The organism is Pseudomonas duriflava, assembly GCF_007830155.1.
Classification (GTDB): domain Bacteria; phylum Pseudomonadota; class Gammaproteobacteria; order Pseudomonadales; family Pseudomonadaceae; genus Chryseomonas; species Chryseomonas duriflava.
This window is the reverse complement of sequence record NZ_VLKY01000006.1, coordinates 1-57,671: the sequence shown is the minus strand read 5'-3', so window position 1 is coordinate 57,671 and position 57,671 is coordinate 1. Positions and strand designations below refer to the sequence as shown.

The window sequence follows — 57,671 nt, the reverse complement described above, 5'->3', positions numbered from 1 at the left end:
GCAGCCTTGCGTGAACTAAAGATGCCACCTAATACACGGATTGCAGCTTTATTCCGAGGGCAGCAGCTACTCCATCCCTCCGGCAGCACTACTCTTGAAGCTGGCGACATCCTGTGCGTCATAGGCCATGAACACGACTTGCCAGCGCTAGGCAGATTGTTTAGTCAGGCGCCCGAGCGTGGGCAGCGTTTCTTTGGTGATTTCGTGTTAGAAGCGGATGCCGAATTGCGCGCCGTCGCCTCGCTCTATGGACTCAATCTTGATAATGTGGACGGCAGCCAATCGTTAGGTCATTTTGTGACTCAGCGAATAGGTGGTGAACCCGTTATAGGCGACCAAGTAGAATGGGCCGGCCTCATTTGGACAGTAGCATCGCTTGAGGGTCACCGGGTACGCAAGATTGGCGTGAAGTTCCCGGAAGGTCGTTCGGGTCCGGCACTTTTCCTTTGAAACGTGCACTGATCGGCTCGTCATGGCGAGGCGGTTGCGCATAGCCTAGGAGGCCATTAACCTCCTCGCCTTTCCAGCCTATCAGACTCGACCATGTCAGCCTTGCGTCCCCTGCTGTCCTTTCTCCTGCTAAGCCTGTGCTTCTGCACATCACTGGCTCAAGCCCAAGAAACCTCGTCGACCCTGCCCGACGCCAAACAGGTCCAGCAGAATCTCGACTCGCTGGCCGACCGGAAATTACCGGCAACGGACCAGCAAGTCCTGCAGGATATGTTGAAACAAACCCTGCAGTTGCTGGATCAGAAAGCCCAGCATGAGCAGAATCTAAACGCTCTCAAAAAGACCCTCGCCCAGGCGCCACAGTTGATCAAGGATGCGCAGCGCGATCTGGCCAAACTGCGGGAAGAGCCGGACAAGCCTATAGCCCAGCGCTACGGTAATCTAAGCCCACGGGAACTGGAAAATCTGCAAAGCCAGCGCAGCGTTCAGCTCAATGACTGGCAAAATGCTCTGAACGATGCCAATACGCTGGTTATTACGTCGCAAACGCGTCCGGAGCGGGCGCAATTGGAAATTGGCGATGCGCAAGCTCGCCTCCAAACGATCAGCGACACGCTCAAGGCCGGTAGGGAAAATGGCAAACCTATCCTACCGGAGCGGCGTAACCAGCTATTGGCCGAACAGGCCGAGCGTAACGCCTTAATTCAGTTGCGCCAGCAGGAACTGTCTGCCAATAGTACCTTGCAGGACTTAGGCTCAATACAACGCGAGCTTTACACTGAACGTGTCAAACGCATGGAGCAAGAAAGCCTGGACCTCCAGGCATTGATCAGCGGCAAGCGGCGCCAACAATCCGAGGAAACGTTCGCAGCCCTATCCCGAGAATCTCAACAGGCCGCCAATGCGAACGACGTACTGGCACAGGAAAGCAAGCTTAACCTGACGTTGTCCGACTATTTGCTACGTGCTACGGACCGCCTTAACGACCTGACGCGTCGTAGCTTGGAAACCAAACAACAACTCGACCAGCTTAGACAAACCAGTGAAACACTGGATCAACAGATTAATGTGCTACGCGGCAGCTTGTTGCTCTCTAAATTGCTTTATCAGCAACGTGCATCGCTTCCTACCGTCGAAGTCAGCAAGAACCTAACAGACGATATTGCCGACTTACGCCTCTATCAATTCGAGCTCAATCAACAGCGCGCCCAAGTGGCAAATCTGACAGGTTATATTGATAACCTTTTGGCACAGCAACCGCCCGAGCAGGTTACGCCTGAACTGCGCAAGCAACTGTTGGAGCTGGTCAAAACCCGTATCGAGCTGCAAGACCGTCTAAGTACTGAACTCAGCGCTCTTCTCAGCGAATCCATTTCCTTGCAGCTGAGTCAGAAGCAACTCATTAAGACTAGCGAGAGCCTTAGGGCCACCTTGGATGAACAGATGTTCTGGATTCCAAGCAATCGTCCTTTGGATTGGAGTTGGCTCAAGGACGCTCCCAAGCACCTGCTGGGGCAAGTTACCCTAGTTCCCTGGTTGGACAGCCTTAAGGCATTGTCTGCCGGCCTGGTGGATCATCTGTTAATTTTTCTACCCTTAGTTGTCGCAATAGCCACACTGCTCTGGCGTCGGCACTATTTGTACGAAAAGTTGAATACTCTGAACAAGGACATCGGTCATTTCCAGCGTGACAGCCAGTTGCATACACCTTTGGCTATTGTACTGACCGTTCTGCTCGCCATGCCCGTCAGCCTGACGCTAGCCCTCATAGGGGTCGGCCTCGAAAGTGACAAGCGCGGCCTTAATGGTGCCATTGGCGCAGCCCTAATGGAAATGGCGGTTGGCTGGCTAATCTTCTATACGGTCTATCGTCTACTCGAAAGCGGTGGCGTGGCTGAGACGCACTTCCGCTGGGCGCGCACTCAAGTCGACTCGCTACGTCGTCTGGTACGCCGACTGGGTATTCTGGCGTTGGCCCTGATGGCGGTAGTAGCCATAGCTGAACGTCAGCTCAATGGGCTAGCTGGGGACGTGATTGGCATCCTCATCGTATTGGTTTGTTATGCCGGTATGGCGTGGATGCTAGGCCGCTCGCTGCTTAATGCAGCCGCGCGGGAACGCCTACCGTTAATCCGGTTATTGCTCGGCCTGATGATTACGGCTATTCCTGCAGGCCTGTTCCTGGCGGTTTGCCTGGGCTACTACTACACGTCATTGAAGCTAACCGACCGGCTGATCGATACACTATATCTACTGCTGGCGTGGATCATTATGGAAGCCGCCCTTGCCCGAGGCCTGAATGTAGCGGCACGGCGGTTGGCCTATCACCGCGCCCTAACCAGGCGGCAAAACCAGCAGGAAGCAGCCGAACTGGGTGAAACATTAGAAGAAGAACCTGCGCTAGACATGGAGCAGGTCAACCAGCAATCGCTTCGTCTGATCCGGCTCGCATTATGGTTAGGCTTCCTAGGAGTTCTCTATTGGGTTTGGGCAGATGTTGTGGCTGTTTTCTCTTACCTTGACAACATCACACTCTATGAAAACACCAGAGGAAGCGGCGAAACCGCTACAGTGGTGCCGGTTACCCTACGGGATTTCCTGAGTGCCATCTTTATTGCTGGACTAACCTTTGCCCTGGCACGCAACCTGCCCGGCCTGCTTGAAGTTCTAGTCTTGTCCCGCCTGCAGCTGGCCCAAGGTACCGCCTATGCTGTCACGACGCTGCTCTCTCATGCGATTATTACTATTGGTGTTATTAGTGCACTCTCAACCCTAGGTGTCAGCTGGGATAAGCTTCAGTGGTTAGCTGCTGCCCTATCCGTAGGCCTCGGCTTTGGACTGCAGGAAATCTTCGGTAACTTCATTTCAGGCCTGATCATCCTGTTCGAGCGCCCAGTACGCATCGGTGATTTGATTACCATTGGCAATGTGACCGGTACAGTGAAGCGTATCCAGATCCGAGCGACCCATATTGTCGATGCCGATAACAAATCCGTAGTTGTACCAAACAAGACCTTTGTGACCAGCCAGCTAATCAACTGGACGCTGACCGACACCATGACGCGAGTCACGCTGTTGATTGGGGTGGGCTACGGCTCAGACCTTGAAAAGGTCCGCGCTCTGCTTTTCCAGGCAGCCTATGATAATCCGCGAGTATTGCGTGATCCGGAGCCTATGGTCCTGTTCCAAGCCTTTGGTGAAAGCACTTTAAATCATGAGCTACGCGTTCATGTACGCGAGCTGGGTGATCGCGCCTTCGCTACGGATGAGATCAACCGGCGTATCGAACAGCTCTTCCGGGAAAATGATATCGAAATCGCATTCCGTCAGCTGGAAGTTTCCGTCAAGAAAATGGACGGTATCGAACAATTACTCAACCGAATCCAGATACCTATAGCTGGCAACTCAGGCGTTTCACCGGATTCAGGACAAAAGGCATGATCAGAAGGACGCGTCCTGCTGTCCGAATAAAAAGCCTCGCTGTCTGGAGACGCCTGTGAAAACGCTTGAGGAACTTGAGTTCGATAATCGCTTCGCCCGCCTGGGTGACGATTTTTCGACCCCTGTCCAGCCTAAACCCATCGACAATCCGCGCCTGGTAGTCGTCTCGGACGAAGCTATGGCACTGCTTGACCTAAACCGTGCAGAGGCGGAAAAAACCGTTTTTACCGAACTCTTTTCGGGCCATAAGTTATGGGATACGGCCGAGCCACGGGCGATGGTGTATTCGGGACACCAGTTTGGCTCCTACAATCCGCGTCTGGGAGACGGGCGCGGCCTACTGCTAGGAGAGGTCGTGAACGATGCGGGGGAACATTGGGACCTGCATTTGAAAGGTGCTGGCATGACGCCTTACTCACGGATGGGGGACGGTCGCGCCGTGCTGCGTTCGTCTATTCGCGAGTTTCTAGCATCAGAAGCACTCCACGCGCTGGGTATTCCTACCAGCCGGGCCCTGTGCGTTACAGGCTCTACAACACAAGTTGTTCGCGAGCGCCTCGAAACCGGTGCCATGGTGCTGCGCTTAGCCCAGAGCCACATTCGCTTCGGACACTTCGAGTATTTTTACTATACCCAGCGCCATGATCTGCTTGATATTCTAGGGCAGCATGTTCTGGAGTGGCATTATCCTCACTGCCTAGGGCAACCAGAGCCTTATGTGGCCTTCTTCCGCGAGGTCGTTGAACGTAATGCCGAACTGATCGCCTATTGGCAAGCGTATGGTTTCTGCCATGGGGTTATGAATACGGACAACATGTCCATTTTGGGCATTACTTTCGATTTTGGTCCCTATGCTTTTCTGGACGACTTTGACGCCAATTTCATTTGTAACCACTCCGACTACAGCGGTCGCTACTCCTACAGTAATCAAGTTCCCATTGCCCATTGGAACCTAGCAGCGTTAGCTCAAACCTTGACGCCAAAGATTCCTACCGAAACCCTAAAGGCAACGCTGGACTTGTTCCTGCCGCTTTATCAAACGCATTACCAAGCGCTGATGCGTCGCCGCCTGGGGCTTGTTACTGAACAAGCAGACGATGCGACATTGATCGAGCGCTTATTGGGCTTAATGCAGGGTAGCTCGGTAGACTACACATTGTTCTTTCGTCGTCTCGGCGAAGAAGCACCAGTACAAGCCCTGGAAGCGCTAAGAAACGACTTTATCGACCTATCCGGTTTTGATGCCTGGAGTAAGCTGTATCTGGCCCGCGTCGAAAAGGAAGGGAGCGATCAGAGCGCACGACGCTCCCGGATGCACGGGGTGAACCCCCTGTATATCCTGCGAAACTATTTGGCTCAGCAAGCGATTGAGCAGGCCGAAGCAGGTAATTATGAGGAGGTACGCCTGCTTCATAAAGTTTTGACTCGCCCCTTTGAGTCTCAAGCTGGCTGCGATCGATTCGCCCAGCGGCCGCCGGACTGGGGAAAACATCTCGAAATTAGCTGCTCATCCTAATTCTTCAGGCGAGCCGCTTTCCAGAAAAGCAGTATCTTATTTCTTTTTTAATAGCTCAAAGGAATAAGATACTGTTCAAATCATATTAGACAAGTTCTAAACAGCACTCTATTGTGCGCCGGGCTAGGCGTCCCGGTACGCCCGATACCTCACATGAGATTCGTTGCGTCTAAGGAAGCTTGTGGAAACCTTTTCATTGCTGTTCGTCGCTGGCTTACTGATCTGGCTGCTGATTTCCTTTCTCAGAGAGAAATGGAGTGCCGATGTTGTAGCAGCCGTTGCGGTAGCCGCTTTGCTGGTAGTGCAGATACTAACGCCAAAGGAAGTTCTTAGCGTCCTGTCCAATTCTGCTCCCGCAACGATTGCCTGCATGTTCGTGTTATCTGCCGCGCTTGAGCGTACCGGCTGTATCGATAAATTGGGTAATTGGTTAGGCAATCTGGTTGGTAGCGATCCTTTTCGTGTTCTGGCTGGCCTTAGCCTGACAGCTCTAGCTGTTTCTGCCTTTCTGAACAACACGCCTGTCGTGGCTATCCTGACCCCGGTAGCCATCGCTTTGGCACGCCGCGCGAATACGGCTTCCTCTAAATTGCTGATTCCGCTGTCTTACGCCACGATCTTGGGAGGTATGCTGACCATGATCGGAACATCAACCAACATTTTGGTGGATGGCGTAGCCCGAAAGGCCGGCCTTGAACCTTTCAGCATGTTTGAAATTACCCCAGCAGCATTAGTGTTCGCGGTTGTAGGCCTTGTCTATCTGATGCTGTTCAGCAATCGTCTGTTGCCCGATCGTGAAAGCTTGGCGAAACAGCTGCGCCCCGATCTTGGCCGCACCTTTGTTGCGGAACTGCGTGTACCGTCGGACTCTCCGGTTATCGGCAAGAGCCTGAGCGAAGCTCGCCTAAACGGCGACAGTGGCCTGCAGGTCCTTAAGGTATTGAGGAACAATCAAGAGTTGGCTGTTCCTTATCAAGATGTACGTCTAGCCGAAAACGATCGACTGGTTCTCCACGGCGAGGTCAAGGACGTGGTGGAAATGCGCGAGCGCGGCCATCTTACCTTCCATCGGGGTGAAGGCTTCGAAACGTTAAGCACTGAGGACCTGATTCTGGTTGAGGCAATCGTAGGCCGCAACTCACGTTATATCCATCGCCCGATGCGCGATCTGGATCTGGCGGCCCGCTACGGTATCAATCTGTTGGCAGTGCATCGTCAAGCTGAAAATATCCAAACCAATCTGGAAGAGTTTCAGCTGCATTTTGGCGATGTAATGTTAGTTGAGGGCACGCCGACCCAGATTAAACGCTTTGCCGACAATGGTGACCTGATCAGCTTGAATGCCGTTCAAGAACGTGCGTACCGTCGAGACAAGGCTCCTATTGCCTTACTGGCTACACTCGCAGTCATGTTGCTGGCTGCCTTCAATGTCATGCCAATTGAAGGACTGGCCATGATTGCAGCCGCCACGGTTATTGCAACAGGATGCCTGGATGTAGAGGAAGCGTACAAAGCAGTTGAGTGGAAGATCCTGGGTCTGATCTTCGGCATGCTTGCCATCAGTATCGCAATGGACAAGGTGGGACTGGTTGACCTTGTTGTTCAACACACCATGAATGCTTTACCTCATAACAGTCCGTTGTTCATGCTAGCCTTCATTTATCTGCTAACAACTGTACTAACCGAGCTCTTATCCAACAATGCAGTAGGTGTGCTCCTGACGCCCATTGCCATTGGCGTGGCCCAGCAACTGGGTATAGATCCGCGCCCCTTTGTAGTGGCCGTAATGTTTGCTGCCAGCGTAAGCTTTGCAACACCAATCGGCTATCAGACCAATACCTTCGTCTATAACGCAGGAGGCTATCGGTTTAGCGACTTCATGCGGATAGGAATTCCGCTCAATATTTTGATGGTTATCGTCGCCTTGCTTGTTATTCCTTATTTCTGGCCACTCGTGCCGGCGTGAAACTCGGCATCGCTGATCAGAAGCTTGATAAAAGCCTTTGCCAGCGGTGAGCGCTCGTGTTTTCGGTGTATCAGCCAGACGGCAGAGGTTGCATCGTTATCAAGCAAGGTCCGGTACACCACACCTTCAATGCGCATGCGTTGATAAGTCGCCGGCAATATGGAAACGCCTAAACCTGCGGCTACCAGCCCAATGATGATAGTCGTCTCACGTGCCTCTTGCACAATATTGGGACTAAACCCGGCCCGCTGCGCCAGACTGATCAGTTGGTTATACAGGCCTGTGCCATAGGTTCTGGGAAAGTACACGAATGGTTCTTCAGCTAAATCCTTGAGCATAAGTCCGTCTTCACTGCCTTGAGCAAGAGGATGATCGGAGCGCATGACAGCGACTAGCGGCTCGCTGAACAGTTCAACAGCAACCACCCCTTCTGGCAGGGTAATGGGCCGAATCAGCCCTACTTGAAGACGGCCCTCTACCAAGGCCTCAGTCTGCTCTCGACTGCTCATTTCCTGAAGAGCCAAATGGACGGAAGGAAATCGTTGGCGAAAGGCAAAAATCGAGCGAGGGACTGTACTTACAAAGGGAGCCGAAACGGTAAAGCCCACCTGTAACTCACCTAACTCACCACGCTGAGCACGACGCGCGACATCTGCCGCCTTGTCAGCCTGGGCAAGTACCAGTCTGGCCTCATCAAGAAAAAGTCGTCCTGCTTCGGTTAGCGAAACACGCCGATTGGTTCGGTCAAACAAACGTGCACCTACCTCCTGCTCTAGCGCTTGAATCTGTTGACTCAGCGGAGGCTGTGAAATACCCAAGAGTTCTGCTGCACGCCCAAAGTGCAGCTCATCGGCCACGGCTACAAAATAACGCAGATGTCTAAGTTCCATAGCCTCTAATGATATGTAAAACATATCAAAGCAGTCGAACAATATATTGGAAAGCTAATAAAACACGACATATCCTTTGTTCTATCCAATAACAATCTTCCTAGCCTGCGCAGTGTAGTTTTCACATTGCGCCGGGGTCGTTCATTTCTGCTTTATTGTCATGAGGTTATCGTGAGTAAGTTTGCTGTACGCTCTGCTACAGAGTGCACGTCATCTGATGAAGAACCTGCGCCTAGCCCCTTAGTAGGTGAGGCGGCCAATCAAACCATGCATCAGGCGTCCGAGCCGTATATCGAAAAAGGTACACGTCAGTTTATCCATACTGCCCTCGCCCTATTCTGCGGCGGCTTCGCTACCTTCGCACTGCTGTATTGTGTACAGCCGATGATGCCGCTTTTTTCACAAGTCTTTGGTATCTCAGCTGCCAGTAGCAGCCTAGCGCTTTCAGTCTCGACTGGAATGATGGCTGTCGGGCTGCTTATAACCGGGCCGATTTCCGATGCTATCGGACGCAAGCCAGTCATGGTGGTTTCACTGTTCGCCGCAGCGCTCTTTACGTTAGCCAGTGCGGTCATGCCCACATGGGAAGGCATCCTGGTCATGCGTGCACTGGTAGGCCTATCACTGTCCGGCCTGGCAGCCGTGGCCATGACCTATCTTTCTGAAGAAATCCACCCTCAGCATATTGGCTTGGCGATGGGTCTGTATATCAGCGGTAATGCCTTGGGCGGCATGAGCGGTCGTGTTATTAGCGGCGTGCTGGTTGACTTTGTTTCATGGAGGGTTGCATTGGCTGCTCTAGGCGCCTTGGCATTAATAGCAGCCATTATGTTCTGGCGTCGCCTTCCCGAATCGCGGCATTTCCGCCCAACCCCGTTGCAGCCGAATAATGTAATCAGAGGATTTACCCAGCACTTTCGCGATGGAGGCTTGCCTTGGTTGTTCCTTGAAGGCTTCCTCTTAATGGGCGCCTTCGTCACCTTGTTCAACTATATAGGCTACCGCTTGCTCGGCGAACCTTATTACATGAGTCAGGCTGTAGTTGGTGTTTTGTCAGTAGTATATCTATCGGGCATCTACAGCTCTGCGCAGATCGGCTCTCTGGCTGACAAACTAGGCCGTCGGCGCGTCTTCTGGGCAGTAATCCTGCTCATGCTCAGCGGGCTGCTTCTCACCCTATTTACGCCGCTTGCTCTGGTCCTGATTGGCATGCTGCTGTTCACCTTCGGCTTCTTCGGTGCTCACTCAGTAGCCAGCAGCTGGATCGGTCGCCGTGCACGACAGGCCAAGGGCCAGGCGTCCTCACTTTACTTATTCTGCTATTACGTAGGTTCAAGCGTGGCCGGAACACTCGGCGGTGTTTTCTGGCATGAAGCTGGCTGGAATGGAGTGGGTTTGTTTATCGGCACACTTCTGATAGCCGCCCTGGCTGTAGCACTGCATCTGAGCCGGCTTCCGGCCCTTCCGCTAAATGTTAAAGCTGTTGCCCACTGAAAAAGGCTACCCCTGGCTATTGATAAGAAATAGCCAGGGGTAGCAGCTTTAATCGTTCACTCTTTACGCTAATCCGAACTATGGAACCTGCACTGTCAGTTACCGGTCCGCAATAAGAGCGTCGCAACTTTTTTCAGGCACGCCTTATCATCAGGAGATGACAGCATGTCCAGCCATTTGTATGAAGTAAATTACATACATAACAATGATCCCAAGGCTACTACGATCGAGTCAGATAGCGATGAGATGCCAGTACATCAGGCAGCTCTGAAATTGATCGAACAACACCAAGCCGATGCGGAAAATAGTTTAGCCATGCCGTCGGCCGATGCCGCTCCGGAAGAAATCATGCAATTGGCTGAGTCTCATGGTATCCATGACATCCGTGTCACAGGCATCCCTAAGCACAAGTCAGGTACAACTCCTGGGCATTATCAACAGCCCTAAATTAGCCTAGCGATGGTAGACCGCTGACAGCTCATGCACCGCTTCGATAAAGGCACCAGCATGAGCTGGATCTACCTCAGGCGTGATGCCGTGGCCTAGGTTGAATACATGGCCTGAACCATGCCCGTAACTGCTTAAAATACGTCCTACTTCAGATCGAATAGCTTCAGGCTTGGCATACAATACGGTTGGGTCCATGTTGCCTTGCAAGGCGACTTTATCCCCCACCCGACGCCGGGCCTCACCAATGTCGCATGTCCAATCCAGCCCTAGCGCATCGGCGCCACTTTCGGCCAGGCTTTCCAGCCAAAGCCCACCATTTTTAGTAAACAAAATGACAGGCACCTTGCGTCCCTCATGCTCTCGGATCAATCCTTTCACGATCCGCTGCATATAGGCCAAGGAAAACGTCTGATAAGCCGCTGCCGACAGGTTGCCGCCCCACGTATCGAAAATCTGTACAGCTTGGGCGCCGGCCAGAATCTGTCCATTAAGGTAGGTCGTTACCGAATCGGCCAATTTTGATAACAAAGCATGCATGGCTTCAGGATTGTCATACAACATAGCTTTGCTGCGGCGGAAATCCTTGGAAGAGCCGCCTTCGATCATGTACGTCGCCAGTGTCCACGGACTACCTGAAAACCCAATCAAGGGTACGTGACCATTGAGCTCTCGACGAATCGTACGTACCGCCTCCATCACATACCCCAAGTCCCGCTCTGGATCCGGCACACTCAAGGCCGCTATGTCGGCTGCAGTTTCGATCCGTTTGCGGAAGCGCGGTCCTTCTCCTGCTTCGAAGTAAAGTCCCAAGCCCATGGCATCAGGAATCGTGAGAATGTCTGAAAAAAGAATGGCGGCATCGAGCGGATAGCGTTCCAGTGGCTGCAGTGTTACTTCGCATGCCATTTCCGGATTCATGCATAGGCTCATGAAATCACCTGCACGTGCACGGGAAGCCCGGTACTCCGGCAAATAACGTCCTGCCTGCCGCATCATCCACACAGGCGTGACATCAACGGGCTGCTTGAGCAGGGCGCGGAGAAAACGATCGTTCTTCAAGGCAGTCATGGAAAATATCCGTCGAGAAAGTAGCGTTATTTTCTCAGAGCCCTAAGCAAAAGGCACGGCGGAAGCCGTGCCTTTTATCTATCGCGGCCATTAGCCACGCGCCACTTGCCTGTAAAGTCAGGTTATGACCGGTTATACACCAAGATAATCCAGAATGCCCTCTGCAGCCGTACGCCCTTCAAACACAGCAGTTACGACTAGGTCAGAACCTCGGACCATATCGCCGCCAGCAAAGATCTTTGGATTGCTGGTCTGATGCTTAAACTCACCTACCGATGGCGCTACGACGCGGCCCTGGTTGTCCATTGCAATGGTATGTTGCTCGAACCACTCTGCTGGGCTAGGACGGAAACCAAACGCGATGACAACAGCATCTGCCGGCAAAATTTCCTCGGATCCAGGAATCGGCTCAGGACTGCGGCGGCCCCGTGCGTCAGGCTCGCCCAGGCGGGTTTCAACAACCTTTACACCTTCTACCTTGTCCTCGCCCACAATAGCGATAGGCTGCCGATTGAACAAGAACTTGACGCCCTCTTCTTTGGCATTCTTCACCTCACGACGCGAACCCGGCATGTTTTCCGCATCACGCCGATAGGCACAGGTAACGCTCTTAGCGCCCTGCCGGATTGAGGTACGGTTGCAATCCATCGCGGTGTCACCGCCGCCCAACACAACGACGCGCTTGCCCTTCATATCGACAAACGCCTCAGGCGACTTCTCAAAGCCGAGATTGCGGTTGACGTTGGCAACTAGGAAGTCCAACGCATCGTGGACTCCTGGCAGATCTTCACCGGGGAAGCCACCCTTCATATATGTATAGGTACCCATACCCATGAAGATGGCATCGTAGTCAGCCAGCAACTGCTCTACGGTAATATCCTTGCCCACTTCGGTATTGAGGCGGAACTCAATACCCATGCCTGTAAAAACCTCACGACGACGCATCATGACGCTTTTTTCAAGCTTGAACTCAGGAATACCAAAGGTAACCAGCCCACCAATCTCCGGATTACGGTCGAAGACAACAGGCTTTACACCATTACGGACCAGAATATCCGCACAGCCCAATCCTGCCGGGCCCGCACCGATGATAGCTACCTTTTTACCGGTGGGAACGACCTTGGACATGTCCGGGCGCCAGCCCATCGCAAAGGCAGTATCGGCAATATATTTTTCGACTGAGCCGATGGTGACCGCACCAAACCCATCGTTTAACGTACAGGCTCCCTCACATAGGCGATCCTGAGGACAAACCCGGCCGCATACTTCCGGCAGAGTGTTGGTCTGGTGCACTAATTCAGCCGCAGCCAGAATATTGCCTTCCGAGACTAATTTGAGCCAATTCGGAATGAAATTGTGAACAGGGCACTTCCATTCGCAATAAGGGTTACCACACCCCAGACAACGGTGCGACTGCTCTGAAGCCTGCTGCGGCTTGAAGGGATCGTAGATCTCGACGAATTCTTTTTTGCGCTGACGCAGGAGCTTCTTTTTAGGATCCTTGCGGCCGACTTCAAGGAACTGGAAGTCGTTATTTAGACGTTCAGCCATTACCTAAAACCTCATGATGTAGCGCACGAGAAAGACCGGCGCTACAGGAAACTCACGGTCGCATGTAACCCTGTATCATTTAAATACAGGGTTACATGCTTAGCTCTTATTGCGGGTTTGCCCGGGTGCTGGAAAGTAGCGAAGCCAGACTGGCCGCCTTCGGCTTTACCAGCCAGAACTTGCGTAGATAGTCATCGATATTTTCAAACAGATGACGTCCCCACTCGCTACCCGTTTCTTCAACATACTCAGCGAGCACATGACACAGGTGGCTTCGGTAAGCTTCCATGGCTTCATTGCTGATGCGCTGAATTTCGACCAACTCGTGATTTACCCGATCGACAAAGCTGTTATCCATATCGAGAACATAGGCGAAACCACCAGTCATACCGGAGCCGAAGTTATAACCGGTTCTGCCCAGCACACAAACAAAGCCACCCGTCATGTACTCACAGCAGTGATCGCCGGTTCCCTCAACTACTGCGTGAGCTCCAGAGTTACGTACGCCGAAACGCTCACCTGCAGTACCAGCAGCAAACAGCTTTCCACCTGTAGCACCATAAAGGCAGGTGTTACCGATAATGGCCGACTCCTGGCTCTTGAAGGGACTCCCCTTGGGCGGCGTGATGACCAGCTTACCGCCAGTCATACCTTTACCAACATAGTCGTTGGCGTCGCCCTCGAGATAGAGGTTCAGACCACCAGCGTTCCAGACGCCAAAGCTCTGTCCTGCCGTACCGTTGAAGCGGAATGTGATCGGCTTGCTAACCATGCCTTGGTTACCATGGCAGCGAGCGATTTCGCCTGAAACACGCGCACCGATAGAGCGGTCACAGTTGCTGATCTTCAGCTCGAACTCGCCCCCCGTCATGTCATCAATAGCTGGCTTGGCTAGACGGACCATTTCCTCAGCGAGTAAGCCTTGATCAAATGGCGGATTTTTATCCACCAAACAGAACTGCGGCTTATCAGGAGACACATGGTCGCTACCCAACAGAGGCGACAGATCCAAATTCTGCTGTTTTGCCGTTTCGCCCGGCAGAATTTCTAATAGATCCGTCCGGCCAATCAACTCACCTAGACTCCGCACCCCCAGACGCGCCAGCCACTCACGGGTTTCCTCAGCTACGAAGGTAAAGAAGTTCACCACCATATCTACCGTACCGATGTAGTGGTCCTTGCGCAGCTTGTCATTCTGGGTCGCTACGCCGGTAGCACAATTGTTGAGATGGCAAATGCGTAAATATTTGCACCCTAGGGCAATCATCGGCGCAGTACCAAACCCGAAGCTTTCGGCGCCCAGAATTGCAGCTTTGATCACATCAAGGCCAGTCTTCAGACCACCATCGGTTTGTACCCGTACCTTGCCACGTAGATCATTACCCCGTAGCGTTTGGTGCGCCTCGGCCAAGCCGAGCTCCCACGGGCTACCCGCATATTTGATCGAGGTTACCGGAGACGCTCCAGTGCCGCCGTCATAGCCGGAAATAGTGATCAAGTCGGCATAGGCCTTGGCGACTCCGGCAGCGACTGTACCTACACCTGGCTCAGACACAAGCTTCACTGATACCAATGCCTTAGGGTTGACCTGCTTGAGGTCAAAGATTAGCTGCGCCAAGTCCTCGATTGAGTAAATGTCGTGGTGGGGAGGCGGCGAAATTAGCGTTACGCCCGGTACGGCATACCGCAATTTGGCAATTAGTCCATTAACCTTACCACCTGGCAATTGGCCGCCCTCGCCTGGCTTGGCGCCTTGGGCAACCTTGATCTGCAACACTTCAGCATTGACCAGATATTCAGGCGTTACGCCAAAGCGGCCTGTGGCGACCTGCTTGATCTTAGAGCTGCGAATCGTGCCATAACGGGCAGGATCTTCGCCACCTTCGCCCGAGTTCGAACGAGCACCCAGTCGGTTCATAGCCTCAGCCAAGGCCTCGTGAGCCTCGGGTGATAAAGCGCCCAGAGAGATGCCAGCTGAGTCGAAGCGCGTGAGTATAGACTCCAGCGGCTCGACCTCTTCCAGCGCCAATGGCGTATCGCTGACCTTGACCTTAAGCAGGTCTCGAATCATGGCAACCGGACGCTGATCGACCAACGCCGAATACTCACGGAAGCGCGCATAGTCGCCTTGCTGAACGGCAGCCTGTAGCAGGTTAACCACATCTGGATTGTAGGCGTGATACTCGCCGCCGTAGACATACTTCAGCAAACCACCCTGCTGAATCGGCTTACGATTGCTCCAGGCTTCGTTGGCTAGCAGTTTCTGCTCGGCCTCGATATCCGTAAAACGAGCACCCTGAATTCGACTGGTCACGCCGGGGAAACACAGATCCGTAACTTCATCTGACAAGCCCACAGCTTCGAACAACTGAGCACCCCGGTAGGAAGCCACTGTGGAAATACCCATCTTCGACAGGATTTTCAGCAAGCCCTTGGTAATGCCCTTGCGGTAATACTTGAAGACTTCGTAGAGATCACCTAGTACCTCACCCGTACGGATCAGATCTCCCAGCACCTCATACGCGAGGAACGGATAAATCGCCGTCGCACCGAAGCCAAGTAGCACAGCGAAATGGTGCGGATCGCGCGCCGTAGCCGTCTCGACCAGCAAATTACAGTCCGTTCGCAGTCCAATTTGTACCAGGCGATGATGAACGGCACCCACAGCCAGTGAGGCATGGACAGGCAGCTTACCAGGCGCAATATGGCGGTCCGACAGGATTAATAGCACCTTACCAGCACGCACAGCCTCTTCAGCCTGCTCGACAATGTTGCGTACCGCTGCCTCCAGTCCAACACCTTCCTCGTAATTGAGATCGATGATATGACGGTCGAAGCCCGGACGCTCTAGCGTCAGGATCGAGCGCCATTTAGCCGGCGAAATTATAGGGGAGCTTAGAATGGCTCGATTGGCATGCTCAGCTGTTTCTTCAAAAACGTTACGCTCGGCCCCTAGGCAGGTTTCCAGTGACATCACAATCGCCTCACGCAGCGGGTCGATTGGAGGATTGGTTACCTGAGCGAACTGTTGACGAAAATAGTCATAGTTAGAGCGTATGCGCTTGGACAGAACAGCCATGGGCGTGTCATCACCCATGGAACCCACTGCCTCCTGGCCTTGCTCAGCCAACGGACGCAACACCTGATCACGCTCTTCAAACGTGACCTGGAACATTTTCATGTACTGGCGCAATCGGTCCGCATCGTAAAACGGCGAGCCATGATCCTTGTCATCCAGTGTTGCCTGAATACGTAAGGCACTCTTACGTAGCCACTGCTTGTAAGGATGGCGAGACTTCAACCGATTGTCGATATCGTCCGTTTGGAGTATTTGCCCTGTCTCGGTATCGATGGCCAGGATCTGACCAGGCCCTACACGGCCTTTGGCAATAACGTCTTCCGGCTTGTAATCCCAGACGCCAACTTCAGAGGCTAGGGTGATATAACCATTCTTGGTGGTTACCCAGCGTGCAGGCCGCAAGCCATTACGGTCCAGCAGGCAGACCGCGTAGCGGCCATCTGTCAGTACGACACCAGCCGGCCCATCCCAAGGCTCCATATGCATGGAGTTGAACTCATAAAAGGCCCGCAGGTCGGCATCCATCGTTTCAACATTCTGCCAGGCTGGCGGAATAATCATCCGGATTGCCCGGAATAGATCCATTCCACCGGTTACCAGCAACTCGAGCATGTTATCCATACTCGATGAATCGGAACCAACTGTATTGACGAGATCCCCTAGGCTCTCAAGATCGGGCAGAAGTTCATTGACGAACTTGGTGCGTCGCGCCTTAGCCCAGTTACGGTTACCCGTAATCGTATTAATTTCACCATTATGCGCCAAATAGCGGAACGGCTGAGCCAATGGCCACTTGGGTAAGGTATTCGTGGAGAACCGCTGATGGAATACACAAATGGACGTAGCTAGGCGCTCGTCACTCAGATCTGGATAGAACGCAGCCAAATCTGCAGGCATCATCAAACCCTTATAGATGATAACCTTATGGGACAGGCTGCAGACGTAATGCTCGCTATCCGCCTTATTAGCGACCGAAGAGCGACGACGGGCCGTGAATAGCTTGACGCCGAACTGCTGATCATCGAGTCCTTCACCACTAATAAAGACTTGCTCTATACGCGGCAGACGCTCTAGGGCCAAACGCCCGAGCACAGATGTATCGATAGGAACTTCACGCCAGCCGACAACCGTAAGACCGGCATCAGCGAATTCTTTATTCATGTGGTTTCTGGCCACATCGGCTTTGCTGGCATCCTGGTTAAGGAAAACCATGCCAACGGCATATTGAGCGGGTAGCTCTACGCCGAACGTATCGAGTGCGATAGCACGTAGGAACGCATCAGGCTTTTGTATCAAAAGACCGCAACCGTCTCCGGTTTTACCGTCAGCATTGATACCCCCGCGGTGGGTCATGCAGGTCAGGGCCTCGATGGCCGTTTGCAGCAAATGGTGACTCGCCTGGCCCTGCATATGGGCAATCAGGCCGAAGCCGCAGTTATCCTTGAACGTTTCAGGATTATACAGGCCTGCTTTCATGGGACCTCTCACCGGCAATCTAATTCTTAGTAATCCCTTTGTCGCTGCCAGACGCTTGAGGACGCTACTTTTAGGGCAGGCAAAGGGATGCCATTATACATTAGCGACAGAAAAACACAAAGAATTGGGCGCAAAGCTATAAATCAATGTCCCAATAATGAAAGACGCTTCAAGATCCAACTGGTAACGGACTCGAAGCGCCTGAGGCTTAACGCCCTAGACCACATAATGGTTAATCAATGCTGGCACATGATTACAGCTCTACCATGATTTATCACAGCACTACCGTCATTACCCACCAGCGCTAATCAAACACAAGCCTCGATAACTTAGTGAACCGATGCAATGTCCTGCTGGATACTAGCAAACGTTCGAGGCCACGGCTTGATGGACTGAACTTGGGGAGGAAGCGTTTTGACAGCTGCCTCTGCTGCGGCCCGATTGGCAAAGCTGCCGTAAGTCACGACATATAGCACTTTACCCTGATGCATCTTTTTGAAGTAACGGTAGTTAGCACTGTCCGGCTGTTGCTGGATAAAGGTCTGGGCACTGCTTTCAGAACTGGTCCCTAAAACCTGCAATGCATATTTAGCCCCCGTCTGCGAACCATACCAACCGCTAACAGCACCAGCAGGCTCAGCCGCTTTGGTCGTAACCACTGCAGGCACCTTAGCTACTACAGGCACAGGTTCTATCTTTGACTCAGGACGCGCCTCAACAATCGGTTGTGAGGCAGGCCTAGGCGGCGCTGCAACCGGAGCAGCCGGCTGTGCCTGTGCACTAACGCTGACAGGCGCATGACCCGTAGGCATCTCAGCCACCAAGGGAGCATTATTTTCATCTCCCACTGAGATGGCCCCGCTGACAGCCCGCCCTTCATCTTCCTCACGTCCTGCAGCCTGAGCCAAAGGCTCTCTAATAACAGGTTGAGCCTCACCTACCAAAGGTAAAGGAAGTGGCTGAGATGAACCATCAAACTTTATAGAAGGATTATCCGACTGCACCGCACCACCATGTAACGGCAGCGTATCACCAGACTGAGAAGCTAGTTCTACACCAGGCTTGTCTCCCCCCTTCATTAACAGCGCAGCCAGTACTCCGGCAGCAATAACGGCTACCACTACCAAGTGCTTGCGAGGAAGCGTAGAGAAAAAGTCATATCCCTTCGGCTTTCCGCCTCGTTGGCTTAGCATGGCGCTGATAAGAGTATCCCTTGCTGCCTCATTGATTCCCCCCGGCCAACCGCCGGAAGTTTGATGGATATGCTCAAGCTGCTCAGGCGTGAAAATATCCAGGCCCTGCCCTGCCCCTTCCAGCCGCTGAGCGAGATACCCCTGAGTTTCCTCTTCCGTGTAAGGAAGAAGCTCAATGGCATGATAGCGCTCTTCACCCTGAGCTAAACTCTCCAGGCGAGATACCAGTACCGCATCACCAAACAGGAAAACGTGAGGGCGACTTGTTTCGTCTCCCTCGGCTAGATCCAATAGAACATCTAGCGCATCATCAGGAAGCTCATGGGCATCATCGACCAGAAAATAAACTTCCTGCTCTTTCAAAGCCACCTGTCCCACAAGAGAAAGAACAGCCTGAATACTCGCCTGTGGCGTACCCAAACCCTGGCTGAGCCTACGCAACAGAGAAGCCTTGTCTGCAATTTCACGTGCAGACACGACAACAGTTTGTACACTGTCCTTCTTGGTGCTTGCTACTAACGCTTGACGCAGCAGTGTTTTCCCACTACCAGCCGGGCCGGTAACCGCTAACAGGAGATGACTGTAACGTGCAAGATGATGTAGCTGCCCCAGCACCGTCTTGCGCTGCGCAGGATAGAATTTGAAACCCGGCACACGAGGCGCAAACGGGTCATGAGCAAGTTCGTAGTGGCCAAGAAAGGCCTCATCGGCATGCAGACTGGACATAAGACTTCTTTCAATCTCCGAGCTGTTCTGCCAGCGCCTGATAGTCGGCACTCAGCGTATCCTTGAGGATGTTATACGGGAAATCGCTCGTCACTACTGCCTCGCCCAGTTGCTTGAGCAGTACGAGCCGCAATTGACCGTCGAGTACCTTCTTGTCGATAGCCATGTACTTCATAAAATCATCGGGCGTCATTTCACCTGGCGGCGCGATGGGCAAACCTGCCCGAATGAGCAGGCGCAGCGCTCGTTGCCGCTGTGCCTCTGAAAGCCACCCCAGCCTGCATGACATATCCAGGGCCATAGCCGTACCGGCAGCTACAGCCTCTCCATGCAACCAAGCGCCATACCCCTGATGACTCTCGATTGCGTGTCCGAAGGTATGGCCAAGGTTCAGGATGGCTCTAAGTCCAGCTTCACGCTCATCTGTGCCAACAACGTCCGCCTTCGCCGCACATGAGCGCTCAATAGCTTCGATCAACGACTCAGGATCTACATGGCGCAAGCGTTCGATGTGCTCTTCAAGCCATACCAAAAATGGCTCATCGCAAATCAAGCCATATTTGATTACCTCAGCAAGACCAGCGGACAACTCTTTTTCAGGAAGCGTTTTCAATACGGACGTATCGATAACTACACTTTTAGGTTGGTAAAAGGCCCCAATCATGTTTTTGCCAAGCGGGTGATTAATGCCTGTTTTCCCGCCAACGGACGAATCAACTTGAGACAGCAGCGTCGTCGGTACCTGAATGAAAGCGACTCCGCGTTGGTAGCAGGCGGCGGCAAACCCTGTCATATCACCAACTACACCGCCCCCAAGAGCAATCAGGGTAGTGGAGCGATCATGTCTGTCCCTGAGCAAGGCATCAAAGATTGTCTGCAGAACTTCCCAGTTCTTGTAGGCTTCGCCATCAGGCAAAACAATTGATGTAACGTCCTTGCCAGGCAAAGAATCTATAAGACGTTGCAGGTATAACGGCGCTATCGTTTCGTTGGTTACGATAGCAGCCTTACGCCCTTTGATGTACGGCAGGAAGCAATGACTGTCAGCCAGCACATTCTGGCCGATATAAATGGGATAACTACGCTCGCCGAGATTGACGTTGAGTGTCCGCATAAATCCCCCAATAAAAAGGCGCTAGGATAACGCAGAACATCAATGCCATTAATGGGGTGCCAACGCTTTCAGACGTTCGAGTATTTGCTGCACGACAATACGCGGTGGCCGCTCATCCGTTTCGACAATGATATCTGCTACTTCTCTATAGAGAGGATCGCGTATCGCCATCAGGCTGGCTAGAACCTGGGCCGGATTGGCTGTTTGCAACAAGGGGCGACTGCGATCGCGCGCGGTACGTTCAATCTGCTGTTCGACAGAGGCATGCAAATAGATTACCCACCCGCCAGCCTTTAACGCGCATCGATTATCTTCGCGAAGAACAGCCCCTCCTCCTGTCGCTAGCACCAAACCAGATGCCTGACACAGATCCTCTAACACAGCCCGCTCACGCTCGCGAAAACCTTGCTCGCCCTCTACATCAAAGATCCATGGAATATTGGCTCCTGTCCGCTGTTCGATTTCCTTATCGGCATCCTTAAACGGCAGATGAAGCTCTTTGGCTAAGAGACGCCCGATGGTGCTTTTACCAGCACCCATCGGGCCTACAAGAAACACATTCAGCACGTATTAGCGACCAACAGCAATGGCTTGAGTGTTCATAATACGTGGAGTAAGAAAAATCAAAAGCTCAAACTTTTCATCGCTAACAGTATCGCTTCGGAAAAGCCTGCCCACGTAGGGCATATCTCCCAACAAAGGCACCTTGCTTGTCGAGACCGTCTGGTTATTTGTGAAAACACCACCGATTACAATCGTCTCGCCATCGCTTACCAGCACCTTGGCATTCACTTCGTTTTTACTGATAGGCGGAACACCATTGACCTCATTGGTGTAGTCTGGCTCATCCTTATTAACCTTAACTTCCATGATAATTCGGTTATCTGGCGTAATTTGCGGAGTTACCTCAAGCGAAAGTGCTGCCTCCTTGAAACTTACGCTAGTAGCTCCACTGGACGTGCTTTCCTCATAAGGGATTTCTGTCCCTCGCAGGATCTTGGCGGTTTCCTTGTCCGACGTAATAACCTTAGGCTGCGAGATCAGCTCCCCATTACCTGTGGCCTCCATCGCGCTCAGCTCTAAATCAAGCGTGACATTGTTCGTCAGAAAACCAATACCTATTCCCGAAGTAGCACTGGTTGCCCCCATATCTACAAACGTAGTGCTATCTGAGGCACTCGCACCGCTAACCGTATAATTACCACTTGTGCCCGAGCCTGACCAATTCACCCCTAGGCTCTTATCATAATTGACACTAGCCTCAACAATACGCGCCTCGATCATGACTTGGCGGACCGGGATATCTAACTGAGAAACAATTCGGCGCAGCTCATCGAGCCGATCCTGGGTCTGATAGGCAATAATACTGTTCGTACGATCATCGACCGTAATGGAACCTCTCTCGTTCTGACTGCCGGTAGCCCCCGTCACCGATTGAAACAACTTGGCCATGTCAGCCGCTTTGGCGTAATTGACCTGAATCAACTCTCGACGTAGAGGCGCAAGCTCCTGAATTTGCTTTTGCGCCTCAAGCTCCTGTCTTTCTCTAGCCGCAATCTCATCAGCGGGAGCAATCAGCAAGACGTTGCCTACTTGACGCTTATCAAGCCCTTTGGTTTTAAGCACCAAGTCCAGCGCCTGATCCCAAGGTACATTCTGCAGGCGCAGGGTGATATTACCTTGCACTGTGTCACTAGCCACGAGGTTCAGACTGGTAAAGTCAGCAATCAGCTGAAGCACGGAACGAACATCAATATCTTGAAAGTTCAGCGACAACTTTTCACCGGTATAGGTAAACCGATCCGCTGCGCGCTGTTCCTTTTCTTGAGCTGTTAATGGCTTGACGCTTAGCGTAAGACGATTGTCCGTCTGATAGGCCATATAGTCATATACACCAGACGGCTCAATTGTAATCGTTGTATTTCCAGCTTCATCAGCAGCATTAATGAACTGTACAGGTGTGGCAAAGTCTTTGACATCCAGACGCACACGTAAGGCATCTGGCAAGCGCGTCCGTGGAAAACTAAGACGAATCTTACCGCCTTGCTCCTGAATATCTGGACTGATCCCAGATTCAGAAAGATCAATGATGACATTACCCTCACCATCGTCCCCACGCTTGAAGTCAATATTACGAATGGCCTTGCCCGCCGGGACGTTTGCAACAGGCTGGCGTGCCGCTCCAGACTGTGCTGGGTAAACAGCAGACGGCGAGACTGTAGCTGGTCCGGAAACAGGTACAGATGCTGTCCCGGCACGCGGCAAGGCTGGCGTAGCGAGTGCCGAATTGCTGACCCGAGCCGCTTGCTCGCCGCCAATCACAACGTACAGGTCATTGCCCTGAACCCTAGTCGTGTAGGGCGCCAAGGTAGTCAGGTTTACAATCAGACGAGTACGATCTCCAGCCTCGACAACCGTTACGCTACGGGCATTACCTGAGCCCAGATCCTTGTTCCGAACGCCCAGTTGACTGGATACGCCAGGCAAATCCAGAGCGATTCGGGCCGGTTGCTCGATGGTATACCCTTTCGGGACTGTAATCGGCTCATCGAATGACAACTTCAGCTCGACCTTGTCACCTGGCAGCGAAGCCACATTGAGCGCCTGAAGGTTAGCGGCCATCGCCCATGATGGGCAGATTCCACTCAGGAGTATCGCAACCCCCAGGGCATTCTTCCCTGCAATCTTTCGTAGAATGTTCTTATGCAACATATGCCCCGCCCTTAGGAACCCTCTATTAGCGAAAGAGTACGGGGCCTTTCGAGCCAGCCGCCCTCTCCATCAGGGACGATTTCGACAACATCGATCTGGCTATCGGTGATAGCGATGATGCGTCCATCGTTTTGCCCCAGGTAATCGCCTACTTTTACTCTATGAACGCCGCCTGCTCCCTTGATCAGAGCGTAGCGGCCGGTTTGATTGGCCAGCGTGCCTACCATTTGGAACGTATCGATATTGAAGCCTTCAAGGAATTGCTTGGGTCGATTCTCATCCGGTTTGATGTTCTTCGAGCCCTTTTGCCGGGCAGCCAGATCAATTTTGATCGGCGGCTGGAAAGGGCTACGCATCCCTGCTGCACTGTAGGAAAACGGTTCATAGGGTTGAAACTGCGGCAACGGCTCGATTGAGCCCTTGGGCCTTGCTCTTACCTCATCCATGTAACTCTGCAGATCGGATACGTCATCCCCACTACCGCAGCCTGAAAGGATAGTAAGCACAAGCCCACTTAGCAGAATTCGGGCCTTCATTGCTGCAATCCCTTATCGTTATAGCGATACGTCTTAGCCTGTATATTCATGCGCAGCTGTGACCCGCTACCCTCAGAGGACACGCGCTTGATATCGAAGTCATGCAAGGTCACGATCCGAGGCAGGCTCGATACACTGCTCACGAACGTAGCCAAATCATGGTAGTCACCTACAACCGTAATCTGGATTGGCAACTCCACATAAAATTGCTGCATATTTTCGGGGAGCAAACGGATCTGCTCGAATTCGAGACCGCTTTTCAAGCCCGTGCGGGTAATATCTTCCAGTAATGCAGGCACCTCTGTATCACTAGGCAGCTGCCGCAGCATTGCACCAAAAGACTCTTCCATTTCCTGCATCTGAACTTTGTAGGCATCCAGGTTGGCCGCCTGAAAAGCTTTAGTGGCAAACTGCTGTTTTAAGGTCTCTTCCTGAGCCTGCTTTTGCTCAAGCTCGGTCTGCATATCCTTCAGATAGAAGTTGTACCCCAACGCCAGAGCAATCAGAACGATAAGAAAACACGCAATGACTTTCGCAGCCGGCGGCCAACCCCCGAGATTTTCCAGATCAAGATCATTCAGATCTATTTTGCGCAGACTCGCCAGTGTATCTGCCAGACTCATGGCTTCCCTCCTTGCACCGTCACGGCAGCATCCGGTTTGGTCTGCTTTACAGTCATCTGGAATGAATTAGTCTGCTCAGCTGTGCTTAACGCTTTAACCTCGGTCAGGCTGGGAGAGGCGAGCCAGTCAGAAGCATCAAGATTACGCATCAGGTTAGAAACACGGTTATTAGAGTCGGCCTCCCCTACGATAGCCAACGTGTCGCCCTGCATACTGAGACTGTTGAAATAGACACCATCTGGCAGTGTACGTACCAACTGGTCGAATACATGACCTATCACTGGCCGGTTGCCCTGTAGATCCTGGATAATTTTCATTCGCTCAAGAAGCTGCTGTCGCCGTGTTCTAAGCTCGCTTATTTCTTTGATCCTGGCATCCAGAACAGCAATCTCTCCTTGAATATAGGCGTTTCGTGCATCCTGATGCTCAATGGTCGCCGTCAAATACTTTCCACTGAGAAACAGGATAGCTGCCGACAGGGCAAGCATTCCGCCCATGATGACCAAGAAGCGCTTCTTACGCTCCTCACGCAACTGCTCACGCCAGGGTAAAAGGTTAATGCGAGCCATCAGTCGAAGCTCCTCATGGCCAAACCACAGGCAATCATTAATGCAGGCGCGTCGCTGGCTAAGGCACTGGCGTTGACTTTACTGTTGAGCGTCATATCGGCAAAAGGATTAGCTACCAAAGTGGGTGTGCCAATTTTTTGTTGGATCAGACGATCCAGACCGGAAATTGACGCAGTACCGCCAGCAAGCAAAATATAGTCCACATCGTTATATTGCCCGGCTGCAAAAAAGAATTGCAGCGAACGTCCAACCTGCTGCACAACAGCTTCACGGAAAGGCGTTAGCACTTCCGCCTGGTAATCATCGGGCAGGCCACCCTGCTTCTTAGCTAGACCAGCTTCCTCGAACGACAATCCGTAGCGCCGTTGAATTTCCTCGGTCAGTTGCCGACCGCCAAACAGCTGCTCACGGGTATAAATGGTACGGCCATTATGCAAGACACTCAGGGTCGTCATCGTAGCCCCGATATCGACAACGGCAACCGTTAGCTCATCAACATTCCCCCCTAACTGCCCAGCCATTAATGAATAGGCACGCTCCAAAGCATACGCCTCTACATCTATGACCTTAGCCGAAAGGCCAGCCAGCGCTAAAGCTGCTTCCCGTACTTCAACGTTTTCTTTACGGCAGGCCGCAAGCAGTACTTCTACACGTCCTGGGTTACGTGCCGATACACCTTGGACCTCGAAGTCGATAGCCACTTCCTCCAATGGATACGGAATATACTGATCCGCTTCGAGCTTTATTTGATTCTCCAACTCATCCTCGGAGAGCCCTGCATCCATCTCGATGGTCTTAGCAATAACAGCCGAACCGGCAACAGCCACGGCAGCACTACGAGCATTGGTTCGCGCCTTGGCCAGAACACGACCCAGCGCCTGTCCTACGCCTTCTAGCTCGGCGATATTTTTTTCAACAACTGCATTCGGCGGCAAAGGCTCAACCGCATAGGCCTCGACCCGATAGCGCCCTCCCGATCGACTGAGCTCAAGCAACTTGACGGAAGTTGAACTGATATCTATTCCCAGCAGCGTATTCGTTTTTTTCGTGAATAGCCCTAGCACAACGGTTTCCCTATCAGCAGTCGCCACTCAGCGGGCGATTCGAATTCATAGGCATTAATCGACAGACTTGGGACGGGCTCAAATAGCGGTCCACTACAAAAGCTGCCTATAATGCGTCTACTTCTTGGCTCGCAAAAATGCTGCCAGATTCACTTCTTTATAGCTGAAAAAGCCATATCCAATGCGTTTGTTAAAATTTCTCTGGTGGTTCTGCATCGGTATCATCTGCAGCGTGTTCCTAGGGTTAAGTGGCACCTTTCTTTATCTCAGCCCTAGCCTGCCCTCAGTAGAGGCGCTCCGAAACGTACAGCTACAGATTCCGCTTCGCATCTACAGCGCCGACGGCAAACTTATTGCCGAATTCGGCGAGATGCGTCGCTCTCCTTTGCGCTTTGACCAGATTCCCCCGGACTTCATTCATGCCCTGCTTTCTGCAGAAGACGACAATTTTGCCAATCACTATGGCGTCGACGTCAAAAGCCTTATGCGCGCTGCAGGCCAATTGGTCAAAACAGGTCACATTCAGACCGGCGGCAGCACTATTACCATGCAGGTTGCCAAAAATTATTTCCTGACTAGCGAGCGCAGCTTCTCTCGCAAGTTCACTGAAATTCTGCTTGCCTTGCAAATAGAGCGCCAGCTTAGCAAGGATGAGATTCTTCAGCTGTACGTGAATAAGATTTACCTGGGTAACCGCGCATACGGCATCGAGGCTGCAGCTCAAGTCTATTATGGCAAATCCATCAACGAACTGACCCTGGCTCAAAAAGCCATGATCGCAGGCCTGCCCAAAGCTCCTTCACGGTACAACCCCATCGTAAATCCAGAGCGTAGCAAAGAGCGCAGGAATTGGATTCTTGAACGAATGCTCAAGCTAGGTTATATCAACCAAGCAGCTTACGAAACGGCTGTCGCTGAGCCTATTGATGCCTATCACCATGTTGCCACACCAGAACTCGCGGCCCCTTATGTTGCCGAAATGGCCCGGGCTGAAATGGTTGGCCGTTATGGCAGCGATGCTTACACCGAAGGATTTCGGGTGACGACAACGATTGATAGTCGCTTGCAAAACGAGGCTAATGCTTCGGTGCGTAACGGCCTGATCGATTATGACCAACGTCATGGCTATCGGGGACCGGAAGCACGTTATCCAAACCAATCCCGCGATGAGTGGCTCAAGACCCTGGAAACCCATAGAACTATTGGTGGCCTTGAACCCGCTATCGTGACGCAGGTAGAGAAAAGCGGTGCTTTGGTAATAACGCGTGATGGCAAGGAAGAAGCTGTAGCCTGGGAGAACATGAAATGGGCTCGCCCGTATATCAGCTCCAACAGTATGGGACCTCGACCCAATACGCCTAGCGACGTCGTTAAGGTAGGTGACTTAATACGGATTTTACGAGACACCGATGGTAGTTTACGTTTCGTCCAAGTCCCTAAAGCCCAAAGCGCCCTGGTATCACTTAATCCTCAGGACGGAGCTATTCAGGCTCTTGTAGGCGGCTTTTCCTTCGAGCAAAGCAATTATAACCGTGCTGTACAGGCTAGGCGTCAACCTGGCTCGAGCTTCAAGCCTTTCATTTACAGCGCCGCCTTAGACAAGGGGTATACCCCTGCCTCATTAGTCAATGACGCCCCAATCGTTTTCATGGATAGCAGCATGGACGAAGCTTGGCGTCCCAAAAACGATACCAACACATTCTTAGGGCCGATTCGTTTGCGCGAGGCGCTTTACCGGTCTCGCAATCTGGTTTCTATTCGCTTGCTCCAGGCAATCGGGATCGATTACGCGATTAACTATGTGACCCGTTTCGGCTTCGAGAAGGACCTGCTGCCACGTAATCTCTCCCTAGCCCTAGGTACGCCAGGCTTGACTCCTATGGAAGTAGCCAGCGGCTGGACTGCCTTTGCTAACGGCGGCTATAAAATTACTCCGTACGTTATCGCTCGCATTGAGAGCCGTGACGGGCAAATGCTTTATCAAGCTAACCCACCTCGTGTTCCGTCTGCCATTAAAACAGCCGAAACACCACCCGGCGTCCAGATCATTCCGACTAACGTATCTGCTCAAAATGGTGATACTCAACCGCCTGCTATCGCTCCCCAGATCATCGACCCACGCAACGCCTATATTATGACCAGCATGCTGCAGGACGTAATCAAACGCGGCACAGGCAGGCGTGCTCTTGAACTTAAGCGAGGTGACTTGGCTGGCAAGACAGGCACGACGAACGAGTCGAAGGACACCTGGTTTTCTGGTTATAACACGGACTATGTAACGACGGTTTGGGTCGGCTTTGACCAGCCGGAAAGTTTAGGCCGACATGAGTTTGGCGGCAATGTCGCTCTACCTATTTGGATGCAGTACATGGGCAGTGCTCTTGAGGGCAAGCCAGAGCATTTGCCTCCTGAGCCAGATGGCATCGTAACCCTACGCATTGACCCGGTTAGCGGCCGTGCAGCACCACCCGGAACCCCAGGCGCTTACTTTGAGCTCTTTAAAAGCGAGGACACCCCTCCCTCTATGGAGGAATTAGGGCCTGGCACCGCGCCCGGCACACCTCTACCACCCAATGAAAGTGCACCAATGGATCTGTTCTAAACCTACGCACTATCTTCCAAGAAAAAGGCCAGTCAGTTGATGCTGACTGGCCTTTTTCTTGGAAGATAGTGCTCATTCTGTAGCAAGTTAATCACTGAAAGCCAGGAGCCACTAGATAGCGTGACAAGAGTTCAGAAATAGAAGTGACTCAAAGAAACTTGAATTTTGAGAGCCAACCTTTCGAGTGATCTCACTGGACCATCAGTACGCTTAACACTAAAAAAGGGCCTGCTAGACAGGCCCTTTTTGGATAAGCAACGCCAGCACAGCAGTGTGCCGCAGCGCTTTCCGTTATAGATCAGTGACTAAAAACGTCACTAATCGACTTCAGCGGATAGTGGGCCGGGTAAGGCCGTGTCGCTACCCCCGTCTCGATGGCTGCCTTGGCCACAGCATCTGATACGATAGTAATCAGGCGCGGATCCATTGGTTTCGGAATGATATAACCGCGCCCAAAACTCAACTCATCAACACCATAGGCTTGGCAGACCTCCTGAGGAACCGGCAGCTTGGCCAGATCACGAAGCGCATAAGCTGCAGCAATCTTCATTTCCTCATTGATAACCGTTGCCCGAATATCCAAGGCACCACGGAAGATAAACGGGAACCCCAAAACATTATTGACCTGATTCGGATAGTCAGATCGACCAGTTGCCATGATGACATCGGAGCGGGTCTGATGTGCGAGCTCAGGCTTGATCTCTGGATCAGGGTTAGAACAGGCGAAAACGATTGGGTTAGGTGCCATCCGCTTTAGATCATCAGCGCTCAACAAGTCCGCGCCTGACAGGCCGACGAACACGTCAGCCCCTTCGAGTGCTTCAGCAAGAGTGCGCTTGCTGGTTTCAGTCGCAAAAACAGCCTTGTACTGGTTTAGATCCGTACGGCCGGAATGAATCACGCCCTGACGGTCCAACATGTAGATGTTTTCTACCTTTGCGCCCATGCTGACCAGCAACTTCATACATGAAATCGCAGCAGCACCAGCGCCCAGGCAAACGATTTTAGCGTCCTCAAGCGTCTTGCCAGCGATCTCTAGAGCGTTGAGCATACCAGCGGCTGTCACAATAGCTGTGCCGTGCTGATCGTCGTGGAAAACCGGAATATTGCACTGCTCGATTAAGGCGCGCTCGATTTCAAAGCATTCCGGCGCCTTGATATCTTCCAGATTGATGCCACCGAAGGTAATCGAAATACGCTTGACCGTATCGATAAAAGCCTGAGGACTTTCAGCATCGACTTCGATATCGAATACATCAATACCCGCAAAACGCTTGAAGAGGACCCCTTTGCCTTCCATAACCGGTTTAGAGGCTAAAGGCCCTAGATTACCTAACCCGAGAATTGCAGTTCCGTCAGAGATCACGGCAACTAGGTTACCTTTTCCGGTGTACTGGTAAGCCAGTTCAGCATCACGAGCGATTTCACGGACGGGTTCTGCAACACCTGGGCTATACGCCAAAGAAAGGTCACGTGCAGTCGAGGTGGGCTTGGTCAATTCGACACTGAGCTTACCGGGACGAGGTTGGGCATGGTACTCGAGAGCGGCTGTTTTCAAATCAGACATTATAAGTATCCGCTATGGTGTGTTGGGGTCAAAAAGTGGATGGAGAATACGCAAGAAGGCAATGGCTCACAAGCAATCGAAGCAATAGTCAATACCCAATAGATACGACTTTAGTCTGGCGCGCTTAAGAGCAACTCCTTCTTTTTTGCGTGCTATCCAGGCAAGTCATCGACATCTTGATGGGAACGGTTTGTCCCATCCAGCGCTCGCCGTGTACGGTCAACAAGCCTCTGCGATAAACGGAATTGCACCACGAGCCAGCTTGGCGAAGCGTTGTCGAATAATGTTCCCCTTGTGCGGGTACCGGAGCACTGGACTGCCCCTAGTGATCAGCCTGCCCTTTTCCAATTATGCGATAGTTGCCTTGTTTTGACATCTTTCTGGCAGGTTGTAATTGCCCCATTCAATTACAAAGCAAAAAGGAAAAGGAAAAGGAAAAGGAAAAGGAAAAGGAAAAGGAAAAGGAAAGAATATGGCTTACTTTAGTATCCGCTCTCAACCACGCCATAAAGAACTACAAAATTCCAGGCAATAAAAAAGGCGCCTTTTGGAGACGCCTTTTCGATAACACGTCCAAAACAGTAAGTACCTGGACGGTGAAATCTGTATTACTGCTTGGCAGTAGAGAATACGCCAAAACGCTGCTTGAAGCGATCGATACGACCACCTGCATCCAACACCTTTTGCTTACCGGTGTAGAACGGATGACACTCGGAGCACACGTCAAGGCTGATATTCTTGGCCAGCGTGGAGCGTGTCTTGATCACGTTACCGCAGCTGCAAGTAGCATCGATATTGGTATATGTAGGATGAATATCGTTTTTCATCACAAATCCTCAGGTTCATGCCGTGCCGCCACTCGGCGTCATTGCCGAATACCGCACGGAAATAGGCCGCGCATCATAGCAGAGGGCCCATCCGATGCAAGCCGTCAAAGACACCAACGGTCTGTTACTATCAGACACTTTTAACCTAGACACCTGCCTGTGCCTGAAACCCTGTTGCGCTTAGCTCTACCATCACCCTTGCGCCGTCTATTCGATTACTGCGCACCGGCTGATGTCGACGTCTCTACACTGCGTCCTGGTATCCGAGTACGAGTTCCGTTTGGCCGGCGCGAGGTTATCGGCGTTCTGGTGGAGCTTGTTACGCACAGCGATGTTCCGGCAGATAAGCTCAAGCCCGCCCTGGAGCTGTTAGATGCCGTGCCCCCTATGCCAGCCACTCTGGTGGAACTATGCAAATGGGCGGCACAGTATTATCAACACAGCCTGGGCGACACATTTTCCTGGGCATTGCCTGGTCTCTTGCGTCAGGGTGAACCTGCCGAGCGCCGCTTACAGCGCTTCTGGCTGGCCGAGCCAGAAGCCCAGACAACAGACCCTCGCCTTACACGCGCGCCTCGACAACGAGAAGCGCTTACTATCATTAAGCAGCACCCTCATGGCGTGGCACATGAGTTGATTGGCCAACTCGGGCTAAACAAGGAAAGCCTTAATACCCTGCTGGAAAAAGGCCTGGTTAAAATCGAAACCCGAATGATCAGGTCACCCCGGCATCAGGGGGCATGGCTGGCCCAGGCGGAGCTACCGCTCAATCCTGAGCAGCGTATCGCCTTTGAGGCCGTACGAGCCCGCCTGGGTTACTTTCACTGCTTTCTATTAGAAGGCGTGACAGGAAGTGGCAAAACGGAGGTCTATCTTCAATTAATTCGACAGGTTATTGAGTCCGGTCATCAAGTACTGGTCCTTATCCCTGAAATCAATCTTGGCCCGCAGACCCTGTCTCGCTTCGAAAAAAGGTTCAACGCACGGATTGCCCTGCTGCACTCGGCACTGACAGATCGTGAACGGATGGATGCCTGGCTGGCGGCCCGGGAAGGCGATGTGGATATTGTAATAGGCACACGTTCCGCCTTGTTTACTCCGCTTAAGAATCCTGGGCTGATTATCGTCGACGAAGAGCATGACACCTCGTACAAGCAACAGGAGGGGCTGCGCTACCATGCACGCGACTTGGCGGTCGTCCGGGCCCGGTTGGAAAAGGTTCCACTACTATTAGGATCGGCCACGCCTTCTCTAGAAAGCTTGCACAATGCAGAGATCGGGCGCTACGGCCTGCTACGCATCACGCAACGGGCAGGAAGCGCTACAGCACCACGCTTTCAGCGACTAGACGTACGCAGCCGCCCTCTCGACGATGGCCTGTCACAACCATTGACTCAAGCGATTGCCGATACGTTGCAAAAAGGCCATCAGGTGTTGGTCTTCCTCAACCGCCGCGGCTTTGCCCCTACCCTGCTCTGCCATGACTGCGGCTGGGTTGCACAGTGCCCTCGCTGCGATGCCCGAATGACTATTCATCAGCGCTCTCGTGAGTTGCGCTGTCATCATTGCGATCATCGTAGTTACCCCCCACAGCATTGCCCTGCATGTGGCAAGCTGGACCTGCGCCCGCTAGGCGCTGGTACCGAGCGCGCCGAAGAGCGCCTCAAGATCCTTTTTCCCGATTATCCAGTGTTGCGTGTCGACCGTGACAGTACGGCTCGCAAGGAAGCCATGCAAACTCTGTTTACTACAGTCCAGCGCGGCGAGCCCTGTATTCTTGTGGGAACCCAGATGCTTGCTAAAGGGCACCATTTCCCACGCGTTACTCTGGTAGCCATCCTAGATGCCGACGGAGGTCTTTTCTCTGCCGACTTTCGCGCCAGCGAGCGCATGGCCCAACAAATTGTCCAGGTCGCCGGACGCTCAGGCCGTGCCGAGCTACCAGGGTTAGTTCTCATCCAGACTCATTTGGCCGAGCATCCTTTATTAGTCCAACTGACAGAACAAGGTTATGCCGCCTTTGGACAGCAGGCTTTGGCCGAACGACGTGCTGCTGGACTTCCTCCGTTCACGCATCTCGCTTTACTGCGCGCCGAAGCCCATAAACCAGGCCAAGCCGAGGAATTTCTCGAGGCGGCTTATTCGGAAGCCGAGCAGTTGGCAGAAGAAATGTGCATTCCATCCATCGAATTGTTGGGCCCCGTACCTGCGCCCATGGAACGACGAGCCGGACGCTTTCGAGCCCAACTGCTACTACAAGCGTCCTTACGTGCACCCTTGCATCGCATCCTTACACCACTAAGTCAGCGCCTTGAATACTTGCCGAGCAGCCGCCAAGTACGCTGGTCACTGGATGTAGATCCGATTGATCTCTATTGATATTCAGAAAGGCCAGAGATCATGGTTCGGCCCGTTATTACTCTATAACCTTGCTCCGATATCGCTTATGCATTGGCAAGAGCGCCAGGGCTACGGATAATGCAGGGTTTTCATTACGCGCCCAGGCGCGAGCCAAAGGCAGACGATCATGAAAGACACTATTCGCCAGCTTATCCAGACCGCATTGGAGCGCCTGACCGCCGAAGGCGTTCTGCCCACAGGTCTGTCGCCTGCGATTCAGGTTGAAAATACCAAAGACAAGAGTCACGGCGACTTCGCCAGCAATATTGCCATGATGCTAGCAAAACCCGCCGGTATGAAACCTCGCGACTTGGCAGAAAAGCTTATTACCGCACTTCCTAGTGACCCTTCTGTTCGTCAGGTTCAGATTGCAGGACCCGGTTTCCTGAATTTCTTCCAGAACCACGAGCAATTGGCACAGCGTCTCGATGCCGCCTTGGCCGACGATCACCTTGGTGTCTCTAAGGCAGGCCCGAAGCAGCGTGTCGTTGTTGACCTGTCTTCGCCTAATCTTGCTAAAGAAATGCATGTAGGGCACTTGCGCTCTACCATCATTGGTGATGCGGTTGCGCGAGTTCTGGAGTATCTAGGCGACGACGTAATCCGACAAAACCACGTCGGTGACTGGGGCACCCAGTTCGGTATGCTGCTCGCTTACCTCGAAGAGCAGCCCGCTGCCATAGAAAGTGAATTGTCCGACCTGGAGCAATTCTACCGGGCCGCCAAGAAACGCTTCGACGAATCCTCTGAGTTTGCCGAACGCGCTCGTGAATTGGTAGTCAAGCTGCAGGCAGGCGATCCAAACTGCCTGCGTTTGTGGGCACGCTTCAATGATATTTCTCTGAGCCACTGCCAACAGGTCTATGATCGACTGAATGTCAAACTTACCCCAGCCGATGTCAAAGGCGAAAGTGCTTATAACACCGAGCTGCCAGGTATTGTGTCTGCGCTAGATGACAAGGGATTGTTGACCGAAAGCGATGGTGCGCGCTGCGTATTCCTAGACGAGTTCAAGAATGCCGAAGGCAATCCTCTACCAGTTATTGTGCAAAAGGCTGGAGGGGGTTATCTGTACGCCACAACCGACCTTGCCGCCATGCGCTATCGCAGCCAGGCACTGAACGCTAATCGCGCTCTGTACTTTGTTGACCAACGTCAAGCCCTGCACTTCCAGATGGCCTTTGAGGTCGCTCGCCGTGCGGGCTTCGTCACGCCATCCATGAGCCTTGAGCACATGGGCTTTGGCACTATGAACGGTGCTGACGGCCGCCCCTTCAAGACCCGTGATGGCGGTACCGTAAAGCTCATCGACCTTCTCAATGAGGCGGAAGAACGAGCTTATAGTCTGGTCAAGGAAAAGAACCCTTCGCTGGACGAGCACGAGCTACGCGAGATAGCCCGAGCCGTTGGTATCGGCGCTGTCAAATATGCTGACCTCTCGAAGCACCGCACCAGTGATTACAGCTTTAATTTCGAGCTAATGCTGAGCTTCGAAGGTAATACCGCGCCCTATCTGCTCTATGCCTACACACGAGTAGCCAGCATTTTCCGCAAGCTGGGCCAAGACTATACCGAGATTTCCGGGCACATTCGTCTTGAGGCACCACAGGAACAGGACTTAGGCGCCCGTTTGGCGCAATTTGGTGAAGTGCTCAATGCTGTAGCTGAAAAAGGGGTTCCGCACCTTCTGTGCGCGTATCTGTACGACATTGCCGGCCTATTCTCGAGCTTTTACGAGAACTGCCCAATCCTTACAGCTGCTGATGCCGAACAGAAGCAAAGCCGCCTGCGCCTGGCCGCTCTAACGGGGCGCACGCTAAAGCAAGGCCTTGAGTTATTGGGCCTGAACACTTTGGAACGCATGTAAACGGATCCTTATGGCAGCAAAGAAAGCAGCACCCAAGCGAGGCGCCAGCCGTAACCAGCCCGCAGCCAAACGCCAGCCGATCCCCGGCTGGGTCTGGCTAGCCTCAGGGCTGGCCATTGGCGGCTTTGTGGTTTTCCTGATGAAGCTTGAGCCGGGAAGCGATGCCGTACGCCGGGCCAAGGTTGAGGAAGCCGCTCAGGCGAAAAGCAAGCCGAAAACCGAAGCACCCACTCCGACTCCGGTCAAGCCAAAGTATGATTTCTATACGTTATTGCCAGAGTCAGAGGTAATCGTACCTCCAGATGCCGTACCGCAGACACCAACGGCGTCTACTCCACCAGCACCCAACCCCAACCCGACTACTCCGGTTGCTCCACCAACGCAACCAGCTGCTCCGGTAAGTTCAGCGGTGCCAGCACAACCTGTTAAGCCAGGTGCTGCACCACCGGTTACCCTGTTCTTCCTGCAAGCCGGCTCGTTTCGCACCCAGGCGGACGCCGATCGGGTCCGTGCGCAGATCATTCTGTTCGGTCAGGATGTGCGTGTAGAATCCGGCAGGGTCAAGGATGAGACTTGGTATCGGGTACTGGTTGGGCCTTACTCGGATCGTAACAAACTTACCCAGGCCCAAAAGCAATTGGCCAGCAACGGCTTTAAGAGTCTACTGCTGCAACAGCGACAAGCTCGGTAACATCTGACGGCTGGTAAGGCTTGAAGCTTTTGTCAGCCGTCCCCATATCTCCGGCAAACGCCTAAAGGCATAGCAGGAGAACACTCTTGACCACTATCGTATCAGTGCGCCGCAACGGCAAAGTCGTGATGGGCGGCGACGGCCAGGTTTCCCTGGGCAATACCGTCATGAAAGGGAATGCACGCAAGGTCCGTCGTCTTTATCACGGCCAGGTACTGGCTGGCTTCGCAGGTGGTACTGCCGATGCGTTCACGCTGTTTGAACGGTTCGAGCAGCAGCTGGAGAAGCATCAGGGCCATTTGGTGCGTGCCGCCGTAGAACTAGCAAAGGACTGGCGTACTGACCGCGCGCTGCGCCGTCTGGAAGCCATGCTGGCTGTTGCCAACAAAGACGCCTCTCTGATCATTACAGGCAACGGCGATGTCGTTGAGCCTGAAGAAGACTTGATCGCCATGGGCTCAGGAGGCCCCTTTGCCCAGGCAGCTGCTCGCGCCCTACTGCAGCATACCGAGCTCAGTGCGCGTGAAATTGCTGAAACAGCTTTGAACATTGCGGGCGATATTTGCGTTTTCACCAACCGCAACCAGACTATCGAAGAACTGGACACTGCGTCCTAAGTCCAGCCGGAAGCAAAGACATGTCAATGACACCACGTGAAATCGTTCACGAACTTAATCGTCACATCATCGGTCAGGACGACGCTAAGCGCGCCGTGGCCATTGCCTTGCGCAACCGCTGGCGGCGGATGCAGTTGCCTCTGGAGCTTCGTGCCGAGGTAACGCCCAAGAATATCCTTATGATCGGCCCAACCGGGGTCGGCAAAACCGAAATCGCTCGCCGCCTGGCCAAACTGGCCAATGCCCCTTTCCTCAAGGTTGAAGCTACTAAATTTACCGAGGTGGGCTACGTCGGACGTGATGTGGAATCCATCATTCGTGACCTTGCAGATGCTGCTGTGAAGATGCTGCGCGAGCAGGAGATGGTCAAGGTTCGCCATCGCGCCGAAGATGCTGCCGAGGAGCGTATCCTGGATGCTCTGTTGCCACCGGCACGCTCGGTGGGCTTCAGCGAGGAGCCTGTACGCAACGAAGACTCCAGTACACGGCAGCTGTTTCGCAAGCGTCTGCGTGAAGGCCAGCTTGACGACAAGGAAATCGATATCGAAGTAGCGGAAGCGCCTGCCGGTATTGAAATCATGACGCCGCCAGGTATGGAGGAGATGACCAGTCAACTGCAAAATCTCTTCTCCGGCCTTAATAAAGGCAAGATGAAGTCTCGCAAGCTTAAGGTTAAAGAAGCCTTCAAACTGATCCGTGATGAAGAAGCAGCTCGTCTGGTCAATGAGGAGGAGCTCAAAGGCCGTGCGCTGGAAGCCGTAGAGCAGAACGGCATCGTCTTCATTGATGAAATCGACAAGGTAGCGAAGCGCGGCAACACCAGCGGTGCCGATGTTTCCCGTGAAGGGGTACAGCGCGATTTATTGCCTTTGATCGAAGGCTGTACCGTCAATACCAAGCTAGGCATGGTTAAAACGGATCATATCCTGTTCATTGCATCAGGAGCGTTTCACCTGTCCAAACCTAGCGATCTGGTACCGGAGCTCCAGGGCCGTCTGCCGATTCGCGTCGAGTTGAAAGCACTAACGCCTAAGGATTTCGAGCGTATTCTGACCGAGCCCCACGCTTCGCTTACCGAGCAGTACCGTGAGCTTCTCAAAACTGAAGGCCTGGAAGTCGAGTTCGCTCCCGACGGTATCAGCCGAATCGCCGAGATCGCCTGGCAGGTCAACGAGAAGACTGAAAACATCGGTGCGCGCCGGCTGCATACCCTGCTCGAACGCCTACTGGAGGAAGTTTCCTTTAGTGCAGCAGACATGGCTACCCAGCAAAATGGAGCGCCTATCCGTATCGATGCCGGCTACGTTAACAACCACCTTGGCGAACTGGCACAAGACGAGGACTTGTCACGCTATATTCTATAAGCGCCCTGACAGCCTACCGCTCGCAGCCTGATGGCTGCGAGCCTCTTTCTCGGAACTTCTCCATGCGCTTGCCTACTGCTATTCAGCTACATAAAGCATCCAAGACTCTTACCGTACAGTACGACGATGCAACCTTTACGTTGCCAGCCGAGTTCCTTCGCGTGCACTCACCCTCAGCGGAGGTGCAGGGGCACGGTAATCCCGTACTGCAATTTGGCAAGAAGAACGTAGGGATCAGCCAAGTGGAACCTGCCGGCCAATATGCTCTGAAAATCGCTTTTGATGATGGTCACGACAGCGGCCTCTTCACGTGGGATTATTTGTACGAGATGGGTAGGAATCAGGAACAGATGTGGGCCGAGTACCTATTTGCACTGGCCCGGGAAGGCAAGTCACGAGACCCTGACGTTTCAGTCGTCAAACTTATGCTTTGACGCAAGACTGAAAAGCCATCTACCGCGGCAGAAACCGATCTTGATGGCCCTAATTCAATACTCCTGAAGCCTGAGTAGCGTAAGAAAATATGCAGATCAGCTTGGCGTTCAGAATATTCTAACGCTGGTGAGCACGTTTAAGAGTGCCCAGCTTTCTCAGGCCTGAAGGGCTTTATCCAGCTTTTTCTCAATCTCGCGCTCGATCTGGGAGCTCATGGCAGAAAAGAAAAAGCCCAAAGTGGCATCGACACGAACGGTGTCGTCACCTACTTCGATACGCCCATCAACGCCGCTACGGGAAAATTCTAGCGTATCACCCTCCCAACGGCACTCTACCCCGTAATCACGGGTCAGTTTGTCAGCCAGGGCAACGGCCTTGGCACGGGCGTTTTCCCGTCCTAGAGAATGGGAACGTTCAATACGAATTTGTGACATAGAAAAAGGCTCCAAAAATAATTTCGCGACTATAGGCGAGGGCGACATGACCCGCCAAGCCTTTGGCACAATACGTACGGCACCCAATCCAGCAATAGCCTTTTTATCCGATTTTCTAGCGCATGAATCGACATCAGGGCACATTAGCACTGCTAGAATGAGCGTCTATTCAAATGCAGGTGAAGCGTCATGAGCGATCAGCGCAAGGGCCCCGAGGCCGATCCCGTCACCCACTTCGGTTACCAAAGCGTGCCGGAAAGCCAGAAGGCTCATAAAGTCGCCGAGGTTTTTCATTCCGTTGCCGCCAAGTACGATGTGATGAATGATCTGATGTCCATGGGCATCCATCGCCTGTGGAAGCGCTTCACCATCGAGCTGTCAGGTGTGCGCAGCGGCAATCGAGTACTAGATATCGCGGGCGGTACGGGTGATTTGACCAAGCAGTTCTCACGCTTGGTAGGCCCGAGTGGCGAGGTTGTACTGGCCGACATCAACGACTCGATGCTCAAGGTCGGGCGTGACCGCTTATTAGATAAAGGAGTAGCTCACAATGTGCGTTTCGTTCAGGCGGACGCGGAGAAGCTACCTTTTCCCGATAACTATTTTGACTGCGTGACGATTGCCTTTGGTCTGCGCAATGTCACCCACAAGGACGAAGCCATTGCGTCCATGCTCCGTGTACTCAAGCCCGGCGGTCGATTGCTGGTCCTCGAGTTCTCCAAGCCAACCAGTACGTTGCTCTCTAAAGCTTACGACGCGTATTCGTTCAGTTTCCTGCCTCTGATGGGCAAGTTGATTGCCAACGACTCGGCCAGCTATCGTTATCTAGCCGAGTCGATCCGCATGCATCCGGACCAGAATACCCTCAAGGCCATGATGGAAAACGTAGGCTTCGAACGCGTCACTTATCACAATATGACTGGCGGTATCGTAGCCTTGCATCGCGGCATAAAACCCTGATGATTGTCCTAACCCAGGCCGTTCTGGCCGCCTTCGAACGCGGTCTTAATTCAGTGCTCGCTATGGACGCCGTGGCGTTGACACGCCTGGCTGCCCTTCAAGGCACTGTTATTGCTATCGATTGTCCAGCGCCCGCCTTTCGCTTGTTTCTACTGCCAGCAGGCGATGGCCTTCATATTGCTGCTCATCACGAGGCCGATGTCGACTGTACTATACGTGCGCCCATGACGCGCCTGACTCAATTGGCGTTGGCTCAAAACAAAACGGCCATTCTACACAGTGACGACGTCATCCTTGAGGGTGATAGCACTGCATTGATCGAACTCTCTGACATTCTGCAAGGTCTTGAATTGGACTGGGAGTACGAATTGTCCCGCTGGCTTGGCCCCGTTGGTGCCGCGCTGATTGGTCGTTTTGCCCGCAATACGGGCGACTGGACAAAACAAAGCCAAGCCAGCCTGCAGCGGAGCCTGTCTGACTGGCTGGCAGAAGAGAGCCGCACGCTAGTAGGCAGACGTGAAGGTGAAGCACGCTTCGCCGAAATAGATGCTTTGCGCCTGGCTGTCGATCGACTCGAGGCGCGTTTAGAGCGCCTTGCACAACGCAGACGTACCTAACGCATGAAGCTGTTCGCCGCCCTTCGCCGCTTGTTACGCATTTTTCTTGTTGTCATCCGCTACCGCCTGGATGACCTTGTCTATGCACTTCCACTGCCTTGGTATCTACGCCTGACCGGCTATTTCATGCCATGGCGATGGCTGCCACGGCCTCGTAAAAGCTTGCCTCGTGGCGCACGCCTGCGTCTCGCGCTAGAAGGCCTGGGGCCGGTTTTCATCAAGTTCGGACAGATCCTGTCAACACGCCGGGACCTACTGCCCGAAGATGTCGCCAACGAGCTCATGTATTTGCAGGACAAGGTACCTCCCTTCCCTGCCGACCAGGCAGTCGCCTTGATTGAGTCGCAACTAGGTGTTCCTCTCATGCAGGCGTTCAGCCGCTTTGACCGTCAACCGCTGGCCTCGGCATCGGTAGCACAGGTGCATGCAGCACAGTTAAGGACTGGCGAAGAAGTTGTCGTTAAGGTAGTTCGCCCTGGCCTTAAGCCGATCATTGCTCAAGACCTGGCCTGGCTATTCATTTTAGCCCGTCTGGCCGAACGAGTATCGGCCGAGGCCCGCCGTCTGCATCCCGTCGAGGTCGTTACCGATTATGAAAAAACGATTTACGATGAGCTTGATCTACTTCGCGAAGCAGCTAATTCAAGTCAGCTGCGCCGCAACTTTGAAGACTCACCGCTGCTTTACGTACCTCAGGTTTACTGGGACTGGTGCCGTCCTCGAGTATTGGTCATGGAGCGGATCTACGGTATTCCAGTTACCAATATGGCGGCCTTACAGGATCAGCGTACCGACCTAAAACGGTTGGCTGAGCGCGGTGTGGAAATCTTCTTTACCCAGGTTTTCCGGGACAGTTTTTTTCATGCCGACATGCACCCAGGCAATATTTTTGTCAGTACGACTCGTCCCTGGGACCCACAGTACATCGCTGTGGACTGCGGTATCATTGGCAGCCTGACCCCGCAGGACCAGAACTACCTTGCCCGCAATTTGATGGCATTCTTCCAACGCGACTATCGCAAAGTGGCGCAGTTGCACATTGATTCAGGCTGGGTACCGGCGAATACTCAGGTCAACGAGTTCGAGGCAGCGATCCGCACAGTGTGCGAACCCATTTTCGAAAAACCGTTGAAAGACATTTCCTTTGGTCAGTTGCTGCTGCGCCTGTTTCAAGTAGCCCGTCGTTTCAATATGGAAATCCAGCCGCAACTCGTACTCCTGCAAAAAACCTTGTTGAATATCGAAGGACTTGGACGTCAGCTTTATCCGGACCTTGATCTCTGGACAACGGCCAAGCCCTACCTCGAAAAGTGGATGCGTGAACGAATGGGCCCCGTTCAGGTATTGCGTAACATGCAGCAACAGATTGAGCAGATCCCACACCTGGCTCAGATGACTCGTGATACGCTCGAACGCATCACCCACCCCCACCGCAATGATCCTCCGCGCCCCTGGGACAGAAGAGAGAATGCCTGGCTGCCGAAGGTTATTGGCATTGCCTTGCTGGGCGGTGCCTTTCAAACGGGTCTGCAGTCAACTCCAGAAGGTTGGCCAGCCTGGATAATGCTAGTCAGCGGGTTGTATCTGATTATTCGTGGGTAGGCAGTATCGCCAGGTACTGGCAGACTAGACTTCTGAACAAAGCGCCGGGTAAACGATGAAAGACTGGCTTGAAGAAATAGAGTGGAACGCCGACGGGCTGGTACCGGCAATCGCCCAAGACTACCGGACCGGTCGTGTGCTCATGATGGCTTGGATGAACCGTGAGGCCTTGGCTTTGACGGTAGCTGAAAATCGTGCCATTTATTGGTCACGTTCGCGCGGTAAGCTATGGCGCAAGGGCGAAGAGTCAGGGCATATCCAGAAACTTCACGAATTGCGTCTGGACTGTGACGCGGATGTAGTCATCCTCGTGGTTGAGCAGATTGGCGGCATTGCCTGTCATACTGGACGTGAAAGCTGTTTCTATCGCACGTTCGAAAAAGGCCAGTGGGTAACCGTGGAGCCTGTATTGAAAGATCCACATGCTATTTACGTTGCAGGACACGGCCATGAGTGAAACGTTAGACCGGATTGCCGAAGTGCTTGAGTCCCGTAAGGGAGCGGCACCTGAAAGTTCTTATGTGGCCAGCCTGTATCATAAGGGTTTGAACAAAATTCTTGAAAAGGTAGGCGAGGAATCCATAGAAACCATTCTGGCAGCCAAAGATGCAGCCAGTACCGGCGATTCAACCGACCTTATCTACGAAACGGCAGACCTTTGGTTTCATAGCTTGGTCATGTTGGCCGCTCTAGGCCAGCATCCACAGGCGGTACTCGACGAATTGGACCGGCGTTTTGGCCTGTCCGGGCATACTGAAAAGGCAGCCCGCTCTAACTCCTGATTTGATGAGGTAACGTGATGGGAATTTTTGACTGGAAACACTGGATCGTCATTCTGATCGTAGTTGTGCTGGTCTTTGGGACCAAGCGCCTGAAACATCTGGGATCGGACGTAGGCGAAGCGATTAAGGGCTTTCGTAAGGCGGTTAATACCGACGAGGAAGACAAGCCGCAGGATACCAAGCCTGCCCCTCCGCTCAATCAGCCTCATACTATTGACGCGCACCATCACAAGGTCGAAGAGCCTGCCCGTAAGGATTGAGCCCACTTCATGTTTGGTATCGGCTTCAGTGAATTAGTCCTGATTGGCCTAGTAGCCTTGTTGGTACTAGGCCCCGAACGTTTGCCCGGCGCTGCCCGGACGGCGGGTCTATGGATCGGGCGCTTGAAACGCAGCTTTAATACGATCCGCCAGGAAGTCGAGCGGGAAATCGGTGCCGACGAGATACGCCGGCAGCTGCATAACGAAAATCTGCTGTCCTGGGAAAAGCGCGAGAAGCAGACTGACTCGAGCAACACGCCCGCCACTTCTGGTGAAGTAACCACCGGGCCACCGGCTCCTACTGCCGGCCCGACGTTACCGCCCGAACCCAAGGATACGCCCCTTCCTCCGCGAACCCCATGAGCGAACAAAAGCCCGACTATGAAGATCAGGAAATGCCCCTGGTCTCACACTTGACCGAACTGCGCTCGCGCTTGCTGCGTTGCGTGCTGGCTACTTTTCTGATCTTTGCAGGCCTATTTTATTTCGCCCAAAAGATCTATGCCTTCGCTTCGGAACCGATCAGGCGCTTCCTACCGGAAGGAGCCACCATGATATCGACGGATGTTACGTCGCCGTTCCTGGCCCCTTTCAAGCTAACGCTAGTCGTCTCTCTATTTTTGGCCATGCCGGTCATCCTTCATCAGGTATGGAGCTTTATCGCACCGGGTTTGTACAAGCATGAGAAGCGCGTAGCCTTGCCGCTTTTGATTTCCAGCATTCTGCTCTTCTACGCAGGAATGGCCTTTGCGTATTTTCTGGTATTTCCAGTGATCTTCCATTTCTTTTCCAGCATTACGCCTGAAGGCGCGATGATGATGCCGGATCTGAACAGCTATCTGGACTTCATTCTGACCCTATTTTTTGCCTTTGGCTTAGCCTTTGAAATTCCTGTAGCTACTGTTTTATTAATCTGGATAGGTATCGTCGATGTCGCCTATCTTCAGAAGATCCGCCCCTATGTTATCGTCGGCTGTTTTGTAGTGGGCATGATTCTTACACCACCTGACGTACTATCACAGACCATGCTAGCTATCCCCATGTGGCTTCTGTTTGAAGTCGGCTTGGTATTTGGCCGCTTGGTACGTAAACGTGATCCTGATGAGAAAAAAGATACTCAGGAAGATCAGCCCCCTGCGACGCATCCATGAATCTACTTCTGCTTGAAACAGACGATTTTGTCAGCGTTGATGAAGTCGTTCTTCAGGGGCGTCGATTGCAGCATCTCAATGAGGTACATCGCGCAACACAAGGAGATACGCTTCGTGTAGGGCAAGTGAATGGCCGAATGGGCAAAGGACAGGTTATTGAAATCAATGACCGCCATGCCCGCTTGAGTGTAAGCCTCGACCAACTCCCTCCTCCTAAGCTTCCGCTGGCACTGATACTGGCCCTTCCCCGCCCTAAAATGCTTCGGAGAATCCTGCAGAATGTAGCAGCCATGGGGGTTCCTCGCCTCATCTTGCTCAATAGTTATCGAGTAGAGAAAAGCTTCTGGCAAACGCCTTTTTTAGAGCCTGATGCCACACGGGAACAATTGCTTCTTGGGCTGGAACAAGGCCGGGATACCGTATTACCCGAAATCATTATCGAGCAGCGCTTCAAACCCTTCGCCGAAGATCGACTACCAGAGCTTACCTGCGAAACGCTTGGCCTCGTTGGCCACCCCGGTCCCTACGCTGCCTGCCCTCGTGCAGTTACAGGTCCCGTTACACTCGCTATTGGCCCGGAAGGCGGCTGGATTCCCTATGAGATCGAAAAGCTCCAAGAAGCGGGCCTGCAACCAGTCCAGCTCGGTGAGCGTATCTTACGCGTGGAAAATGCCGTGACGGCGCTTTTGGCACGTCTGTTCTGACTTTAGTGAGCTGCTAGCTCTAGATTGACTCTAAGTATGTTGCCTTATCTTATTCTTTTCCCTCAGGCTTCTCTGTAACTCCTCGTAAAACCTTGCCTGCTCATAAAAGCCACGCGGCACGCTATATGCTGAACTCAACAAAGCATGCAGATGCCTTATACGGTGATTACGAGCCCTAAGTTTTAGTCACCGTTTTAGCCTCTAATAAGTCCACTCTTCATATGTCCGATATTAAGTTAACAAGGACATCTTTAAGAAAAACCTGGACCGTCTAAACGCTTCTTTTCTACCAGGATTAACGGAACAAGCAGTTTAGGTTCGCCTGAAAAAAGCGTTTAGATCTACAGTGGTTGTCGCAAGCTAAAGCAAAAAGGCCTGGGTTTAAGCCAGGCCTTTTTGCTAATCCCTTGATCTGACTACCGAGTCGGATTAGGCGTTAATGAGGAGGTAGCAACTGTATTGAGAGCAACGTCCGAATTAGTATGTGCCATAGGCGCTGGCAAAACATGGCGGTAGGCACTTAACCAGCGCTCCCGTATCTCAGCCGACTGCCAAACATGCTGATGCAGACGCGCCATACCCAAGGGATCACTCAAGATTGCCCATTGGGCATCCGAGTGCGCATCAGGGCCGTCTTTCAATACTCGCTCCACACGCAGGCTACGCAACGCCTCCGCCTGGGGTACTACCTTGGCATGTCGTGCTTTGGCCATACCACATGCCAATGCATTAACTAGCGGATCTACCACTGCCTGAAGGAAACCATGGCGCAACAGCGTCTGGTTGTTCTGTTGCAGATATTCCTCCGTAGCCACTAACTCTCGTGGCGGATTGTACTCCTCGGGTATTAGAAACAGCTTCGAGCGACGCGTGGCTAGACCATAGTTGGTCCGGCTGGAAATTACAGAAACAAATGCCGAAAGAATAAGCGAAACAACAATCGGTGAGAGCCACCATAAAAAGCGTGGATCCAACCAAGCGACCCCTGCTGTCCAGATAATACCTAAAAGCATCTGTGAACCATGCCGCCGAAAGGCTTCGCCCCAAGGCGTTGCATCATCATCACGCTGAGGTGAATTCCACTGGACGGACCATCCAAGAAACGCTGCCGTGACGAAAACCGTATGGAAAAGCATGCGCACCGGTGCCAACAGCACCGAGAACAGCATTTCCAAAAGCATGGAACAGAGCAGTTTAAAGCCTCCGCCAAACTCTTTAGCACCCTTAGCCCAAATAAGGATCACACTAAGCAACTTGGGCAGGAACAGTAAAATCAACGTCGTCGAGAACAAGGCGATTGCCTGTTCAGGATGCCACTGCGGCCAAACCGGGAATAACTGGCGTGGCTGAAAAAAGTACTGCGGCTCAAGCAGGGTATGGACTGCCAATAGTGCGGTCGAAAGCACCAGGAACAAGAACCATAGCGGCGCCGACAGGTAAGACATTACCCCTGTCAGGAATACTGCCCGATGCACTGGATGCATACCTTTAACCAAAAACAACCGGAAATTCATCAAATTGCCATGGCACCAGCGGCGATCACGCTTGAGTTCATCCAGCAGGTTAGGAGGTAATTCTTCGTAACTACCAGGCAAGTCATAGGCAATCCATACTCCCCAACCCGCCCGACGCATCAATGCTGCCTCGACAAAATCATGGGAAAGGATCGCTCCGGCAAAAGAACCCTTGCCCGGCAAGGGCGCCAAAGCGCAATGCTCTATGAAGGGCTTGATCCGGATAATTGCGTTATGCCCCCAATAATGGGACTCTCCCAACTGCCAGAAATGCAGTCCAGCGGTGAACAGCGGGCCGTAAACCCGTGTCGCAAACTGCTGAAGACGGGCATAGAGTGTATCCATACCTGAGGCTTTGGGTGCTGTTTGGATAATACCCGCACGTGGATTGGCTTCCATCAGGCGAACCAGACTGGTCAAACACTCACCGCTCATAACGCTATCGGCATCAAGAACCACCATATAGCGATACTGGCTACCCCACCGACGGCAAAAATCATCGATATTGCCGCTTTTACGTTTCACCCGACGGCGACGGCGACGATAGAAAATCTTGCCATACCCCTTTACGGCCTCGCATAACTCAAGCCAGGACTTCTGCTCAGCTACACATTTGTCTGGGTTGTTACTATCGCTAAGAATGAAGAAGTCGAAATGCTCGAGTTGCCCAGTGGCAGCTACGGACTCGTAGGTTGCTCTTAAGCCCGCGAATACACGAGCCACATCTTCATTGGCAATAGGCATTACAAGCGCTGTACGCGCATTGGGCTCAATGGTCTCGTTGCCTATCGTACTGGCAGAAATACTGTACTTGTCACGCCCGCCCAACAACTGCCAGAAGCCCATCAGGGCTGTCCAGAAGCCTGCTGAGACCCAGCAGAACAGTATGGCAAACAACAATAGGATGCTGGTCTGAAGGATATAAGGAAGCACCTGACGGGCAGACTCCAAGAACCCTTGCCCTATTACTTCCTGCAAATCAACTAGCGCCCATCCTTGGTATGGCAAAACGGCTTTCATATACCACGTTGCAACACCCGTCTGTACCAACATCAAGATCAACAGGATGAAGCGGCGGAAAGCACCCACTTTACGCCAGTGAGCGTGAGTGTCGGCCTCCTCATCAGGCGCGATACGCGTTTCTTCTTTACGCCCTAACAGACGATGCCACATCCGCACAACCGGATTGGTACGCCAGGGCTCAGGAAGCATCTGAGAGCGCGTAATAGGCGGCATGGTTTTCAAGGTAACGTGGCCTTGAGCATCCGTCGTCAGCAGTTGACCCTCTTGGATCGCATGCCCCCACCCCATTTTCAGGCGGGTCTCGACAGAATCCAGTGCCGGCTCTGCCGATGCCACGGCAACGCCACCCAATGCCGCATGAAGAGTATCCATGCGGTTATCAGCCAGTGCACGACGATTAACATCCTCGAGCGGTAAGCGCTCGAGGTAGGTTTCGACCGGGTTTACATCGTTTGGGTTATTCATTGGCAGGTAACTGATAGCTCCACGTTTCGGTCAGCGTTTTGTCGCCTTCCACTAACGCCGCGCGCATTTCAACAGGTTTGGTTGGGTCTTTTACTTTCAAGCGCAAGGTTAGACGCCATCCCTTAGTAACAGGGTTGTAGCGAATCGTATTTTCGACCAGCTCACCATTTTCATTGAGGCTTACCTGAGAGGCCACTTGAGTGTTCTCAGGCAGGTTTTTCAATACAGGCCCTGCAAAGTCAATAATGAAGGCTGTGCTGCCGTCCGGCTGACGAATCAGGTTCGGCTGTTTCACATCACCTACAGATAGACGGGTCTGCTGAACCCAGGCGATATCTGGCGAATGTAAGGCTGGCTCGTCCGTAGTGAAATGCAGACGGTAGCTCAAATCGAGAGGCTCGCCTAAAGGCGGTAAGCTCTCGGGTGTCCAGAATGCCACAATGTTATCGTTGGTTTCATCAGGCGTTGGGATCTCAACCAGCTCTACTCGGCCCTTACCCCAATCGCCTTTAGTTTCTACCCAGCCGCTAGGGCGCAAGTCATAGCGATCATCCAGATCCTCATAACGACCAAAGTCGCGGCCACGCTGCAGCAATCCGAAGCCTTTAGGATTCTCGATCTGATAAGTACTGACCGATAGACGCTTCGGATTATTGAGGGGGCGCCAGATCCACTCGCCATTACCGGCATGAATGGCCAGGCCATTGGAATCATGTAATGCGGGGCGATAGTTGATCTGTGGACTGGGCTGATTCGATCCAAAGAGATACATACTGGTCAACGGCGCGATGCCTAGCTTGCCCACATTGTCACGGAGGAAAATCCGAGCCTGCACGTCGACGGTACTGTCACTGCCGGGAGTTACGACCAACCGGTAAGCGCCCGTTGCACGAGGGGAGTCCAGAAGAGCATAGATGACTAGATTTCGGCGATCAGGCTGCGGATGCTCGATCCAGAACTCTCGAAAGCGTGGAAACTCCTCCCCAGAAGGCAGCGCTGTATCAATAGCCAGACCACGTGCCGACAGCCCATAGACTTGATCGCGACCGATGACCCGGAAGTAGCTGGCACCCAGCAGGGTCATCAACTCATCCTGTTTGTCTGGCTTGTTAAGCGGGTACATAACACGGAAACCGGCAAAACCGAGATCCTTGAGTGCGGCCTCATCCAACGTAAGATCGCCGAAGTTAAAAAACGAGGGGTCATACTTGATTTCATGAACACCCGTTGCCGTAACCTCATTGAGCTTGACCGGCACGTCGAAATGCATGCCTTGATGGTAGAAATTCAACTCGAACGGCGTTTTCTCGCCAGCCCAGTAGGCTTTGTCCTGGCGAAATTGAATCTTTTGGTAATCCGCGAACTTCATGTCTCGGAAGACGGCCGGCAGATTGCTCTTGGGCGCAACGAACTTCTGCTCGGCCAAGCTTTTGGCCTGTGCTGATACATCATCGAGGCTGAACGCCCAAGCCTTGGCTCCAAACATGGCCATAAGGGCCGTGAAGCTCAGTACAATGGCTTTAGCCTTACCTGGCTTAGAATTAATTTTCAAAAACAACGCAGCCCCCTTAATCAGCGTACAAATACGTTGAATGACCGCATGGCCATTACGGATAAGCAATTCTCGGACTGACGAGCTCGAGAATGATTCCGCGCAAGTCGTGCCCGTCCACTCAAACTGCGCAATCATAGACACTTCAGGAAATCCTGTAAGAGTCTCTTGCTTAAATAGACAATAAAAATGTTACTGGGCCATCATTGGTCAGCGAAACCTGCATATCGGCTCCAAATTGTCCGGTTGCTACATCAGCGTGGCGATACCGTGCCAAGCCAACCAAATATTCAAACAACGCGGCGCCTTGAGCTGGCGGTGCTGCAGTAGAGAAGCTGGGACGCATCCCACTTTGGGTGTCGGCTACTAAAGTAAATTGAGACACCAAGAGCAATCCGCCGCCTACATCACTCAGCGAACGGTTCATACGCCCGGCTTCGTCGCTGAAGATGCGATAGTTTAGTAGCTTGTGCAGCATACGCTCGCTGATTGACTCATCATCGTGGGGTTCTACACCAATTAAGGCCAGCAGCCCTGGGCCAATAGCCCCTATGGTATGCCCCTCGACATCGACACGTGCCTCAGTGACACGTTGGATCAACGCTTTCATTCGGCCTCCGGCGGTAGGTCGAGCAGTTGCCGCCCTATCCTATCAGTTGCGCGCACGAGAGCATCACAGATCCCCGGCTCCCCTGCTGCATGACCGGCGTCCCGAATGATCTGCAACTCACTGTTTGGCCAAGCCTTATGCAGCGCCCAAGCATTTTCGAGCGGGCAGATCACATCGTAGCGACCATGGACAATGACCCCGGGAATATGGGCGATCTTATCCATATCTCTTAAGAGCTGGTTCGGCTCTAGAAACGCATTATTGACAAAATAGTGACACTCGATCCGGGCAATGGACAAAGCATGCTCGGTGAAGCGCTCCACAACATCGGAACTCGGTCGCAACGTGGCCGTACGTCCTTCCCAGCATGACCATGCCTTAGCCGCGCCCATCTGGGCGATCTCGTCATAACTGGTCAAACGCTTGTAGTAAGCCTGAATCAGGTTGTCTCGCTCATTCTCTGGAATCGGCGCAACATAGTCCTGCCAATAGTCAGGAAACAGGCGGCTGGCACCTTCCTGATAGAACCACTGAAACTCTTCGGGACGACAGAGGAATATGCCTCTCAGGATCAAGGCATGAACCCGCTCAGGGTAAGTCTGGGCGTAAGCCAACGACAATGTAGAACCCCAGGACCCACCAAAGACCACCCATTTATCAATGCCTAACTCGCTTCGGATACGTTCCATATCCGCGACCAGATCCCAGGTTGTATTCTTTTCAAGGCTGGCATAAGGCGTTGAGCGACCACATCCGCGCTGGTCGAACGTGACGATACGATACAAGCTCGGATCAAAAAATCTTCGACTTAGCCCATCGCAGCCGGCCCCTGGGCCACCGTGCACGAAAAGCACCGGAACCCCATCAGGCGAACCGCTTTCGTCAACATACAGCGTATGAGGCTCTTCTACTGCGAGCTCGTGTCGGGCATAGGGCTTAATTTCCGGATAGAGGCTGTGCATTAAACTTCCCCTCAAGCTTGCTTGGATGGCGACTTTGTCGTCTTATGGACCGGTTCTACCCATCATAGCGCTAACCACTTATTGAAAAGGAATTCTCTCAATGCGTTTTAACATTTTTCCACTCTTATTCCTGCTGTCCTTTCTTTTTCTTTCCGGTTGCCAGGACGACCCTCAGGCAGCGCTCGACAAAGCTGTCGAGCAATTGCAGGCTAATCTGGAAGCTAAGAAAACCAGCGCTGTATTCGACCAGCTACATCCCCAGTTTCTAGCTCAGCAGATGAACGACCGGCAATGGGCGCGCCAGACCATGACAGGATTGTTCCTGCGCTATCGTCAAATAAAAATCCTAGCCTTTAGCAAGAACAGTCAGCTCGACCCAACCTATACGAACAAGGGCTATACCGATGCCGATGTTGGCTTGGCAGGTGCGGAAGGCTTGATTCCCGACGCAGCACGTCACTACCGAGTCAGAATGGAGTGGTGGAGAGAAGGAGGCGACTGGAAACTAGCGCGCCTGGACTGGCAATGACACTCTAAGGGTTACCCTCTATTGCTAGCCTGCCTCGGGAGTTCAACATGCCACTAGCCACCCCCGTTCACCTGTTGATCATCGACCCTCAAAATGACTTTTGCGATATTTCCGGTGCCAGTTTGCCTGTACCTGGCGCGACGGATGATCTACGTCGCGTTGCAGAACTTATTGGTCGACTGGGGAGCCGCCTCGATGTCATACATGTAACGCTTGACTCACATCATCCATTGCATATTGCCCACCCAAACTGGTGGCATGATGAGGCGGGCTTATCACCTTCTCCATTCACAGTGATCAGCCTGAATGATCTCAAACAGGGCCGCTGGAGCGCTCGTGACCCAGGACAACACTCCCATAGCCTGGACTACCTCACGAGACTAGCCGAAGGCGGACGCTACCAACTGACGATCTGGCCAGAACACTGCTTGATCGGTAGCTGGGGACACAATGTGCAAGCCGACCTACTCGATGCCTTGCATATCTGGGGTCGAGAGCAACTCAAGGCGGTAGACTTCATTGCCAAGGGAAGCAATCCTGGAACCGAACATTACTCAGCGATCCGCGCGGAAGTAATCGACCCAAACGACCCTGGCACTCAAACCAACCTCACTTTACTAAAACGTTTGGCAGCAGCAGGAACCATCCTGATCGCTGGCGAAGCCCTCTCGCATTGTGTAGCCGGAACGGTAAGAGACATTGCAAGCCATCTAGGTGACGATGCCTTGCATAAGCTGGTTTTGCTGTGCGATTGCAGTCATGCGGTACCAGGTTTCGAAGCGCTAGGGCAACAGTTTCTGGCCGAGATGAAAGCACGTGGAGTGCGACTACTGACTCATGACAGCATAGAGTAAATCGTGGTCAGGCCCGAACGGTCTGACCACGACGAAACCGTAGTTAATCAATTGCGTATAGACCGGTATAAACGGCCGAGGAAATCTGATTAAGATGAATCATGAAGCGCGCTACAGCATTAGTAGCATCTTCCGGTAACGGCAAACGCTCTACACCCAACGCATGAATCTGGAAGATATAGCGGTGCGCCTTGTCGCCCTTAGGCGGTGCAGCACCACCAAAACCTACTGTACCGTAGTCATTCCGTACCTGGATGGCATCTGCGGGAAGCAGTCTGCCATCCGCACTACCTGCGCCCTCCTGTAACTCACGAACGTCGGCTGGGATATTAGCTACAACCCAATGCCAGAAACCACTGCCTGTCGGCGCATCCGGATCATAAACGGTCAGAGCGAAACTCTTGGTTCCAGCAGGCGGATTTTCCCATCTCAACGCTGGCGAAACGTTTTCACCCGATGCACCGAATGCCTCTACATCAAACTCCTGACGCTTGGTCATAAATCCGTTATCAGCAAACGCCTCGGTCCATAGGCGGAAATCTGTATTGATCATGTTTATCTCCATGCTCATTGGGAGGAGGTTTCTCCTCTCCAAACCAGTTTAGCCGTGTCATAGCCCTTCTCATGCGCGATACGCAGCAAGGTATCACGCGGAGCAGCCATCACATTAGGCTGGCGCGCCAGTAGCCAAAGGTACTTTCTGTCTGGGCTACCCACCAAGGCCGTCTGATAGTCCGGATCCACATAAAGAACCCAGTAAGGCCCTTTAGCTACGTTGGGTAAGACTCCACTAAACCATGTATCGAAGCGCACCTCCAGGCGGTCAGTCACTCCAGGAGCAATAGGCGCTGCTATACCTGTTGCCTCGTCCCACTCACCTGAGCGCGTCTGGCAGCGATTAAGCACGTCAATGCGGCCATCGCTTCGCAAACGATAATGCGCTTCCGACTCGACACAGTTGCGCTGGAAGAACATAGGGAGGCGCGCCCACTCATACCAAGTGCCCTGGTAGCGATCAAGATCCAAAGCCCCCACTGTGGCAGGCGGTGCAGACGTCTTGGACGCACTGGCACACGCAGCCAGAAGACCTACCGCCCCGGCTAAGAACAACCATTTAGTAGATGCCTTCATCGCAACCCCTGTCCTGCATACATGACGACTTTATCGTTGACGTATTGGACACTGATAAATGAATTCTTATCTCCCCAAGTACAACTCGACAAGCCCAACGCTCCTGAGCAGTCGGCCGGTTTACCCAGTATCTCTTCAACTTCGGTCTTGCTCTGACCGGCTTTGAGCCGATTGTAGTTCTCCTGGGTAATCTTGCTGCATGCCACCATGAACAGACAGCAGATACCAATGACAAATATACGAAACGTCATTCCTGACTCCTTATCGGACAAAGCAGCCCCTACCAGAGCGGGTACTTACCTGACCTTAACAATTTCCTTCCCGGTACCGACTGCTATTACGGCCATGGGATATCTTCTGGCGACTCGTTAGAGCCTGTCCACCTTTCGGCGTTTCGTTGACCCGCGGAAATAAAAAACCCCGCCTAAGCGGGGTTCCGATTTATATCTAACTTATGCGGCGATACGTCCTTTGAGCTTGTTCATGGCATTTTTTTCAAGCTGCCGAATACGCTCGGCCGATACGTTGTATTTAGCCGCCAATTCATGCAGCGTCGCCTTTTCCTCGGCCAGCCAGCGTTGATACAAAATATCGCGGCTACGCTCATCCAGGCCTTCTAAGGCTTCATGTAGGTTAGCCGTAGAGTTATCGGTCCAGTCCGACTCCTCCAATTGACGAGCCGGATCGTAACGATTGTCCTCTAGGTATTGGGCCGGAGATTGAAAGGCTGCATCATCGTCGGCGTCAGAAGCCGGGTCAAATGCCATGTCCTGGCCAGTCAGGCGGCTCTCCATCTCACGGACCTCACGTGGCTCGACACCCAGACTAGCCGCAACCGCATGTACTTCGTCATTGTTCAGCCAAGCCAAACGCTTTTTCTGGCTGCGCAGGTTGAAAAACAATTTACGCTGAGCTTTGGTAGTAGCCACTTTCACAATGCGCCAGTTACGCAAGATAAACTCATGGATCTCAGCTTTGATCCAGTGAACGGCAAAGGAAACCAGACGCACACCCATTTCCGGGTTAAAGCGTTTCACAGCCTTCATCAGGCCAACGTTGCCTTCCTGAATCAGATCGGCTTGCGCCAGACCATAGCCTGAATAACTCTTGGCAATGTGTACGACAAAACGCAGGTGCGCGAGCACCATTTGCCGCGCCGCCTCTAAATCCTGATGATAAAAGAGGCGTTCGGCCAGTTCGCGCTCCCGCTCCGGGGTCAGCATGGGAATACTGTTGACCGAGTGGACATAGGCTTCCAGGCTCGCGCCGGGAACCAATGTTGGAACAGGTTGCAGAGAATTGGTCATGCGAATCCTCCGATTCACTTATGCACAGGGCAGTGTATCACTGAAGAATCAGACATAAAATAGGGCTTACAGTTCCCTAAAAATTAACTTTTCACCTTTTAAATCAACGAGTTGGATATTAATTATCAATCGAATTGATAGTCCACAGTGAACAATTACAAGAGCTTTTTATTAAGTTAAAACTCAGGTTTTAGCGGGGCGCCAGCTCTCTTAAATGACGAGCAACTGCCAGCCAGGCACCAATGTAGCCCAGCAATATTGCACCAATGAGTAACTGCATACCCTCATCGAACGAAACGCCCGCCAAGGCGAAATCGCTCCCGTAAAGTCCGGCCAAATCAATAACAGCTTCATTCAGCCAGTCAAGGCCGAACGCTAGCAACCCCCAGGCGGCTACACCTGCACCGACACCATAAAGGGCCCCCATATATAAAAAGGGACGCCGTACGTAACCGTCCGTACCGCCTACCAGTTTTATGACCTCGATTTCGGTTCTTCGGTTTTCAATTGCCAGACGAATTGTATTACCAATCACCAGAAGCAATGCCACGATCAATATGACCGTCAGCCCAAAAACGAAGCGTTCACCCAACTTCAGGATGGCTGTGAGCCGTTCCACCCATTGCATATCCAACTGCACTTGCTGTACGCCAGGCAATTCAGCCAATTGGCTGCGCAGCATATCCAAACGTCCTTTGTCGATTTCACGTGGAGTCACGGAAATGACTGAAGGCAATGGATTTTCCGGTAACTCTTTTAGCGCCTCGCCCAGCCCAGCCTGCTGCTGCAGTTCCTGCAAGGCTTCGTCTCGCCCAATCCAGCGGACATTGACAACATCAGGCAGTGCAGTAATCTGCTCCTGCAACTGCTTGCCCTGCTCTTCTTGAATATTCAAATCCAGAAATACTGAGATTTGCGCTGCCCGTTGCCAAGAACCACCTAGCCGCTCAACATTGCTGAGCAGTAGCGAAACGCCCATGGGAAGCGCCAAAGCAATTCCCATCACCAAGCACGTCAAAAAGCTGCCGATTGGTTGCCGAGCCATACGCCACAAGCTGTCGCGAAGACCGGTACGATGAGCCTCGAAATAGGCATGCAGCGGACTGCGCCAATCCCTCGTGGGCTTAGCAGGCTTGCTGTGTTTAGGACGTTGCGGCTTTTCACCTTGCACTTCGCCCCGTGGAAGCTCCTTGGCGCTCATGTAGGACTCTCCTCGTCACCGATCAACCGGCCGCGTTGCAAAGTCAGCATGCGATGACGCAAACGGGCAATAAGAGCATGGTCATGACTGGCGATCAGCACGGTCGTGCCTAGACTGTTAATGTCTTCAAATACACCCATGATTTCCGAGGCTAGCCGCGGATCGAGATTACCCGTTGGCTCGTCTGCGAGAAGTAATGCTGGGCGGTGCACCACTGCGCGGGCGATACCGACACGCTGCTGCTGCCCTGTAGACAAATCGGCCGGATAGTCATCGATCTTATCCTTCAAGCTGACACGCTCGAGCGCAGCCGTAACCCGCTTGGCGATATCTACCTTCGACAAGCCGAGGATTTGCAGCGGCAGGGCTACATTGTCGAATACCGTACGATCAAATAACAGTTGGTGATTTTGGAACACTACGCCAATCTGCCGGCGCAAAAAGGGGATCTGCGCATTGCTGATCCGCGAGATATCCTGCCCCGCCAGGGCCAGCTTACCGCTGGTGGGGCGCTCCATCGCCAGGATCAGGCGCATCAAGGTACTTTTGCCAGCGCCTGAATGCCCAGTAATGAACAATATCTCGCCTCGCTCTGCACGGAACGACAATTCATGCAAGCCAATGTGACCGTTCGGGTACCGTTTGCTGACCCGATCGAAAAGAATCATGTCGTCTCCCGCTCCGCAAACAGAGCTTGTACAAATGCCTTGGCTTCGAATTCGCGCAAATCGTCGATCCCCTCACCAACACCGATATAACGAATCGGAATACTCATTTGCTTGGCGAGAGCAAAGATAACGCCGCCTTTGGCCGTGCCGTCGAGTTTGGTTAGCGCCAAACCGGACAACGGTACGGACGCATGAAACTGCTTCGCCTGATTCAAGGCGTTTTGACCAGTACCGGCATCAAGTACGAGCAGGGTTTCATGAGGAGCGGATTCATCAAGTTTGCCTATTACGCGGCGCACCTTGCGTAGCTCTTCCATAAGGTTGTCTTTGGTATGCAAGCGACCTGCCGTGTCGGCGATTAGCACATCAATACCGCGGGACTTGGCCGCCTGAACAGCATCAAAGATGACCGAGGCCGAGTCTGCTCCTGTATGTTGAGCGATGACCGGAATACGATTGCGCTCGCCCCAGACTTGTAATTGCTCAACAGCCGCGGCACGGAAGGTATCGCCTGCAGCCAGCATGACCTTCTTACCCTCAAGCTGTAGTTTCTTGGCCAGCTTGCCGATGGTAGTGGTTTTGCCAACTCCATTGACACCTACAACCAGAATGACAAAGGGTGCTTGTCCCTTGCCGATAACCAACGGCTGCTCGACCGGCACGAGCAGGCCGGTTAACTCTTCCTGTAATGCACGGTAAAGCGCCTCGCTGTCAGCCAATTGCTTACGAGCTACCCGCTGAGTGAGGTTACGCATGATCGTCGTAGTGGCTTCGACCCCTACATCTGCTGTCAGGAGACGGGTTTCCAGCTCATCCAGCAAATCATCATCGATGGCCTTCTTGCCCAGGAACAGGCTGGCCATGCCTTCGCCAATACTGCTACTGGTTTTGCTCAGCCCTTGCTTTAGCCGAGCAAAAAACCCCAACTTGGCTGGCTCAGGTGCAGCAGCTGCTACAACTGCCTCTGGCTCTGGCTCTGGCTCTGGCTCTGGCTCTGGCTCTGGCTCTGGCTCTGGCTCTGGCTCTGGCTCTGGCTCTGGCTCTGGCTCTGGCTCTG

At 52.8% G+C, this 57,671-nt stretch carries 50 protein-coding genes (1 of these 50 running past the window's edge); 24 read left to right on the top strand and 26 right to left on the bottom strand.

Going from position 1 to position 57,671, the window contains the following annotated elements:
• From IQ22_RS10005 to IQ22_RS09990, 4 genes are all read left to right on the top strand, one after another.
• A protein-coding gene (locus IQ22_RS10005) for a potassium/proton antiporter (RefSeq protein WP_145141295.1) crosses the window boundary here: on the top strand, positions 1-450 show its final stretch. Its footprint begins 1,287 nt before the window's first position; 450 of the gene's 1,737 nt are visible here — the last part of the coding sequence; the start codon falls outside the window, past its left edge; the stop codon is at positions 448-450.
• 93 nt (positions 451-543) lie between these two features.
• Entirely contained in the window at positions 544-3,891 is a 3,348-nt protein-coding gene (mscK, locus tag IQ22_RS10000; RefSeq protein ID WP_145141293.1) for a mechanosensitive channel MscK, read from the top strand.
• A gap of 55 nt (positions 3,892-3,946) precedes the next feature.
• Positions 3,947-5,407 carry a protein adenylyltransferase SelO gene (gene selO / locus IQ22_RS09995; protein ID WP_145141291.1) on the top strand — a complete coding sequence of 487 codons (1,461 nt, stop codon included), beginning with the start codon at positions 3,947-3,949 and terminating at the stop codon, positions 5,405-5,407.
• 181 nt (positions 5,408-5,588) lie between these two features.
• The gene (locus IQ22_RS09990; RefSeq protein WP_244309077.1) at positions 5,589-7,373 is read left to right on the top strand and encodes an SLC13 family permease; all 1,785 of its coding nucleotides are present in this window, start codon (positions 5,589-5,591) and stop codon (positions 7,371-7,373) included.
• Here IQ22_RS09990 and IQ22_RS09985 read toward each other — a convergent pair.
• Complete coding sequence (locus tag IQ22_RS09985; protein WP_145141287.1) at positions 7,346-8,263, bottom strand: LysR family transcriptional regulator; 918 nt, start codon at positions 8,261-8,263, stop codon at positions 7,346-7,348. The two genes, IQ22_RS09990 and IQ22_RS09985, sit on opposite strands and share 28 nt — an antisense overlap.
• 267 nt (positions 8,264-8,530) lie before the next feature.
• Here IQ22_RS09985 and IQ22_RS09980 point away from each other — a divergent pair, with 267 nt between their 5' ends.
• Positions 8,531-9,757, top strand: a complete 1,227-nt coding sequence (locus IQ22_RS09980) for an MFS transporter (RefSeq protein ID WP_145141725.1) — start codon at positions 8,531-8,533, stop codon at positions 9,755-9,757.
• A 165-nt stretch (positions 9,758-9,922) separates the two neighbouring features.
• The gene (locus IQ22_RS09975) at positions 9,923-10,204 is read left to right on the top strand and encodes a hypothetical protein (RefSeq protein ID WP_145141284.1); all 282 of its coding nucleotides are present in this window, start codon (positions 9,923-9,925) and stop codon (positions 10,202-10,204) included.
• 6 nt (positions 10,205-10,210) lie between these two features.
• Here the strand turns inward: IQ22_RS09975 and hemE are convergent, their stop codons facing one another.
• The 11 genes from hemE to IQ22_RS09920 form a co-directional block, all read right to left on the bottom strand.
• Positions 10,211-11,275 (bottom strand): uroporphyrinogen decarboxylase, encoded by a 1,065-nt coding sequence (gene hemE / locus IQ22_RS09970; RefSeq protein ID WP_145141282.1) that lies wholly within the window; start codon positions 11,273-11,275, stop codon positions 10,211-10,213.
• Positions 11,276-11,407: 132 nt separating this feature from the next.
• Entirely contained in the window at positions 11,408-12,826 is a 1,419-nt protein-coding gene (locus IQ22_RS09965) for an FAD-dependent oxidoreductase (protein WP_145141280.1), read from the bottom strand.
• A 106-nt stretch (positions 12,827-12,932) separates the two neighbouring features.
• A complete protein-coding gene (gene gltB, locus IQ22_RS09960; protein WP_145141278.1) occupies positions 12,933-17,381 on the bottom strand; it encodes a glutamate synthase large subunit in 4,449 nt (1,482 codons plus the stop codon).
• A gap of 329 nt (positions 17,382-17,710) precedes the next feature.
• Entirely contained in the window at positions 17,711-19,300 is a 1,590-nt protein-coding gene (locus tag IQ22_RS09955; protein WP_145141276.1) for an AAA family ATPase, read from the bottom strand.
• Positions 19,301-19,310: 10 nt separating this feature from the next.
• Complete coding sequence (aroB, locus tag IQ22_RS09950; protein WP_145141274.1) at positions 19,311-20,414, bottom strand: 3-dehydroquinate synthase; 1,104 nt, start codon at positions 20,412-20,414, stop codon at positions 19,311-19,313.
• A gap of 48 nt (positions 20,415-20,462) precedes the next feature.
• Positions 20,463-20,981, bottom strand: coding sequence for a shikimate kinase AroK (gene aroK, locus IQ22_RS09945; RefSeq protein ID WP_145141272.1), 519 nt, complete (start codon positions 20,979-20,981; stop codon positions 20,463-20,465).
• Between the two features lie 3 nt (positions 20,982-20,984).
• Positions 20,985-23,126 (bottom strand): type IV pilus secretin PilQ, encoded by a 2,142-nt coding sequence (locus IQ22_RS09940; protein ID WP_145141270.1) that lies wholly within the window; start codon positions 23,124-23,126, stop codon positions 20,985-20,987.
• Between the two features lie 11 nt (positions 23,127-23,137).
• Positions 23,138-23,662 carry a type 4a pilus biogenesis lipoprotein PilP gene (gene pilP, locus IQ22_RS09935; RefSeq protein WP_145141268.1) on the bottom strand — a complete coding sequence of 175 codons (525 nt, stop codon included), beginning with the start codon at positions 23,660-23,662 and terminating at the stop codon, positions 23,138-23,140.
• Positions 23,659-24,285 carry a type 4a pilus biogenesis protein PilO gene (gene pilO / locus IQ22_RS09930; protein WP_145141266.1) on the bottom strand — a complete coding sequence of 209 codons (627 nt, stop codon included), beginning with the start codon at positions 24,283-24,285 and terminating at the stop codon, positions 23,659-23,661. Before pilO ends, pilP begins: the two co-directional genes overlap by 4 nt.
• The gene (locus tag IQ22_RS09925) at positions 24,282-24,854 is read right to left on the bottom strand and encodes a PilN domain-containing protein (RefSeq protein ID WP_145141264.1); all 573 of its coding nucleotides are present in this window, start codon (positions 24,852-24,854) and stop codon (positions 24,282-24,284) included. The genes pilO and IQ22_RS09925 overlap by 4 nt, the downstream gene beginning before the upstream one ends.
• Positions 24,854-25,918 carry a pilus assembly protein PilM gene (locus IQ22_RS09920; protein ID WP_145141723.1) on the bottom strand — a complete coding sequence of 355 codons (1,065 nt, stop codon included), beginning with the start codon at positions 25,916-25,918 and terminating at the stop codon, positions 24,854-24,856. Before IQ22_RS09920 ends, IQ22_RS09925 begins: the two co-directional genes overlap by 1 nt.
• A 181-nt stretch (positions 25,919-26,099) precedes the next feature.
• Here IQ22_RS09920 and IQ22_RS09915 point away from each other — a divergent pair, with 181 nt between their 5' ends.
• On the top strand, positions 26,100-28,520 hold the full coding sequence (locus IQ22_RS09915) for a penicillin-binding protein 1A (protein ID WP_145141262.1): 2,421 nt from the start codon (positions 26,100-26,102) through the stop codon (positions 28,518-28,520).
• Positions 28,521-28,818: 298 nt separating this feature from the next.
• Here the strand turns inward: IQ22_RS09915 and IQ22_RS09910 are convergent, their stop codons facing one another.
• Both IQ22_RS09910 and rpmE read right to left on the bottom strand, forming a co-directional pair.
• A complete protein-coding gene (locus IQ22_RS09910) occupies positions 28,819-30,087 on the bottom strand; it encodes a malic enzyme-like NAD(P)-binding protein (protein WP_145141260.1) in 1,269 nt (422 codons plus the stop codon).
• Between the two features lie 608 nt (positions 30,088-30,695).
• Positions 30,696-30,914 (bottom strand): 50S ribosomal protein L31, encoded by a 219-nt coding sequence (gene rpmE, locus IQ22_RS09905; protein WP_145141258.1) that lies wholly within the window; start codon positions 30,912-30,914, stop codon positions 30,696-30,698.
• Positions 30,915-31,073: 159 nt separating this feature from the next.
• On the opposite strand from rpmE, the gene IQ22_RS09900 reads away from it, so the two are divergent.
• The 6 genes from IQ22_RS09900 to IQ22_RS09875 all read left to right on the top strand — a co-directional run bounded on the left by IQ22_RS09900 (position 31,074) and on the right by IQ22_RS09875 (position 38,287).
• Complete coding sequence (locus IQ22_RS09900) at positions 31,074-33,293, top strand: primosomal protein N' (protein WP_145141256.1); 2,220 nt, start codon at positions 31,074-31,076, stop codon at positions 33,291-33,293.
• Between the two features lie 148 nt (positions 33,294-33,441).
• A complete protein-coding gene (argS, locus tag IQ22_RS09895; protein ID WP_145141254.1) occupies positions 33,442-35,181 on the top strand; it encodes an arginine--tRNA ligase in 1,740 nt (579 codons plus the stop codon).
• Between the two features lie 10 nt (positions 35,182-35,191).
• On the top strand, positions 35,192-35,872 hold the full coding sequence (locus IQ22_RS09890; RefSeq protein ID WP_145141252.1) for an SPOR domain-containing protein: 681 nt from the start codon (positions 35,192-35,194) through the stop codon (positions 35,870-35,872).
• Between the two features lie 86 nt (positions 35,873-35,958).
• Entirely contained in the window at positions 35,959-36,489 is a 531-nt protein-coding gene (hslV, locus tag IQ22_RS09885) for an ATP-dependent protease subunit HslV (protein WP_145141250.1), read from the top strand.
• Positions 36,490-36,509: 20 nt separating this feature from the next.
• Positions 36,510-37,853 carry an ATP-dependent protease ATPase subunit HslU gene (gene hslU, locus IQ22_RS09880; protein WP_145141248.1) on the top strand — a complete coding sequence of 448 codons (1,344 nt, stop codon included), beginning with the start codon at positions 36,510-36,512 and terminating at the stop codon, positions 37,851-37,853.
• 62 nt (positions 37,854-37,915) lie between these two features.
• Positions 37,916-38,287, top strand: a complete 372-nt coding sequence (locus IQ22_RS09875) for a gamma-butyrobetaine hydroxylase family protein (protein WP_145141246.1) — start codon at positions 37,916-37,918, stop codon at positions 38,285-38,287.
• Between the two features lie 156 nt (positions 38,288-38,443).
• Here IQ22_RS09875 and IQ22_RS09870 read toward each other — a convergent pair whose 3' ends face one another.
• Positions 38,444-38,722: a polyhydroxyalkanoic acid system family protein gene (locus IQ22_RS09870; RefSeq protein ID WP_145141244.1), complete on the bottom strand. Its 279-nt coding sequence runs from the start codon at positions 38,720-38,722 to the stop codon at positions 38,444-38,446.
• A gap of 189 nt (positions 38,723-38,911) precedes the next feature.
• On the opposite strand from IQ22_RS09870, the gene ubiE reads away from it, so the two are divergent.
• The 9 genes from ubiE to IQ22_RS09825 are packed head-to-tail and all read left to right on the top strand — an operon-like array spanning position 38,912 to position 44,798.
• Entirely contained in the window at positions 38,912-39,682 is a 771-nt protein-coding gene (gene ubiE, locus IQ22_RS09865; protein WP_145141242.1) for a bifunctional demethylmenaquinone methyltransferase/2-methoxy-6-polyprenyl-1,4-benzoquinol methylase UbiE, read from the top strand.
• Positions 39,682-40,299 (top strand): ubiquinone biosynthesis accessory factor UbiJ, encoded by a 618-nt coding sequence (locus tag IQ22_RS09860; protein WP_145141240.1) that lies wholly within the window; start codon positions 39,682-39,684, stop codon positions 40,297-40,299. The genes ubiE and IQ22_RS09860 overlap by 1 nt, the downstream gene beginning before the upstream one ends.
• Positions 40,300-40,302: 3 nt before the next feature.
• Positions 40,303-41,901 (top strand): ubiquinone biosynthesis regulatory protein kinase UbiB, encoded by a 1,599-nt coding sequence (ubiB, locus tag IQ22_RS09855; protein WP_145141238.1) that lies wholly within the window; start codon positions 40,303-40,305, stop codon positions 41,899-41,901.
• 55 nt (positions 41,902-41,956) lie between these two features.
• The gene (gene hisI / locus IQ22_RS09850) at positions 41,957-42,358 is read left to right on the top strand and encodes a phosphoribosyl-AMP cyclohydrolase (protein WP_145141236.1); all 402 of its coding nucleotides are present in this window, start codon (positions 41,957-41,959) and stop codon (positions 42,356-42,358) included.
• Positions 42,351-42,683 carry a phosphoribosyl-ATP diphosphatase gene (locus IQ22_RS09845; RefSeq protein WP_145141234.1) on the top strand — a complete coding sequence of 111 codons (333 nt, stop codon included), beginning with the start codon at positions 42,351-42,353 and terminating at the stop codon, positions 42,681-42,683. The genes hisI and IQ22_RS09845 overlap by 8 nt, the downstream gene beginning before the upstream one ends.
• 17 nt (positions 42,684-42,700) lie before the next feature.
• Positions 42,701-42,943 carry a twin-arginine translocase TatA/TatE family subunit gene (locus IQ22_RS09840; RefSeq protein WP_145141232.1) on the top strand — a complete coding sequence of 81 codons (243 nt, stop codon included), beginning with the start codon at positions 42,701-42,703 and terminating at the stop codon, positions 42,941-42,943.
• A 9-nt stretch (positions 42,944-42,952) separates the two neighbouring features.
• Positions 42,953-43,306, top strand: coding sequence for a Sec-independent protein translocase protein TatB (tatB, locus tag IQ22_RS09835; RefSeq protein WP_145141230.1), 354 nt, complete (start codon positions 42,953-42,955; stop codon positions 43,304-43,306).
• On the top strand, positions 43,303-44,094 hold the full coding sequence (tatC, locus tag IQ22_RS09830) for a twin-arginine translocase subunit TatC (RefSeq protein WP_145141229.1): 792 nt from the start codon (positions 43,303-43,305) through the stop codon (positions 44,092-44,094). The genes tatB and tatC overlap by 4 nt, the downstream gene beginning before the upstream one ends.
• A complete protein-coding gene (locus IQ22_RS09825) occupies positions 44,091-44,798 on the top strand; it encodes a 16S rRNA (uracil(1498)-N(3))-methyltransferase (RefSeq protein WP_145141227.1) in 708 nt (235 codons plus the stop codon). The genes tatC and IQ22_RS09825 overlap by 4 nt, the downstream gene beginning before the upstream one ends.
• Positions 44,799-45,214: 416 nt before the next feature.
• Here IQ22_RS09825 and mdoH read toward each other — a convergent pair whose 3' ends face one another.
• The 4 genes from mdoH to pip all read right to left on the bottom strand — a co-directional run bounded on the left by mdoH (position 45,215) and on the right by pip (position 50,924).
• On the bottom strand, positions 45,215-47,800 hold the full coding sequence (mdoH, locus tag IQ22_RS09820; RefSeq protein ID WP_145141225.1) for a glucans biosynthesis glucosyltransferase MdoH: 2,586 nt from the start codon (positions 47,798-47,800) through the stop codon (positions 45,215-45,217).
• Complete coding sequence (locus IQ22_RS09815) at positions 47,793-49,286, bottom strand: glucan biosynthesis protein G (protein WP_425298856.1); 1,494 nt, start codon at positions 49,284-49,286, stop codon at positions 47,793-47,795. Before IQ22_RS09815 ends, mdoH begins: the two co-directional genes overlap by 8 nt.
• 238 nt (positions 49,287-49,524) lie before the next feature.
• Complete coding sequence (gene dtd / locus IQ22_RS09810) at positions 49,525-49,962, bottom strand: D-aminoacyl-tRNA deacylase (RefSeq protein ID WP_145141223.1); 438 nt, start codon at positions 49,960-49,962, stop codon at positions 49,525-49,527.
• Positions 49,959-50,924, bottom strand: coding sequence for a prolyl aminopeptidase (pip, locus tag IQ22_RS09805; RefSeq protein WP_145141221.1), 966 nt, complete (start codon positions 50,922-50,924; stop codon positions 49,959-49,961). The genes dtd and pip overlap by 4 nt, the downstream gene beginning before the upstream one ends.
• Positions 50,925-51,024: 100 nt before the next feature.
• Between pip and IQ22_RS09800 the strand changes: the two genes are divergently transcribed.
• Together IQ22_RS09800 and IQ22_RS09795 are read left to right on the top strand one after the other, a co-directional pair.
• Complete coding sequence (locus tag IQ22_RS09800) at positions 51,025-51,453, top strand: hypothetical protein (protein WP_145141219.1); 429 nt, start codon at positions 51,025-51,027, stop codon at positions 51,451-51,453.
• A gap of 47 nt (positions 51,454-51,500) precedes the next feature.
• Positions 51,501-52,307, top strand: coding sequence for a cysteine hydrolase family protein (locus tag IQ22_RS09795; RefSeq protein ID WP_145141217.1), 807 nt, complete (start codon positions 51,501-51,503; stop codon positions 52,305-52,307).
• A 43-nt stretch (positions 52,308-52,350) separates the two neighbouring features.
• Here IQ22_RS09795 and IQ22_RS09790 read toward each other — a convergent pair whose 3' ends face one another.
• From IQ22_RS09790 to ftsY, 7 genes are all read right to left on the bottom strand, one after another.
• Positions 52,351-52,860, bottom strand: coding sequence for a YbhB/YbcL family Raf kinase inhibitor-like protein (locus IQ22_RS09790; RefSeq protein WP_145141215.1), 510 nt, complete (start codon positions 52,858-52,860; stop codon positions 52,351-52,353).
• A 14-nt stretch (positions 52,861-52,874) separates the two neighbouring features.
• Entirely contained in the window at positions 52,875-53,438 is a 564-nt protein-coding gene (locus IQ22_RS09785) for a lipocalin family protein (protein ID WP_145141213.1), read from the bottom strand.
• Positions 53,435-53,689 carry a hypothetical protein gene (locus IQ22_RS09780; protein WP_145141211.1) on the bottom strand — a complete coding sequence of 85 codons (255 nt, stop codon included), beginning with the start codon at positions 53,687-53,689 and terminating at the stop codon, positions 53,435-53,437. Before IQ22_RS09780 ends, IQ22_RS09785 begins: the two co-directional genes overlap by 4 nt.
• Positions 53,690-53,890: 201 nt before the next feature.
• The gene (gene rpoH / locus IQ22_RS09775) at positions 53,891-54,745 is read right to left on the bottom strand and encodes an RNA polymerase sigma factor RpoH (RefSeq protein WP_145141209.1); all 855 of its coding nucleotides are present in this window, start codon (positions 54,743-54,745) and stop codon (positions 53,891-53,893) included.
• 190 nt (positions 54,746-54,935) lie between these two features.
• Positions 54,936-55,946 (bottom strand): permease-like cell division protein FtsX, encoded by a 1,011-nt coding sequence (gene ftsX / locus IQ22_RS09770; RefSeq protein ID WP_145141207.1) that lies wholly within the window; start codon positions 55,944-55,946, stop codon positions 54,936-54,938.
• Positions 55,943-56,614, bottom strand: a complete 672-nt coding sequence (gene ftsE, locus IQ22_RS09765; RefSeq protein WP_145141205.1) for a cell division ATP-binding protein FtsE — start codon at positions 56,612-56,614, stop codon at positions 55,943-55,945. Before ftsE ends, ftsX begins: the two co-directional genes overlap by 4 nt.
• A partial coding sequence (gene ftsY / locus IQ22_RS09760) for a signal recognition particle-docking protein FtsY (protein ID WP_145141203.1) occupies positions 56,611-57,671 on the bottom strand: 1,061 nt, incomplete at its 5' end. The genes ftsY and ftsE, both read right to left, overlap by 4 nt.

Bases quoted from the DNA above. Each gene is read 5' to 3' on its own strand.
- pilO (WP_145141266.1), bottom strand. From the start codon at position 24,285: ATGAGTCTGGCAGATACACTGGCGAGTCTGCGCAAAATAGATCTGAAT.
- gltB (WP_145141278.1), bottom strand. From the start codon at position 17,381: ATGAAAGCAGGCCTGTATAATCCTGAAACGTTCAAGGATAACTGCGGC.
- IQ22_RS09815 (WP_425298856.1), bottom strand. From the start codon at position 49,286: ATGTTTGGAGCCAAGGCTTGGGCGTTCAGCCTCGATGATGTATCAGCA.
- hemE (WP_145141282.1), bottom strand. From the start codon at position 11,275: ATGACTGCCTTGAAGAACGATCGTTTTCTCCGCGCCCTGCTCAAGCAG.
- mscK (WP_145141293.1), top strand. From the start codon at position 544: ATGTCAGCCTTGCGTCCCCTGCTGTCCTTTCTCCTGCTAAGCCTGTGC.
- IQ22_RS09860 (WP_145141240.1), top strand. From the start codon at position 39,682: ATGATTGTCCTAACCCAGGCCGTTCTGGCCGCCTTCGAACGCGGTCTT.
- pilP (WP_145141268.1), bottom strand. From the start codon at position 23,662: ATGAAGGCCCGAATTCTGCTAAGTGGGCTTGTGCTTACTATCCTTTCA.
- IQ22_RS09910 (WP_145141260.1), bottom strand. From the start codon at position 30,087: ATGTCTGATTTGAAAACAGCCGCTCTCGAGTACCATGCCCAACCTCGT.
- IQ22_RS09985 (WP_145141287.1), bottom strand. From the start codon at position 8,263: ATGGAACTTAGACATCTGCGTTATTTTGTAGCCGTGGCCGATGAGCTG.
- IQ22_RS09790 (WP_145141215.1), bottom strand. From the start codon at position 52,860: ATGATCAATACAGATTTCCGCCTATGGACCGAGGCGTTTGCTGATAAC.
- ubiE (WP_145141242.1), top strand. From the start codon at position 38,912: ATGAGCGATCAGCGCAAGGGCCCCGAGGCCGATCCCGTCACCCACTTC.
- IQ22_RS09925 (WP_145141264.1), bottom strand. From the start codon at position 24,854: ATGGCTCGCATTAACCTTTTACCCTGGCGTGAGCAGTTGCGTGAGGAG.
- tatB (WP_145141230.1), top strand. From the start codon at position 42,953: ATGTTTGGTATCGGCTTCAGTGAATTAGTCCTGATTGGCCTAGTAGCC.
- IQ22_RS09785 (WP_145141213.1), bottom strand. From the start codon at position 53,438: ATGAAGGCATCTACTAAATGGTTGTTCTTAGCCGGGGCGGTAGGTCTT.
- ftsX (WP_145141207.1), bottom strand. From the start codon at position 55,946: ATGAGCGCCAAGGAGCTTCCACGGGGCGAAGTGCAAGGTGAAAAGCCG.
- IQ22_RS09840 (WP_145141232.1), top strand. From the start codon at position 42,701: ATGGGAATTTTTGACTGGAAACACTGGATCGTCATTCTGATCGTAGTT.
- tatC (WP_145141229.1), top strand. From the start codon at position 43,303: ATGAGCGAACAAAAGCCCGACTATGAAGATCAGGAAATGCCCCTGGTC.
- ftsE (WP_145141205.1), bottom strand. From the start codon at position 56,614: ATGATTCTTTTCGATCGGGTCAGCAAACGGTACCCGAACGGTCACATT.
- rpmE (WP_145141258.1), bottom strand. From the start codon at position 30,914: ATGAAAAACGATATTCATCCTACATATACCAATATCGATGCTACTTGC.
- hslU (WP_145141248.1), top strand. From the start codon at position 36,510: ATGTCAATGACACCACGTGAAATCGTTCACGAACTTAATCGTCACATC.
- IQ22_RS09980 (WP_145141725.1), top strand. From the start codon at position 8,531: ATGCATCAGGCGTCCGAGCCGTATATCGAAAAAGGTACACGTCAGTTT.
- IQ22_RS09890 (WP_145141252.1), top strand. From the start codon at position 35,192: ATGGCAGCAAAGAAAGCAGCACCCAAGCGAGGCGCCAGCCGTAACCAG.
- dtd (WP_145141223.1), bottom strand. From the start codon at position 49,962: ATGAAAGCGTTGATCCAACGTGTCACTGAGGCACGTGTCGATGTCGAG.
- mdoH (WP_145141225.1), bottom strand. From the start codon at position 47,800: ATGAATAACCCAAACGATGTAAACCCGGTCGAAACCTACCTCGAGCGC.
- ubiB (WP_145141238.1), top strand. From the start codon at position 40,303: ATGAAGCTGTTCGCCGCCCTTCGCCGCTTGTTACGCATTTTTCTTGTT.
- IQ22_RS09915 (WP_145141262.1), top strand. From the start codon at position 26,100: ATGCGTTTGTTAAAATTTCTCTGGTGGTTCTGCATCGGTATCATCTGC.
- IQ22_RS09875 (WP_145141246.1), top strand. From the start codon at position 37,916: ATGCGCTTGCCTACTGCTATTCAGCTACATAAAGCATCCAAGACTCTT.
- IQ22_RS09965 (WP_145141280.1), bottom strand. From the start codon at position 12,826: ATGGCTGAACGTCTAAATAACGACTTCCAGTTCCTTGAAGTCGGCCGC.
- IQ22_RS09975 (WP_145141284.1), top strand. From the start codon at position 9,923: ATGTCCAGCCATTTGTATGAAGTAAATTACATACATAACAATGATCCC.
- hisI (WP_145141236.1), top strand. From the start codon at position 41,957: ATGAAAGACTGGCTTGAAGAAATAGAGTGGAACGCCGACGGGCTGGTA.
- rpoH (WP_145141209.1), bottom strand. From the start codon at position 54,745: ATGACCAATTCTCTGCAACCTGTTCCAACATTGGTTCCCGGCGCGAGC.
- IQ22_RS09825 (WP_145141227.1), top strand. From the start codon at position 44,091: ATGAATCTACTTCTGCTTGAAACAGACGATTTTGTCAGCGTTGATGAA.
- IQ22_RS09845 (WP_145141234.1), top strand. From the start codon at position 42,351: ATGAGTGAAACGTTAGACCGGATTGCCGAAGTGCTTGAGTCCCGTAAG.
- IQ22_RS09800 (WP_145141219.1), top strand. From the start codon at position 51,025: ATGCGTTTTAACATTTTTCCACTCTTATTCCTGCTGTCCTTTCTTTTT.
- pip (WP_145141221.1), bottom strand. From the start codon at position 50,924: ATGCACAGCCTCTATCCGGAAATTAAGCCCTATGCCCGACACGAGCTC.
- IQ22_RS09780 (WP_145141211.1), bottom strand. From the start codon at position 53,689: ATGACGTTTCGTATATTTGTCATTGGTATCTGCTGTCTGTTCATGGTG.
- aroB (WP_145141274.1), bottom strand. From the start codon at position 20,414: ATGCGGACACTCAACGTCAATCTCGGCGAGCGTAGTTATCCCATTTAT.
- argS (WP_145141254.1), top strand. From the start codon at position 33,442: ATGAAAGACACTATTCGCCAGCTTATCCAGACCGCATTGGAGCGCCTG.
- IQ22_RS09870 (WP_145141244.1), bottom strand. From the start codon at position 38,722: ATGTCACAAATTCGTATTGAACGTTCCCATTCTCTAGGACGGGAAAAC.
- IQ22_RS09955 (WP_145141276.1), bottom strand. From the start codon at position 19,300: ATGTCCAGTCTGCATGCCGATGAGGCCTTTCTTGGCCACTACGAACTT.
- IQ22_RS09940 (WP_145141270.1), bottom strand. From the start codon at position 23,126: ATGTTGCATAAGAACATTCTACGAAAGATTGCAGGGAAGAATGCCCTG.
- IQ22_RS09795 (WP_145141217.1), top strand. From the start codon at position 51,501: ATGCCACTAGCCACCCCCGTTCACCTGTTGATCATCGACCCTCAAAAT.